The sequence below is a fragment of the Burkholderia sp. BCC1999 genome (genome assembly GCF_905339975.1).
Classification (GTDB): Bacteria; Pseudomonadota; Gammaproteobacteria; order Burkholderiales; family Burkholderiaceae; genus Burkholderia.
Genome location: NZ_CAJPHP010000007.1, coordinates 112,539 through 170,209, shown reverse-complemented (window position 1 = coordinate 170,209; position 57,671 = coordinate 112,539). Strand labels below are relative to the sequence as shown.

General features: G+C 67.2%; 49 protein-coding genes and 1 riboswitch (2 of these 50 cut by a window edge). Of the genes, 28 read left to right on the top strand and 21 right to left on the bottom strand.

Annotated features, from left to right (window positions below; genetic code table 11):
- The 3 genes in view from recB to arfB are tightly spaced (each overlapping or abutting the next) and all read left to right on the top strand, a layout consistent with a single transcriptional unit that may run on beyond the window.
- On the top strand, nt 1–2,830 hold the 3' portion of the coding sequence (gene recB / locus U5809_RS12135) for an exodeoxyribonuclease V subunit beta (RefSeq protein WP_322086685.1). It extends 875 nt beyond the left edge of the window; 2,830 of the gene's 3,705 nt are visible here — the last part of the coding sequence; its start codon lies beyond the left edge, outside the window; its stop codon occupies nt 2,828–2,830.
- The gene (locus tag U5809_RS12130; RefSeq protein ID WP_322086684.1) at nt 2,827–5,136 is read left to right on the top strand and encodes an AAA family ATPase; all 2,310 of its coding nucleotides are present in this window, start codon (nt 2,827–2,829) and stop codon (nt 5,134–5,136) included. Before recB ends, U5809_RS12130 begins: the two co-directional genes overlap by 4 nt.
- Nucleotides 5,133–5,537, top strand: coding sequence for an alternative ribosome rescue aminoacyl-tRNA hydrolase ArfB (arfB, locus tag U5809_RS12125; protein WP_282507116.1), 405 nt, complete (start codon nt 5,133–5,135; stop codon nt 5,535–5,537). The genes U5809_RS12130 and arfB overlap by 4 nt, the downstream gene beginning before the upstream one ends.
- A 50-nt stretch (nt 5,538–5,587) precedes the next feature.
- Here the strand turns inward: arfB and U5809_RS12120 are convergent, their stop codons facing one another.
- From U5809_RS12120 to thiC, 5 genes are all read right to left on the bottom strand, one after another.
- Nucleotides 5,588–6,868 carry an EAL domain-containing protein gene (locus U5809_RS12120; protein ID WP_322086683.1) on the bottom strand — a complete coding sequence of 427 codons (1,281 nt, stop codon included), beginning with the start codon at nt 6,866–6,868 and terminating at the stop codon, nt 5,588–5,590.
- 478 nt (nt 6,869–7,346) lie between these two features.
- Entirely contained in the window at nt 7,347–8,273 is a 927-nt protein-coding gene (locus U5809_RS12115) for a DMT family transporter (protein ID WP_322086682.1), read from the bottom strand.
- A gap of 142 nt (nt 8,274–8,415) precedes the next feature.
- Nucleotides 8,416–8,664: a hypothetical protein gene (locus U5809_RS12110; protein WP_034186583.1), complete on the bottom strand. Its 249-nt coding sequence runs from the start codon at nt 8,662–8,664 to the stop codon at nt 8,416–8,418.
- 194 nt (nt 8,665–8,858) lie between these two features.
- Entirely contained in the window at nt 8,859–9,071 is a 213-nt protein-coding gene (locus U5809_RS12105; protein WP_322086681.1) for a glycine zipper 2TM domain-containing protein, read from the bottom strand.
- Nucleotides 9,072–9,304: 233 nt separating this feature from the next.
- The gene (thiC, locus tag U5809_RS12100) at nt 9,305–11,236 is read right to left on the bottom strand and encodes a phosphomethylpyrimidine synthase ThiC (RefSeq protein WP_176046918.1); all 1,932 of its coding nucleotides are present in this window, start codon (nt 11,234–11,236) and stop codon (nt 9,305–9,307) included.
- Nucleotides 11,237–11,360: 124 nt separating this feature from the next.
- Nucleotides 11,361–11,477: riboswitch (TPP riboswitch) on the bottom strand.
- Between the two features lie 268 nt (nt 11,478–11,745).
- Between thiC and U5809_RS12095 the strand changes: the two genes are divergently transcribed.
- From U5809_RS12095 to U5809_RS12085, 3 genes are all read left to right on the top strand, one after another.
- On the top strand, nt 11,746–12,018 hold the full coding sequence (locus U5809_RS12095) for a pentapeptide MXKDX repeat protein (protein WP_176046919.1): 273 nt from the start codon (nt 11,746–11,748) through the stop codon (nt 12,016–12,018).
- A 74-nt stretch (nt 12,019–12,092) separates the two neighbouring features.
- Nucleotides 12,093–12,725, top strand: a complete 633-nt coding sequence (locus U5809_RS12090) for a cytochrome b/b6 domain-containing protein (protein WP_322086680.1) — start codon at nt 12,093–12,095, stop codon at nt 12,723–12,725.
- Nucleotides 12,726–12,754: 29 nt separating this feature from the next.
- Complete coding sequence (locus tag U5809_RS12085; RefSeq protein ID WP_322086679.1) at nt 12,755–13,543, top strand: molybdopterin-dependent oxidoreductase; 789 nt, start codon at nt 12,755–12,757, stop codon at nt 13,541–13,543.
- 25 nt (nt 13,544–13,568) lie between these two features.
- Here the strand turns inward: U5809_RS12085 and U5809_RS12080 are convergent, their stop codons facing one another.
- On the bottom strand, nt 13,569–13,850 hold the full coding sequence (locus U5809_RS12080; RefSeq protein WP_205781878.1) for a helix-turn-helix domain-containing protein: 282 nt from the start codon (nt 13,848–13,850) through the stop codon (nt 13,569–13,571).
- The gene (locus tag U5809_RS12075) at nt 13,847–14,203 is read right to left on the bottom strand and encodes a type II toxin-antitoxin system RelE/ParE family toxin (protein ID WP_322086781.1); all 357 of its coding nucleotides are present in this window, start codon (nt 14,201–14,203) and stop codon (nt 13,847–13,849) included. The genes U5809_RS12080 and U5809_RS12075 overlap by 4 nt, the downstream gene beginning before the upstream one ends.
- 505 nt (nt 14,204–14,708) lie before the next feature.
- Between U5809_RS12075 and U5809_RS12070 the strand changes: the two genes are divergently transcribed.
- A complete protein-coding gene (locus tag U5809_RS12070) occupies nt 14,709–15,872 on the top strand; it encodes an EamA family transporter (protein ID WP_322086678.1) in 1,164 nt (387 codons plus the stop codon).
- 21 nt (nt 15,873–15,893) lie between these two features.
- Here the strand turns inward: U5809_RS12070 and U5809_RS12065 are convergent, their stop codons facing one another.
- The 10 genes from U5809_RS12065 to U5809_RS12020 all read right to left on the bottom strand — a co-directional run bounded on the left by U5809_RS12065 (nt 15,894) and on the right by U5809_RS12020 (nt 26,577).
- Nucleotides 15,894–17,093 carry an MFS transporter gene (locus U5809_RS12065; protein ID WP_282507123.1) on the bottom strand — a complete coding sequence of 400 codons (1,200 nt, stop codon included), beginning with the start codon at nt 17,091–17,093 and terminating at the stop codon, nt 15,894–15,896.
- Between the two features lie 162 nt (nt 17,094–17,255).
- Nucleotides 17,256–18,080 (bottom strand): phosphodiesterase, encoded by an 825-nt coding sequence (locus tag U5809_RS12060; protein ID WP_282507124.1) that lies wholly within the window; start codon nt 18,078–18,080, stop codon nt 17,256–17,258.
- 87 nt (nt 18,081–18,167) lie between these two features.
- Nucleotides 18,168–19,199 carry an ABC transporter ATP-binding protein gene (locus tag U5809_RS12055; protein WP_322086677.1) on the bottom strand — a complete coding sequence of 344 codons (1,032 nt, stop codon included), beginning with the start codon at nt 19,197–19,199 and terminating at the stop codon, nt 18,168–18,170.
- A gap of 13 nt (nt 19,200–19,212) precedes the next feature.
- The gene (locus U5809_RS12050) at nt 19,213–20,121 is read right to left on the bottom strand and encodes an ABC transporter permease (protein WP_322086676.1); all 909 of its coding nucleotides are present in this window, start codon (nt 20,119–20,121) and stop codon (nt 19,213–19,215) included.
- A gap of 10 nt (nt 20,122–20,131) precedes the next feature.
- Nucleotides 20,132–20,956, bottom strand: a complete 825-nt coding sequence (locus U5809_RS12045) for an ABC transporter permease (protein ID WP_322086675.1) — start codon at nt 20,954–20,956, stop codon at nt 20,132–20,134.
- 17 nt (nt 20,957–20,973) lie between these two features.
- Complete coding sequence (locus U5809_RS12040) at nt 20,974–22,002, bottom strand: ABC transporter substrate-binding protein (RefSeq protein ID WP_282507128.1); 1,029 nt, start codon at nt 22,000–22,002, stop codon at nt 20,974–20,976.
- Nucleotides 22,003–22,076: 74 nt separating this feature from the next.
- Complete coding sequence (locus U5809_RS12035; RefSeq protein WP_322086674.1) at nt 22,077–23,102, bottom strand: substrate-binding domain-containing protein; 1,026 nt, start codon at nt 23,100–23,102, stop codon at nt 22,077–22,079.
- A 749-nt stretch (nt 23,103–23,851) separates the two neighbouring features.
- Entirely contained in the window at nt 23,852–24,856 is a 1,005-nt protein-coding gene (locus tag U5809_RS12030) for a quinone oxidoreductase family protein (protein WP_322086673.1), read from the bottom strand.
- A 94-nt stretch (nt 24,857–24,950) separates the two neighbouring features.
- A complete protein-coding gene (locus tag U5809_RS12025) occupies nt 24,951–25,379 on the bottom strand; it encodes a DoxX family protein (protein ID WP_322086672.1) in 429 nt (142 codons plus the stop codon).
- A gap of 76 nt (nt 25,380–25,455) precedes the next feature.
- A complete protein-coding gene (locus tag U5809_RS12020) occupies nt 25,456–26,577 on the bottom strand; it encodes an alkene reductase (protein ID WP_322086671.1) in 1,122 nt (373 codons plus the stop codon).
- 157 nt (nt 26,578–26,734) lie between these two features.
- Between U5809_RS12020 and U5809_RS12015 the strand changes: the two genes are divergently transcribed.
- From U5809_RS12015 to lpdA, 10 genes are all read left to right on the top strand, one after another.
- Nucleotides 26,735–27,634 carry a LysR family transcriptional regulator gene (locus U5809_RS12015; protein WP_322086670.1) on the top strand — a complete coding sequence of 300 codons (900 nt, stop codon included), beginning with the start codon at nt 26,735–26,737 and terminating at the stop codon, nt 27,632–27,634.
- A gap of 196 nt (nt 27,635–27,830) precedes the next feature.
- Complete coding sequence (locus U5809_RS12010) at nt 27,831–28,457, top strand: flavin reductase family protein (protein ID WP_282507491.1); 627 nt, start codon at nt 27,831–27,833, stop codon at nt 28,455–28,457.
- A gap of 281 nt (nt 28,458–28,738) precedes the next feature.
- Complete coding sequence (locus tag U5809_RS12005) at nt 28,739–30,067, top strand: MFS transporter (protein ID WP_322086669.1); 1,329 nt, start codon at nt 28,739–28,741, stop codon at nt 30,065–30,067.
- Nucleotides 30,068–30,137: 70 nt separating this feature from the next.
- Nucleotides 30,138–31,286, top strand: coding sequence for a glycerate kinase (locus tag U5809_RS12000; protein WP_322086668.1), 1,149 nt, complete (start codon nt 30,138–30,140; stop codon nt 31,284–31,286).
- Nucleotides 31,287–31,288: 2 nt separating this feature from the next.
- Nucleotides 31,289–32,755, top strand: coding sequence for a pyruvate kinase (gene pyk / locus U5809_RS11995; protein WP_322086667.1), 1,467 nt, complete (start codon nt 31,289–31,291; stop codon nt 32,753–32,755).
- A gap of 58 nt (nt 32,756–32,813) precedes the next feature.
- Nucleotides 32,814–33,968 (top strand): sugar diacid recognition domain-containing protein, encoded by a 1,155-nt coding sequence (locus U5809_RS11990; protein ID WP_322086666.1) that lies wholly within the window; start codon nt 32,814–32,816, stop codon nt 33,966–33,968.
- A gap of 250 nt (nt 33,969–34,218) precedes the next feature.
- Complete coding sequence (locus U5809_RS11985; RefSeq protein ID WP_176046946.1) at nt 34,219–35,451, top strand: 3-methyl-2-oxobutanoate dehydrogenase (2-methylpropanoyl-transferring) subunit alpha; 1,233 nt, start codon at nt 34,219–34,221, stop codon at nt 35,449–35,451.
- 2 nt (nt 35,452–35,453) lie between these two features.
- Nucleotides 35,454–36,494 carry an alpha-ketoacid dehydrogenase subunit beta gene (locus U5809_RS11980; protein ID WP_176046947.1) on the top strand — a complete coding sequence of 347 codons (1,041 nt, stop codon included), beginning with the start codon at nt 35,454–35,456 and terminating at the stop codon, nt 36,492–36,494.
- 1 nt (nt 36,495) lies between these two features.
- Nucleotides 36,496–37,806, top strand: coding sequence for a dihydrolipoamide acetyltransferase family protein (locus tag U5809_RS11975; RefSeq protein WP_322086665.1), 1,311 nt, complete (start codon nt 36,496–36,498; stop codon nt 37,804–37,806).
- 5 nt (nt 37,807–37,811) lie between these two features.
- Nucleotides 37,812–39,203 (top strand): dihydrolipoyl dehydrogenase, encoded by a 1,392-nt coding sequence (lpdA, locus tag U5809_RS11970; protein ID WP_322086664.1) that lies wholly within the window; start codon nt 37,812–37,814, stop codon nt 39,201–39,203.
- Nucleotides 39,204–39,299: 96 nt separating this feature from the next.
- On the opposite strand, the gene U5809_RS11965 is transcribed toward lpdA, so the two are convergent.
- Nucleotides 39,300–40,400: an alpha/beta hydrolase gene (locus tag U5809_RS11965; RefSeq protein WP_322086663.1), complete on the bottom strand. Its 1,101-nt coding sequence runs from the start codon at nt 40,398–40,400 to the stop codon at nt 39,300–39,302.
- A gap of 121 nt (nt 40,401–40,521) precedes the next feature.
- On the opposite strand from U5809_RS11965, the gene U5809_RS11960 reads away from it, so the two are divergent.
- Nucleotides 40,522–41,547 (top strand): AraC family transcriptional regulator, encoded by a 1,026-nt coding sequence (locus U5809_RS11960; RefSeq protein ID WP_322086662.1) that lies wholly within the window; start codon nt 40,522–40,524, stop codon nt 41,545–41,547.
- A gap of 116 nt (nt 41,548–41,663) precedes the next feature.
- On the opposite strand, the gene U5809_RS11955 is transcribed toward U5809_RS11960, so the two are convergent.
- Nucleotides 41,664–45,146 carry an ESPR-type extended signal peptide-containing protein gene (locus U5809_RS11955; RefSeq protein ID WP_322086661.1) on the bottom strand — a complete coding sequence of 1,161 codons (3,483 nt, stop codon included), beginning with the start codon at nt 45,144–45,146 and terminating at the stop codon, nt 41,664–41,666.
- Between the two features lie 457 nt (nt 45,147–45,603).
- Here U5809_RS11955 and U5809_RS11950 point away from each other — a divergent pair, with 457 nt between their 5' ends.
- Nucleotides 45,604–46,233 carry an NAD(P)H-binding protein gene (locus tag U5809_RS11950; protein ID WP_322086660.1) on the top strand — a complete coding sequence of 210 codons (630 nt, stop codon included), beginning with the start codon at nt 45,604–45,606 and terminating at the stop codon, nt 46,231–46,233.
- A 27-nt stretch (nt 46,234–46,260) separates the two neighbouring features.
- Here U5809_RS11950 and U5809_RS11945 read toward each other — a convergent pair whose 3' ends face one another.
- Nucleotides 46,261–47,178 carry a LysR family transcriptional regulator gene (locus U5809_RS11945; RefSeq protein ID WP_322086659.1) on the bottom strand — a complete coding sequence of 306 codons (918 nt, stop codon included), beginning with the start codon at nt 47,176–47,178 and terminating at the stop codon, nt 46,261–46,263.
- 129 nt (nt 47,179–47,307) lie between these two features.
- On the opposite strand from U5809_RS11945, the gene speB reads away from it, so the two are divergent.
- The 5 genes from speB to U5809_RS11920 all read left to right on the top strand — a co-directional run bounded on the left by speB (nt 47,308) and on the right by U5809_RS11920 (nt 52,503).
- A complete protein-coding gene (gene speB / locus U5809_RS11940) occupies nt 47,308–48,276 on the top strand; it encodes an agmatinase (protein ID WP_322086658.1) in 969 nt (322 codons plus the stop codon).
- Entirely contained in the window at nt 48,269–48,733 is a 465-nt protein-coding gene (locus tag U5809_RS11935) for a GNAT family N-acetyltransferase (protein ID WP_322086657.1), read from the top strand. The genes speB and U5809_RS11935 overlap by 8 nt, the downstream gene beginning before the upstream one ends.
- A gap of 131 nt (nt 48,734–48,864) precedes the next feature.
- Nucleotides 48,865–49,542 (top strand): SOS response-associated peptidase family protein, encoded by a 678-nt coding sequence (locus U5809_RS11930; RefSeq protein WP_322086656.1) that lies wholly within the window; start codon nt 48,865–48,867, stop codon nt 49,540–49,542.
- Nucleotides 49,543–49,844: 302 nt separating this feature from the next.
- Nucleotides 49,845–51,275 (top strand): cytosine permease, encoded by a 1,431-nt coding sequence (locus U5809_RS11925; protein WP_322086655.1) that lies wholly within the window; start codon nt 49,845–49,847, stop codon nt 51,273–51,275.
- 157 nt (nt 51,276–51,432) lie between these two features.
- A complete protein-coding gene (locus U5809_RS11920) occupies nt 51,433–52,503 on the top strand; it encodes a porin (RefSeq protein WP_322086654.1) in 1,071 nt (356 codons plus the stop codon).
- 58 nt (nt 52,504–52,561) lie between these two features.
- Here U5809_RS11920 and U5809_RS11915 read toward each other — a convergent pair whose 3' ends face one another.
- Nucleotides 52,562–53,518: a LysR family transcriptional regulator gene (locus U5809_RS11915; protein WP_175842843.1), complete on the bottom strand. Its 957-nt coding sequence runs from the start codon at nt 53,516–53,518 to the stop codon at nt 52,562–52,564.
- A 190-nt stretch (nt 53,519–53,708) separates the two neighbouring features.
- Between U5809_RS11915 and U5809_RS11910 the strand changes: the two genes are divergently transcribed.
- From U5809_RS11910 to U5809_RS11895, 4 genes are all read left to right on the top strand, one after another.
- A complete protein-coding gene (locus U5809_RS11910; RefSeq protein WP_322086653.1) occupies nt 53,709–55,019 on the top strand; it encodes an MFS transporter in 1,311 nt (436 codons plus the stop codon).
- A gap of 31 nt (nt 55,020–55,050) precedes the next feature.
- Entirely contained in the window at nt 55,051–56,322 is a 1,272-nt protein-coding gene (locus U5809_RS11905; RefSeq protein WP_322086652.1) for a Zn-dependent hydrolase, read from the top strand.
- 25 nt (nt 56,323–56,347) lie between these two features.
- Nucleotides 56,348–57,370: a histone deacetylase family protein gene (locus U5809_RS11900; protein WP_322086651.1), complete on the top strand. Its 1,023-nt coding sequence runs from the start codon at nt 56,348–56,350 to the stop codon at nt 57,368–57,370.
- 104 nt (nt 57,371–57,474) lie between these two features.
- Nucleotides 57,475–57,671: the 5' portion of a hypothetical protein gene (locus U5809_RS11895; RefSeq protein WP_322086650.1), read on the top strand. It continues 91 nt past the right edge of the window; the window shows 197 of its 288 coding nt (coding positions 1–197); the start codon lies at nt 57,475–57,477; its stop codon lies off the right edge, out of view.

The following is a 57,671-nucleotide window of genomic DNA, read 5'->3' as shown; positions in this document are numbered from 1 at the left end:
AGCCGCGTTGAAGCTCACGCATTCCGCACTGGTGAAGGCGACCAAAAAAGGCGGCGTGACGCCCGAGCACGCGTTCTTCGATGTCGCCGATGCGCTCGAAGCCGCGGTAGCGGCCGCCGAGGCCGCACAGCGTGCGCGCTGGCTCGCGCTGATCTCCGACTGGCTCGACGTGGCGCCGGGCGCGCTGGCCGAGCGCAAGCGCACGCGGCGCGTCGTGTCGTTCGACGATCTGCTGGCGAACTTGTACCACGCGCTGCATGCGCATCCGTGGCTCGCCGAGACGCTGCGCGCGCGCTATCCGGCCGCACTGATCGACGAGTTCCAGGACACCGACCCGCTGCAGTTCGCGATCTTCGACCGGATCTTCGCGCCGAGCGGCCCGCTGTTCCTCGTCGGCGATCCGAAGCAGGCGATCTACAGCTTCCGCGCGGCCGATCTGCATACCTATCTGGCGGCGCGCGCGCGGGCGAGCGCGTGCTACACGCTTGCGGTCAACCAGCGTTCGACGCCCGCGATCGTCGATGCGTGCAACCGCTTCTTCATGTCGAATCCGCGCGCCTTCGTGCTCGACGGGCTCGACTATTACGCGGTGCGCGCCGGCACGCGCGTGCGCGAGCCGTTCGTCGACGAAACCGATCCGGGCCCGGCCGGCGACTTCCGGGTCTGGGCGTTGCCGGGTGGCGAAGGCACGTTGCTCAAGCGCGATGCGCAGGCGCAGGCCGCGCAGGCCTGCGCCGCCGAGATCGCGCGGCTGATGCGTGGCGCGCGCGAAGGGCACGTGCGGCTCGGTGAATCGCCGCTGTCGCCGGGCGACATCGCGGTGCTCGTGCAGACGCACCGGCAGGGCAGTCTCGTGAAGCGCGTGCTCGCCACGTGGGGCATCGGCAGCGTCGAGTTGGCGCAGGCGTCGGTGTTCTCGACCGGCGACGCCGAGCAGCTCGAACGCGTGCTGGCGGCGATCGATGCGCCGGGCGACTTGCGGCGTCTGCGCGCCGCGCTCGCGTCCGACTGGTTCGGCCTCGATGCCGGTGCGCTGTGGCGGATGGAGCAGGGTGACGGCGACGCGCGAAGCGAAGCGTCCGACAGCACCGACGCGATGAGCTGGGTCGAGCGCTTCTCGCGATATCGGCTGCTGTGGCGCGAACGCGGTTTCGCGGTGATGTGGCGCACGTTCACGCGCGAGCTGCGGATCGCCGAGCGGCTGATGGCCGGTGCGGACGGCGAGCGTCGCGTGACCGACATCAACCATCTGGCCGAACTGACGCAGGCGCGCGCATCCGCGCAGCCGGGCATCGCACCGACGCTGCGCTGGCTCGCCGCGCAACGGCTCGACGGCGGCGGCGAGGAAGCGCAGTTGCGGCTCGAATCCGATCGCAACCTCGTGCAGATCGTGACCGTGCACAAGTCGAAGGGGCTGGAATACGCAATCGTGTTCTGTCCGTTCCTGAACGACGGCGGATTGCGCGAGCCGCCTTCGTCCGCGCTGCCCGATGCGCGCGAATATCACGACGAAGCAGGCGACGCCGTGCTGCATTACGGATGCGACGACGAAGCAGCTGCGCACGCGGCGCGACAGGCGTTGCGCGAGCAGGCCGCGGAGCGCGCGCGGCTCGTCTACGTGGCGCTCACGCGCGCGGTCTATCGTTGTTATGTCGTTGCCGGGCCGTACCTGTCGTCGCGCTCGACGCGTGAAGCGCGGCGCAGCGTGCTCAACTGGCTCGTCGCCGGCGCCGGCCAGTCGTTCGATGCGTGGCTCGACGAACCGCCCGACGAAGCTGCGCTCGATACGGCGTGGCAGGCGCTCGCGGGTGGCCCCGTGAGCGTCGCGCCACTGCCGGCGCCGGCGCGACGCGAGCGTCTCGCGGCAGGGCACGACGCGTCGCAGACGCTCGCGGCGCGTCATGCGACGCGTGTGCTGCGCGACGCGTGGCGGATGGCGAGCTTCAGCTCGCTGACTGCGTCGATGGCGCGCGAGGAAGCGGGCGTCGCGGCCGTCCCCGACGAAGAGTTGCGGCCGGATCACGACGCGCTTGCCGAGGTGACGCCGGACGGCGAATGGATCTTCGACGAGCCGGTCGCAGCCGTTCCGTCGGACGACGACATCCTCGTGTTCCCGCGCGGGGCGGCAGCCGGCGAATGCTTGCACCGCCTGTTCGAACTCAGCCGCTTCACGGAGCGCGAGTCGTGGCACAAGGCCGCGCTCGGTGCGCTGCACGACCGGCCGGTCGAGGCGGAGCCCGAGCTCGCTACGCGGTTGCCGGCGATGATGGCCCGGCTGGTCGACGATGTCGTGCACACCGAGCTCGTGCCGGGCATGCGGCTCGCCGATCTCGATCCGGCGAAGCGGCTCGACGAAATGGGTTTCCTGTTCCCGGCGCCGTCGCTCGACCTGATGGCGTTGCGCCGTTTGCTGGTCGCGCATGGCTATCCGGACGTTGCACTGGAGGCGGGCATGCTCGCCGGTTTCATCAAGGGTTTCATCGACATGATCGTCGAACACGACGGCCGCTTCTGGATCGTCGACTGGAAGTCGAACCATCTCGGCACGACGCCGGATGCCTACGGCCCGCGCGCGCTCGACGTCGCGATGGCCGATCACGCATATCACCTGCAGGCGCTGCTCTACACGGTCGCGCTGCATCGCTACCTGCGCGGGCGGCTGCGCGACTACGACTACGACACGCACATCGCGGGCTACCTGTACCTGTTCGTGCGCGGCGTGCGGCCCGACTGGCGCAGCGGCGGCGAGCCGTCCGGCGTGCACGCGCGCCGGCCCGCGCGTGCGCTCGTCGATGCCCTCGACCGGATGATGGAAGGGGGCCGCGCATGAACGCGTCGGACGACACGCTCGAATTTACCGGCGGCCTCGTCGCGCGGCTGCCCGAGCCGGCCGATTTCGGCATCGCGCTCGCGGAAGGCTTCGCGCGTCGGATCGGCGATCTCGCGCGGCGCGCCGGCGCGCCGTCCGCAGCAGCGCGCTGGGCGGCACGCGCCGCGTTCGCGACGAGCCGTGCGACGGCCGGCGGTCACGTATGCGTCGCACTCGGCGCGCTCGCGCAGCGCTACGAAGCACCGCTTGACGAGGTTCGCGCGGCGCTCGCCGCCAGCGGCGTGGTCGCGTTCGGCACGCTTGCGCGTGGCGACGAGCGGCCGCTGATCGTCGACCGGCACGACCACCTGTATCTGTCGCGCTATTTCGATTACGAACGGCGGCTTGCCGATGCGCTCGTCGCGCAGGCCGGTGCCGCAGCACCGGATGAAGGGCTGTCGCCCGACCGGCTGCGCGACAACCTTGCGCGTTACTTTGGGCCGGCCACCGGCGAAGTCGACTGGCAACGCGTGGCGGCGATCGTCGCGCTGACGGGCCGCGTGACGATCGTCAGCGGCGGCCCCGGCACGGGCAAGACGACGACTGTCGTCGGCGTGCTGGCTTGTCTGCTCGACGCGCACCCGGGGCTGCGCATCGCGCTGGCCGCACCGACCGGCAAGGCCGCACAGCGGATGCAGGAAGCGCTGCATGCACGGGCCGGCGACTTGCCGCCCGAGCTGGCGGCGCGTTTGCCCGATACGTCGTATACGCTGCATCGGCTGCTGGGCGGCGGCGGGGCGGCCGGCTTTCGCCATCATCGCGACAATCCGTTGCCGTACGACCTGATCGTCGTCGACGAAGCGTCGATGATCGACGTCGCGCTCGCCGCGCATCTGCTCGATGCGCTTGCGCCGGGCGCGCGGCTCGTGCTGCTCGGTGACAAGGATCAACTGGCCGCGGTCGAAGCCGGTGCCGTGTTCGCGGAGCTCAGCGCGCGGCCAGCCTTTACGGCCGCGGCGCGCACGCGCATCGCGCAGGCGCTCGGCATCGACGAGGCGGCGTTCGTCGCGGCGTTACCGGTGCCGGACGAAACTGCAGCCGCAGGGGTTCCGGCTGCGAGTCGGGCTTCCGCTTCGGCGCAGGCCCCGGCGTCACCTTCGACATCGGCTTCCGTTTCACGCAAACCGGCGTCCCGGCCGAAGGCCGATCCGCGACAGGCATCGCTCTTCGACGACGAATCGCAGGATGACGAAGTTTCGTCGGCCGGGATCGTGTCGCCATTGCCCGCCGTCCCGGCGCCGGTCGATATCGGCGGCACCGTTACAGCGGCTGACACACCCGCGTGGATCGAAGCCGACGAACTTGCATGGCTCGATGCCGTCGAACTGCCGCCGTTCGACGCCGGCGACGTGGCGCTGGCATCGATGACGGCGACCACATCGCCATCGACCGTTGAAGCCGCCGCAGCGTCCGCCATGCCCGGGCCGGCGCCACTCGCGGATTGCGTCGTCTGGCTCGAACGCAATTACCGTTTCGGTCTCGATTCACCGATCGGGCGGCTGTCGCTCGCGATCCGTAGCGGCGACGTGCAGGCCGCGCTCGATGCGCTGCCCGCCGACGACGCGGCCGCCGCGTCGTTCCACGACGATGCGGGCGATGCGCTCGCACCGTCGACGGTCGAGCGGCTCGCAAGGCGGTTCGGCGCGTACCTCGACGCGTTGCGCGACGCACTGACTGCGCCGGTGCCCGATCCGCTGCCGCTGTTCGATGTGCTCAACCGGTTTCGGATCCTGTGCGCGACCCGCAACGGCTCACGCGGGGCGGAGCACGTCAACGCGCTCGTGGCCGCGCATGTGCGGCACGCCGCTCGCGTGCCGCTCGCGGTCGGCGCGCGCTGGTTCACCGGGCGGCCGATCATGGTGACGCGCAACGACTATGCGCTCGGGCTGTTCAACGGCGACATCGGCATCGCGTTGCCCGATGCGCACGGTGTGCTGCGCGTGTGGTTCAGGCGCGCGGACGGCACCGCGCGCGCGGTGTCGCCGGCTGCGCTGCCGCCGCACGAAACGGCGTTCGCGCTGACCGTCCATAAATCGCAGGGCTCGGAATTCGACGAAGCCGCGCTCGTGCTGCCGGCATCGTTCAGCCGGGTGCTCACGCGCGAGCTGGTCTATACGGCCGTCACGCGTGCCCGCACGCGCGTCCAGGTGATCGGGCCGCGGCGTGTGCTGGTGCAGGCGGTCGCGACGCGCACGCAGCGCGATTCGGGGCTCGCTGCGCGCGTCGACGAAGCGCTTGCGCGGCGCCGCACGGAGGCTTCGCGATGATGATCCGCTATACGCTCGATCCGGCCGACGTGGAATGGACGGCCGTGCGCGCGCAGGGCGCGGGCGGGCAAAACGTGAACAAGGTGTCGAGTGCGATTCACCTGCGCTTCGACATCCGCGCGTCGTCGCTGCCGCCGGTCATCAAGGAGCGGCTCCTCGCACTGTCCGACCAGCGCATCACGCGTGACGGCATCGTCGTGATCAAGTCGCAGGAATACCGCACGCAGGAGAAGAATCGCGAGGCGGCGCTGGCGCGGCTCGATACGCTGATCGGCAGCGTCGCGTTCACGCCGCGCGCTCGCGTTGCGACGCGGCCGACGCGCGCGTCGAAGGAGCGGCGGCTCGAGCACAAGTCGCGCCGCAGCGTGGTGAAGTCCGGAAGAGGGAAGGTGACCGACTGACGAATGAATGGCCGGCGGCCCGCGCAGGCCAATGTCCGCTGCCCGCGCGGCTAGCGCATCACCGTTCCCGCGCTGTCGAGCACGAAGTCGACGCAGAACACGACGAGCCGGCTCTGTGCCCGGATCGCGACGGCGGCCGTATAGCAGTCGCGACCTTCCGTCAGCGAGAAGTGCGGGCCCATCAGCGCGACGCGTCCCGGTGCGGCGATTGCACGCTGGAAATACGGGCGTCGCGACCAGTTGCTGTGGGTTTCGGGGAACAGCGGCGCGAGGCGCGTGGCGCCCGCCTGGCCGTCGTCGGTGTGGGCGCCGATCGACGGCAGGAACTGCTCGCCGATCTCATCGGTGACGAACACGCGGCGCGCGGCCGGCACCGCAAATACACGTTGCGCGGCGTCCTGCAGGTTGCCGCTCGCGGAAAACGCGGCCGCGCCGGTGAGCACGAGCCGCTCGATTGCGTCGAAGCCCGGTTGCTCTGCGATGACCGGCGTGTGCCGGTCGGCGATGAAGCGTTGCCACGCGGCGTCGAGCATCGCGGGCGCGGCCGCGCTCGCGTGTGCGATCGAGGCGTCGGGCTGGCCGAACCGGAAACCCTGCACGAAATCGATATCGGCTTCCATCAGCGCCTGCAGCGCGTCGTCGCTTTCCACGCCTTCGGCCAGCACCATTGCGCCGGCCTGGTGCAGCATCGACACGAGGTGATGCATGATGCGTCGATCCTCGGCCGACCCGGTCGAGCGTTCGACGAGCGAGCGGTCGAGTTTGACGATGTCGGGCCGTGCGCGCCAAACGCGGTCGAAGTTCGAGAAGCCGGTGCCGAAATCGTCGATCGCGATCAGGAAATCGCGATGCTGGATCATGTCGATCGTGCGGGCGAGCGCGGCTTCGTCGCGCGCCGGTTGCTCGACGACTTCCAGCACGATGCGATTCGGCGGCAACGAGAAATGCCGGCACAGCGCCTCGACGAACTCGCGCTGCACGAGGCCCGTATCGAGCACGCGCGGCGTCACGTTCAGGAACAGCCAGCCGTCGCCGATTCCTTGTGCGACAAAGTTGGCCGTGTGCAGGCAGCGCGCGAGCCGGTCGAGCATCAGCGCGTCGGCGTCGCCGCGCGTCCGGTCGAACAGCGCGGTGGGCGACACCAGCGCGCCGTTCGCGTCGACGACGCGCAGCAGCGCTTCGTATCCGACGACGCGCTTGTGCGTGATCGACAGCACGGGCTGGAACACGCTGCGCAGCTTCGTGGTGCGATAAGTGGCGAGCCAGCCGCCGGGCGTCGGCGTGAGGCGTTCGAGCAGGGAGTCGAGCGATAGGTCGCGGGCGGGCTTCATGTCAACGGTGCCCGGGGGCGAGCGGTGGGGCGGGAGCGAGCCGCCACGCCGATGCAGTCGCACGCGCAGGCGGACGCGAAAGAACGTGGAGCATCGATGCCGCCTTCTGCGGGTAAGTGTTCCGAGTGTAACGGGATTGCAGCGGCACGCGTATCAGGGTAACTCCAGACGCAAACGGTACACGGCTCGGCCGTGGCTGGCGCGCAGCGGTATCAGGCGCCGGGCGAGTGCGTGCCGCGCATGACTGTCACGCAGCGAAGCGCGCCGCCGCGGGACATGACAACCCGGCCGCATGGCGAATGGTGGGGAGTGGAGTACGGGAAATCCCGGCGGCCGACACGGGCGCAGCCGGGATCGGCCGTCAGAGGAATGGGGGCGTGCGGCGACACCATTCGCGGTGCGTTGGCGGGCGGGCGTTGCGCGTCACCGGCGGTTGACGATGGCCGCGCGACGAACGACGGCGCCCGCGCCCGGCTCGTCAGGTCGCTTCGCCGCCGCGCGGCCCGAAGCCGGGAATCCGCTTGATCACGCCAGTCGCGAGCGCGGTGCCGACGAGCACGATCGCGCAGCCTTCGATCATCATGGCCGACACGTGTTCGCCGAGGAACAGCGCCCCCCACAACAGCCCGAACACGGGGATCACGAACGTGACGGTAATCGCGCGGGCAGGGCCGATATGTGCGATCAGGTAGAAGAAGATGAAGTACGCGACGCCCGTGCATGCGATGCCGAGGGCGAGCACCGAGCCCCACGCGTGTGCGCTGACCGGCGCGGCCGGCCAGGTGGCGATCGCGAACGGCAGCAGCAGGATGGACGAGCCGATCATGCTGCCGGCCGCGTTGACGAGCGGGTCGACGCCGCTGAGCTTGCGCTTCGTGTAATTGGCCGCGATGCCGTAAAGCAGCGTCGCGCCGAGCGCCGCGGCGGCGGCGAGCGCGGTCGCGCTGGCGCCCGTGTCGCCGTGCGCGTTCGCGATCTGGTTCCACACGAGCGTGAGCACGCCGGCAAAGCCGATCACGAGGCCGAGCGCGCGCGGCAGCGACAGCTTGTCCTTCAGCCACAGGTACGCGACGAGCGCGCCCCACAGCGGCGTCGTTGCATTGATCACCGACGTCAGGCCGGCCGACAGCGTCAGCTCGGCGAACGCGAACAGGCAGAACGGGATGCCCGAGTTCAGCGCGCCGACGACGAACAACGGCCACGCATGATGGCGCAGCCGCGCGCCGAGGTCGGCGGGTTTGAAGCGCGTCAGCGCGAAGCCCGTGAGAAACAGCGCGCCGATGCCCACGCGTAACGCCATCAGCGGCGCGACGCCGAGATCGACCACGCCGATCCGGATGAACAGGAACGACGCGCCCCACAGGGCAGCGAGCACGGTCAGCAGAAAAGCGTTCTTGGGCGACATCGATCGTGAGGGCGGGGACGGGATGCGATGAATCTTACACCGCGTTACCGTGCCGTCGTTTCACGATTGGATGAAACGACAAGAAACGGGCAGGTCGCCGGTTGCGGGGGACGGGCGGCCTTCCGTCGGCGGCCGTATCCGGTCAGTGGTGGCGCCAGCCGCCGCGTCCGCCGAAGCCGAAATTGAGCGACAGCGCCGGTCCCCAATAGCCGCCCCATGCGGGTGCATAGGCGGGTGCCGGATAGTAGTAGGCGGGGCCGGGATCGACGTACACGGGCGCCGGCTGCACCGGCGCGGCCGTGTAATAGCCGCCAGGATAGTAGCCGTACGGGTAGTAGCAGCCGGCGAGCGTCGTGCAGGCGAGCGCCGCTGCGACGAGGGTCCTGTTCATGATGTCTCTCCGGCGGAGCCGGCAATCGGCAGATGCTTAAGCTTAGGCCGCGCGCCGATGACACGGTATGCAAAACGGTAACCGATCATTTCCGGGCGGTTGACGCGCATATTGCGACGCCGCATGCGAAAACGGCGCTTCCGCATCGCGGAAACGCCGTCTGGACGAATGTTGCGCCGGGTCCGGCCGGCTGCTTACTTGCCGACCTGGTTGCCGATGATGCCGCCGGCTGCCGCGCCGCCCAGCGTCGACAGCGCGTTGCCGCCGATCGCCGCGCCGGCGACGCCACCGACACCCGCGCCGATTGCCGTGTCGCGCTGCCGCCTCGTCATCGAGTCGCAGGCCGACAGGCTGGTCACCGTTGCGACGAGGAGCGCGCATACCCCAATACGCCGAATCGAAATCATGATCGTTGTCCTTGTGGTAGTGAACGGAGGACGCGCGACCGGCTGGCGGCCACGCATGTCCCCAATCTACGCGCCGCTCCACGGGGCTGCTGTAAGGACTTGTTAAGGCTCGCGCGGTTTCGTAATCAATTGTGTCCCGCGCGTCGGCAGGCACACGACATGCGCAAAAAAGCCCGCTCGAAAGCGGGCTTCGTGCATTGCGATGCGATTCCGGTGTGGATCGCCGCTTGCGTTTACTGACGGTGATAGATCTCGGCGCCGGTCTTGACGAACTCGACCGCCTTCACTTCCATCCCTTTCTTCAGCGCCTCGGTTTCCGATACGCCCTGCTGCGCCGCGAACTCGCGCACGTCCTGCGTGATCTTCATCGAGCAGAAGTGCGGGCCGCACATCGAGCAGAAGTGCGCGACCTTCGCCGAATCCTTCGGCAGCGTCTCGTCGTGGAATTCGCGCGCCTTGTCCGGATCGAGACCGATGTTGAACTGGTCTTCCCAGCGGAACTCGAAGCGTGCCTTCGACAGTGCGTTGTCGCGAACCTGTGCGCCGGGGTGGCCCTTGGCGAGATCGGCGGCGTGCGCGGCGAGCTTGTACGTGATGATGCCTTCCTTCACGTCGTCCTTGTTCGGCAGGCCAAGGTGTTCCTTCGGCGTCACGTAGCAGAGCATCGCGGTGCCGAACCAGCCGATCATCGCGGCGCCGATGCCCGACGTGATGTGGTCGTAGCCCGGCGCGATGTCGGTGGTGAGCGGCCCGAGCGTGTAGAACGGCGCTTCCTTGCACCAGTCGAGCTGAAGATCCATGTTCTCCTTGATCAACTGCATCGGCACGTGGCCGGGGCCTTCGATCATCACCTGCACGTCGTGCTTCCACGCGATCTGCGTGAGCTCGCCGAGCGTCTTCAGTTCGCCGAGCTGCGCTTCGTCGTTCGCGTCGTAGATCGAGCCGGGGCGCAGGCCGTCGCCGAGCGAGAAGCTCACGTCGTACGCCTTCATGATCTCGCAGATCTCTTCGAAGTGTTCGTACAGGAAGCTTTCCTTGTGGTGCGCGAGACACCACTTCGCCATGATCGAGCCGCCGCGCGACACGATGCCCGTCATCCGGTTAGCGGTGAGCGGCACATATTGCAGGCGCACGCCCGCGTGGATCGTGAAGTAGTCGACGCCTTGCTCGGCCTGCTCGATCAGCGTGTCGCGGAAGATTTCCCAGGTCAGGTCCTCGGCCTTGCCGTTGACCTTCTCCAGCGCCTGGTAGATCGGCACCGTGCCGATCGGCACCGGGCTGTTGCGGATGATCCACTCGCGCGTTTCATGGATGTGCTTGCCGGTCGACAGGTCCATCACCGTGTCGCCGCCCCAGCGGATCGCCCACGTCATCTTGTCGACTTCCTCGCCGATCGACGACGTGACGGCCGAGTTGCCGATGTTCGCGTTGATCTTCACGAGGAAGTTGCGGCCGATGATCATCGGCTCGGATTCCGGGTGGTTGATGTTCGCGGGGATGATCGCGCGGCCGCATGCCACTTCCGAGCGCACGAATTCCGGCGTGATCTCGGCCGGCGCGTTCGCGCCGAAGGCCGCGGCGCCGAACGCCTGGCCCGGGTGCTGGCGGCCCATCATCGCGGCGAGCTTCGCGCCGTTCGGGCCACTCGACTTCAGGCTCTCGAGGTACTCGGCGCGACGCTGGTTCTCGCGGATCGCGATGTATTCCATTTCCGGCGTGATGATGCCCTGGCGCGCATAGTGCATCTGCGTGACGTTCTTGCCGGCCTGGGCGCGGCGCGGGTTGCGGTGTAGGCCCGGGAACCGCAGGTCGGCGGTGGCCGGGTCGGCCGCGCGCTCGAGGCCGTACTGGCTCGACAGGCCGCCGAGCATTTCGGTGTCGCCGCGTGCTTCGATCCAGCCCTGACGCAGCGCGGCCAGGCCCGCGCGGATGTCGATCTTCGCTTCCGGATCGGTGTAGGGGCCCGACGTGTCGTACACGTAGATCGGCGGATTCTTTTCGCCGCCGAAGCCGGTCGGCGTGTCGGCCTGTGTGATTTCTCGCATCGGCACGCGGATGTCGGGCTGAGAGCCGGTTACATAAACCTTGCGGGAATTCGGCAGCGGGGCGACGGCCGCGGCATCGACATGAGCGTCGGCGGACAGAAACTTCGGATTGGCGTTCATGCAATCTCCTGTGTGAGCGCCGGACAGGCGCTTCGGCGCTTGCCCGGAGCCCTTGACGTATGTGGGGCTCGAGCTAAGCAGGAGACGAGGCTTGGTGAGGCGGCGGATTTCGTCAGAAGGATGGCGGCGAAATCCGTACGCTTCCCTGCGCTGGCATTATCCAGATCAGGTTCAAAGGGTATTTCTCACCCGCAATGCCGGTTGTTTGACCGAACGCATTGCAGGACCCCCGCGTTAGCAGCGCACACGATACACCGGCTTGGCTGCGGTTTCAACCGGGAGCGGATCGGATGCCGCCGGGCGATTTCCGGATCGCCGCCGGCGAGCCGGGCAGGGTGCAGCGCAGCAATCGCGGCTTCCTTACGGCGTCCCGGCGGACCGGCGCGCGTCGAGCGGTGCAGCATTCGCATCTTCATTTCAGGCGTCTAGAATTTTTTTTGACATCGCTGTCATTTCCGGCGGTGTGCTCCGTCTATTCGGCTCCTAAACCCATGTAGTGGAGAGATGTCATGAAAAACGTATTCCTGGTTGCCTGTGTCGCCGCACTTGCCACGATCGCAACGGGCGCCTACGCGCAGAACGATGCGATGTCGAAGGACGGCATGTCGATGTCGAAGGACGCGATGGGTCACGACGCGATGGCGAAGGATGGCGCGATGAAGAAGGACGGCATGAAGAAGCATGCGATGAAAAAGGACGCGATGTCGAAGGACGCGATGGGCCACGACGCGATGTCCAAGGGCGACGCGATGAAGAAGGACACCATGAGCCCGTCGAACTGATCGACGTGCGCGGGGCGCGGCCGGCCGGCTGCGGACGCATCGCGTCCCGTCGCATCATTCCGGGAGTCTTCATCATGCAAACGGTTCCTGCCACGGATCGCGCGAGCGCGACGCCGCCCGCGCCGACGATCCATCCGCCGTGGGTGCGCGTGAGCCACTGGCTCAACGCGCTCGCGGCGATCCTGATGGCGCTGTCCGGCTGGCGTATCTACGACGCGTCGCCGATCTATCCGTCGTTCACGTTCGCACACGGCATCACGCTCGGCGGCTGGCTCGGCGGCGCGCTGCAATGGCATTTCGCGGCGATGTGGCTGCTGGTCGGCAACGGGCTGTTCTACCTCGCGATGTCGATCGCAACGGGGCGCTTCGCGCGCAAGCTGTTGCCCGTCACGCCGGCGTCCATCTGGCGCGACGTCCGCGCCGCGCTCGGCGGGCGGCTGTCGCACAACGACCTGAGCGTCTACAACGCGGTGCAGCGAGCCGCGTACCTGACCGCGATCGTCGATCTCGTCGTGCTGGTGCTGTCGGGGCTCACGATCTGGAAATCCGTGCAGTTTCCGCTGCTGCGCGAACTGTTCGGCGGCTACGACAACGCGCGCGTCGTGCATTTCTGGGCGATGTCGCTGCTCGTCGCCTTCTTTGTCGTCCACGTCGCGATGGCGCTGCTGGTGCCGCGCTCGTTGCTCGCGATGCTGCGCGGCCGCTGACCTGCTCATCGCGGGCGAAGGAAATCATCATGTCGGAATCCGAAAAAAACCGTGGCGAGCCGCGCTGGACACTCGACCGGAAGTCGCTCGAACTCGATGTCCGCCGCGAGCTCGAGATGCCGTCGCGGCGGCTCTTCAACCGGCGCGTGCTGACGCTCGGCGGCCTCGCGATGCTGACCGGCTGCACGCTGCAGGACGACGCGTCGGTCAACACGTTTCTCGAGAAAGTGTCGCGCATGAACGATCGCGTGCAGGCCTGGCTGTTCAACCCCGACCGGCTCGCGCCGACCTACACCGAGGCCGACATCACGCGCCCGTTCCCGTTCAACGCGTACTACGGGATCGACGAAGTGCGGCATGTCGATGAGTCGACGTACCGCCTCGTGCTGTCCGGCCGCGTGACGGGCAAGCGCGTGTGGACGCTCGACGAGCTTCGCGCGTTGCCGCACGCGGAACAGATCACGCGGCACATCTGCGTGGAAGGGTGGAGTGCGATCGGCCGCTGGGGCGGCACGCCGTTCGGCGCGTTCCTCGCGCGTGCCGGCGCCGACACGCGGGCGAAACACGTCGGTTTCAAATGCGCGGACGATTACTACGAAAGCATCGACATGCCGACCGCGCTGCATCCGCAGACGCTGCTCGCGCTCGAGTACGACGGCCGCCAGTTGCCGCCGGAATACGGCTTCCCGATGAAGCTGCGGATGCCGACCAAACTCGGCTACAAGAACCCGAAGCACATCATGGAAATCTTCGTGACCGATACGTTCCCGGGCGGCTACTGGATCGATCAGGGGTACAACTGGTTCGGCGGATCGTGAGCGGCGCGCGAGGTGCGCGTATCCGTCATGCGGATTCGCGCACCTGAAGATCGACGCGCAGGCCGACCGCCGCGGCCATGTTCACGAGCGCGTCGAGCCCGAACAGGTTGATCTTGCCGCGCATCAGGTCAGACACGCGCGGCTGCGTGACGCCCAGCTGCTTCGCGGCCTGCGCCTGACTGAGTTCGAGCTGCGCGATGCGCTGCTTGAGCGCGATCATCAGTTCGGAGCGCAGCTTCATGTTCTCGGCTTCGGCCGGCTGGCCCTCGATTGCATCCCAGACGCTCGTGTAGCGTTCGTTGGTCATGGTTTCTTCAACTCCATCGGCAGGGCGCGATAGCGCCGGGCGGCCAGGTCGATATCGGCTTTGCTCGTGCGCGCCGATTGCTTCCGGAAGCAATGCAGCACGTAGATCGCTTCGGCGAACGTCGCGACATAGACGATCCGGAACGCGCCGCTCGCATCGCGCACGCGGATTTCCCGTACGCCGGCGCCGATCGTGCGCATCGGTTTCCAGTCGTCGGGCGCGAGGCCGCGCTGTACCTGGTCGATCTGGTGGCCGGCTTCGCGTCGGGCAGGCAGCGGAAAGCCGCGGAGATCGCCCAGTGCGCTGCCGACGAAAACGACGGGTTTCGGCGGAAGTACGGTTGAATTATACAAAATATTGTATGAGAGGTGCGGGTGTCGAAGAGACGCGCTGGACGGCAAGGGAAGGGCGCGTCGTCCGTCACGATAGGCGTGACGGGACGCCCCGGCGCGCGTAACAGGCCGTTCGGCCGACGCTGGATCCAACTGTTGCGGATGGCGATGGCATGCGCACGGGACCGGCGGCGACGACGCGTGCGCCTTGCGCATCCGGCCCCGGATTTCACCGGCCCGCCGGCCGAAAAATGTCGCGCCGAAACGTCAGTCGTTATCCTTTCAGACAGGTCTGGCGATGCTTTCGAATCCTTGATGCCATAATGCGGAGCGTGTGCAGCCGAAGTGGCTGCGCACGTTTTTTTTGTCCCTCTGCCGCCGCTTGCCGGTTCTCTTTCGTCGCCGTTCGCACTGCCATGTCGTTCCGCACGTTCGCTCTGCCTTCCCGGTCCCGTCAGGACCGTTTGCCGGCATTGCCGGCGCCTTTCAGCGGAGCACGCGGCGTGACGTGCGGGCGGGCTGCACGATGACGCCGCTCGACCGCCTCCTCGATTTCTTCGCGCGCTTTTCGTTCCGGATCCGCCTGCCGCAAAGCCGCGGTGGCCGCGTCGCGCTGGCGCTCGTGTTCATCTATTTCGTCTGGGGTTCGACCTACAGCGGGCTGCATTTCGCGCTGCAGTCGTTCCCGCCGCTGCTGCTGTCGGGGCTGCGCAACCTGCTCGGCGGGATCGGGCTGTTCATCTTCGCGCTGCGGCGCAAGCCCGAATGGCCGACGCTGCTGGAGATCCGCAACGCGGGGATCGTCGGCACGATGCTCGTCGCGCTGTCGTCCGGCACGATCGCGCTCGGGATCAGCTCGGTCAGCAGCGGCTCGGCCGCGGTGATGGTGGCCACGGTGCCGCTGTTCGCGACCGTGATCGCGGCGGTGGCAGGCCGGCCGGTGACGAAGGGCGAGTGGGCGGCCGTCGGGCTCGGCATGGTCGGTATCGTCGTGCTGAATTCGGGCGGCGCGGCCGCCCAGAATTCGGCGCTCGGCACGATCTGCGTGCTGGCCGGCGCGCTGTTCTGGGCCGGCGGCGCGCACCTCGCGACGCGGCTCAAGCTGCCGTCCGACCTGTTCCTGTCGACGTCGCTGCAGATCGGCCTCGGCGGCCTGATCTCGACGCTCGTCGCCTGGCTGATCGGCGAACGCATCGAGCACGTGATGGTGGGGCCGGTGTTCGCGTTCCTGTACCTGATGGTGTTCTGCACGATGGCCGCGTACGTCGCGTACGGCTACCTGATCCGTCACACGAGCCCGATCATCGCGAGCAGCTGCATGTACGTGAACCCGATCGTCGCGGTCGCGCTCGGTGCGCTGCTGCTCGGCGAACCGGTGACGATGGCGACGGTGGTCGCGACCGTCGCGATCCTCGGCAGTGTCGGGCTGTCGTTCGTGTTCGATCCGGCCCGCCGGCCTGCGGCGCGTGCGGCAGCCGTTGCGGCCGAGCAGGCGCCGATGGCGGACGCCGCGTCCTCTCCCGAGCAGATCGCGATTCCCGAAGCGGCGCCGATCCTCGCGCCTTCCGCCGTCCCGCTCGCGGTGCCGACGCCGGCGGCCGTGATGGATCCCGCCGCGGTGATCGACCCGGCACCGGCGTTCGCGCCGCCGCCCGTCGACGAACCGGCCACGCAGCGCGCCGACGCGTGACGCCGCCGTGGCCGGCTGCGCTCAGCCGTGCCGGCCGCCGCGATGGTGGGACCAGCCCGCGAGCGCGGCAAACAGCAGCCCCGTCGCGCACATGCCGGTCCAGCCGAATGCATGCCACGCGGCAACCCCGGCCGACGAGCCGAGCGCGCCGCCGATGAAGTAACACACCATGTACACCGTGTTCACACGGCTGCGCGCTTCGGGCTTCAGCGCGTAGATGCGCGACTGGTTCGAGATCTGCGCGGCCTGTACACCGACATCCAGCACGATCACGCCGATCACGAGCCCGACGAGGCTCGAACCCGACAGCGCGAAGATCACGAACGACAGCGCGAGCAGCGCGATCGCGAGCGAGATGATCGCGCGCGGGCCGCGCTTGTCCGCGAAGCGGCCCGCGTACGGCGCGGCGAGCGCACCCGCGGCTCCGACGATCCCGAACAGGCCGGCTGCCTGCGGGCCGAGATGGAACGGCGCGCCGGCGAGCAGCAGCGTCAGCACGGGCCAGAACGCGCTGAACGCCGCGAACAGCGCGGCGCCCGTCAGCGACGCCTCGCGCAACCCACGCAGTTCGACCGCCAGATGCCACATCGAGCCGAGCAGCTTGCCGTACGACAGCGTCGACGTCGGCGAACTGCGCGGCAGCCGCATCACGATCACGGCGGCGAGCGCGACGAGTGCCGCGACCGACGCGGCGAACACCGCGCGCCAGCCGAAATACTCGGCGACGAAGCCGGCCGCCGTGCGCGCGAGCAGGATGCCGAGCAGCAGGCCGCTCATCACGGTGCCGACCGCATGCCCGCGTTCGGCGGGCGGCGCGATTTCGGCGGCGAACGGCACGGCCTGCTGCGCGATGGTCGCGAGAATGCCGATCGCGAGGCTCGCGACGGCGAGTACGGCCAGCGACGGTGCGGTGGCCGCCACGATCAGCGCGACGGACAGGCCGGCGATCTGCATCAGGATCAACCCGCGGCGATCGAACCGGTCGCCGAGCGGTGCGAGCAGGAACATGCCGGCTGCATAGCCGAGCTGCGTCGCGGTCGGCACCGCGCCGATCCATGACGCGCCGTCGGGGAAGGCCGAGCGGAAGCTGTCGAGCAGCGGCTGGTTGTAGTAGATGTTCGCGACCGACACGCCCGCGATCGTCGCGAGCAGCAACAGCAGGCTGCGCGAGTAGTGGGGCGAGGCGGCGTCGGTCGGACGGTCGGTGGAGGCGGTGGACATGGCTGCGCGGACGAAGTTGGACGGCGTGGCAAGCGGCGCACGCGTCGGGTGCGCAGGCGGGCCGGGCGCCGGTCGAGGCTGCCGATCATACCGGAGCGACGTGAATCCTGCCGGGCGCGCGGCGAACCGGCCGCCACCCGTCATCGCGCGTGCCGCACGCCGTCAGTCGACCAGCTCGCCCGTCGGTTCGTAGAACGGATACGGGCCGGCGCCTTCGTCGACATACACGTGATGCGACGTCATCCCCGTGTCGGGCGCATAACGATGGACCGCGAACGCCGGCGGTTCGAGCCGGAACGCGGACGGCGCATCGGTCCGCAGGTCGAACGCGACCTGGTGCGCGGGCGACGGCACCGCCGACGCGAGCGTGCCGCCGAAGCGCGTGAACATCGTGCGGTGCACGTGACCGCACAGCACGCGCTCGACGTTCGGATGACCGCGCAGCAGCGCGTCGAGTTTCGCGGCAGCCGCAGGCGCGAGGCGCAGCTTGTCCATGTGGCCGATGCCCGCCACGAACGGCGGGTGATGCAGCGCGACGATCACCGGCCGGTCGCGGGCGGCGTCGAGCTGCGCGGCGAGCCACGCGAGCCGTGCGTCGCACAGGTCGCCGTGGCTCGCGCCGGGTACCTGCGAATCGAGCGCCAGCACGCGCACCGCGCCGACGTCGAGCGCGTATTGCACGAATTCGCCGTCCTGCAGCTCGGCGCGCTCCGCAAACGCGCGGCGCAGCCCGGCGCGGTCGTCGTGATTGCCGATCATCAGGTAGTACGGAATCTCGAGCGTCGCGAGTAGCTCGCGCAGGTTGCCGTACTCCTCATCGTGGCCGAAGTCGGTCAGGTCGCCGGTGACGAGCACGGCGTCGGGGCGCGGCTCAAGCGCGTTCAGCTTCGCAATGCAACGCGCGAGCGCGGCCGCCGTGTCGACGCGCCGGTACGCGAGCTGGCCCGGCCGCTTGATGTGGAGATCGCTGATTTGAGCAAGCAGCATCGTCGTTTCTCGGAATCGTCTGGTTGTTGTGGGGGCGGCGTCGTGCGCCGCGATGGGGTGCTGCATGAATGATGCCCGAACGACGGATTACGCGCCGAGCGCGATCAGGCCTTCCGGGGCGATCGTGAGGCCGACCGCCGTGCCGCGTGCGAGCGCGATGCGGCCCGGCACGTCGATCACGAGCGCATCGGGCGCCGCGTGCTCGATCGTGAGCCGCGTGCGTTCGCCGAGGAATGCACACGCGCCGACCGCGCCGCGCAGTGGCGCATGCGCGGGATCGGCGAGCTGCGCGTCTTCGGGGCGGAAGAACCATTCGTCGGCGGCGTGCGGCGTCGCGATCGCGCCGCCCGTCGTCACCAGCGCGCCATCGCGCCATTGCCCGGCTAGCCGGTTCAGCGTGCCGATGAACTGCGCGACCGTACGGTTCGCCGGATGGTAGTAAATCTCGCGCGGCGTGCCGATCTGCTCGATGCGGCCCGCGCCCATCACGACGATCCGGTCGCCGAGTTCCATCGCTTCCGCCTGGTCGTGCGTCACGTAGACGGTCGTCACGCCAAGCTCGCGCAGCAGCGCGTTCATCTCGCGGCGCAGCGCGTCGCGCAACTTCGCATCGAGCGCGGTCAGCGGTTCGTCGAGCAGCAGCACGCGCGGGCGCACCGCGAGCGCGCGCGCCAGCGCGACACGCTGGCGCTGGCCGCCCGACAGCTGATCGACCGGCTTGTCCGCATGTGCGTCGAGCCGCATCATCGCGAGCAGCTCGTCGACGCGTTCACGCAGCGCGCGCGGCTCGGTCTTGCGGATCTTCAGTCCGTAGCCGACGTTGCCGCGCACCGTCAGGTTCGGAAACAGCGCGTAGTTCTGGAACACCATGCCGACTTGCCGGCGCTCGATCGGCAGCGCGGTGACATCGTCGTTGCCGAATGCGATCGTGCCGCCGGCGTCCGGCGTGTCGAGCCCCGCGATCAGGCGCAGCGTCGTCGTCTTGCCGCAGCCCGACGGGCCGAGCAGCACGAGTGTTTCGCCCGCGCCGATCGACAGGTCGAGCGGTTCGAGTACGCGCGTGCCGCGGAACGTCTTCGCGCAGCGGGTCAGCGTGATGGGAGTGGAATCGAGTTTCATGTCTGCGAGAAATTCAGCGCGGGCGCTTCTTGAGCGCGCGCGTGCCGGACGGATCGACGCCGAGCCACTGCATCGCGATGAGCAGCGGCAGCGTCATCAGCAGGAACAGGATCGTGTACGCGCTGCCGACTTCGAGGCGCAGCGATGCGTAGGTATCGGCGAGTCCGACCGGCAGCGTCTTGGTGTCGGGCGTATGCAGCATCCACGTGAGGTTGAATTCGCCGATCGACAGCGTGAGTACCGCGAGCGCACCCGCGACGATGCCGGGGCGCAGGTTCGGCAGCACGATCGTGACGAAGCGCGTGACGAACGACGCACCGAGGCTCGCCGCGCCTTCCTCGAGCGTACGCAGGTCGGCGCCGACCGCAACGGCGGCCACTGCACGAACCATGAACGGCAGCGTGAACACGACGTGGCCGACGACGATGAACCACAGGCTCATCCGGAACGAGGTGAAGCCGCCGTATACGATCAGCAGCGCGAGCGCCGACGCGAGGCCGGGCAGCGCGACCGGCAGGACGAGCGCCTCCTCGATCGCGCGTGCGACGCGGCTCTTGCTGCGCGCGAGCGCATAGCCGGCCGGCACGCCGGTGACGAGCACGATCGCGAGCGTCGCGAATGCCACATAGAGCGACAGCGCGACCGAGCCGTGATACTGCTGCCACACCTGTTCGAGCCAGCGCAGCGTGAGGCCGCTCGACAGGCCGCGGAAATAGTTGACGGTCACGCCCGCGAGCACGGACATCACGACGGGCACGATCAGGAACGCGCACAGCAACAGCGTGACGCCCCATTGCAGCGCGGCGATCGCGCGCGCGCCGGTGACGCGCGGTGCGCGGCGCGCGACACCGTTCGCCTGCACGGGAGCGGGTGCCGGCGAAGGCGACGGCGACGGCGCGGAAGAGCCGGAAAGCGATTGCATGCAGGAATCCTCAGGCCGCGGCGGCAGCAGTGTGGCCGGTGAAACGACGCGCGAGCGCGAGCACGGCCCAGGTGACGATGCCGAGCACGATCGACAGGCCGGCCGCCGTCGCGATGTTCGCGTTCAGCGTGAACTCGGTATAGATCGTCATCGGCAGCACGTTCAGGTCGGTGGCGAGCGTGAACGCGGTGCCGAATGCGCCCATCGCGGTCGCGAAGCAGATCGCGCCGGCCGCGATCAGGCCCGGCGCGAGCGCGGGCAGCACGATGTCGACGAAGATGCGCCACGGCGACGCGCCGAGCGAACGGGCGGCTTCCTCGAGCGACGCGTCGAGCTTCGACGCGGCCGCGATCACGGTGACGATCACGCGCGGAATCGAGAAGTACAGGTAGCCGATAAACAGGCCCGCAACCGAGTACGCGAATACCCACTTGTCGCCGGTGAGTTTCGCCGACAGCATTCCGATCAGCCCCTGACGGCCGGCGAGCATGATCACCATGAAGCCGACGACGACGCCCGGGAACGCGAGCGGAAACGTGAGCAGCGCGAGCAGCACGCGCTTGCCGGCGAATTCGCGGCGCGCGAGCAAGAGGCCCGAGATCGTCGACAGGGCGAGCGTCGCGAGCGTCACGCCCGCGGACAGCGCGATGGTCCCGCCGAGGCTCTTCATGTAGCGCGCGTTGCCGAGCAGCGCCGCGTACTGCGAGAAGAACGCGCCGTCGGCGGACACCTGCACGAGCGCCGCCATCGGCAGCAGCCAGAACGCGGCGAACACCGCGAGCGCCGGCGCGACGAGCGCGACGCGCCAGCGCAGCGGGAAAGTCAGGTCGAGCATCGGTCGTATCCTGCCGCTTACTGCATCACCTGCAGGTACTGCTGGCCGAACGCCTGCTGGCCGGCCGCCATCTTGCCGAAGTCGACCGATTTCGCCCGTGCGTACTCGCTCGCCGGCAGGAACTTCGCGGCGATGTCGGCGCCGAGCGCCTGCGCGCGCACCGGGCGCAGGTAGGCGTTGGCCCACAGCTTCTGGCCTTCGTCCGACAGCACGAAGTCGAGCACCTTCTTGCCGTTCGCATCGTGCGGCGCACCCTTCACGAGGCTCATCACGTACGGCACGGCGATCGTGCCTTCCTTCGGAATCACGAACTCGACGTTCGCGCTGTCCTTGTACTTCGCACGATACGCATCGAAGTCGTAGTCGAGCAGGATCGGAATCTCGCCGGACAGCACGCGTGCATAGGCGGTCTGCTTCGGCACGATCGGCGCGTTCGCCTTCAGCTTGCGGAACCAGTCGAGGGCCGGCTTGAAGTTGTCGAGGCTGCCGCCGAGCGCCTGGTTGACGGCGACCGCACCGGCGTAGCCGACGAATGCGCTCGACGGATCGAGATAACCGACCATGCCCTTGTATTCGGGTTTCAGCAGGTCGGCCCACGAACGCGGCACCGGCTTGCCGTCGAGCGCGTCCTTGTTCACGAAGAAGCCGAGCGTGCCCGAGTGAATCGCGAACCAGTAGCCTTGCGGATCCTTCAGGTTCGCGGGAATGTCGTTCCAGTGCGCGGGCTTGTACGGCGCGATCACGCCCTTGTCCTTCGCCTGGAATGCCGACGACACGCCGAGGTAGACGACGTCGGCCACCGGACTCTTCTGCTCGGCGATCAGCTGCGCGATCGACTGGCCCGAGTTCTTGTTGTCGAACGGCACGCGGATGCCCGTCTTCTGCTTGATCGCCGCGATCTGCGCGGCCCAGTCGGCCCATTCGGGCGGGCAGTTGTAGCAGATCGCCGTTTCGTCGGCGTGGGCGGCGGGCGCGCCGGCGATGAGTGCGGCGCAGGCTACGGGAGCTGCGAGTGCGCGCAGCAGCGAGGTCAGGCGAAAGGACACGGTGGGTCTCCGGGCGAGTGGGTGCGGCGCTGGGGTGGTGTGGTTGTCGGTATGCGTAGCCGTGCGGCCTGCGTTCAGGCTTTGCGCAATTGCAACTCGGCGGCCGGCGGTGCAACCGTTGCGCCGTCGCGCACCGTATGCGGCAGGATCATCGATGTACGTTCGATCGCCGCGCCGCCGATGCATTCGACGAGACGCTGCCACGCGTGGCGACCGATGTCGCGGTTCGGCGTCGCGACGCTCGCGAGCGGCGGCGCGAGCAGTTCGCCGATCGCGATTCCGTCGAAGCCGAGCACCGACAGGTCGTCCGGGATCGAGAAGCCGGCGCGGCGCAGGCCGCGCATCACGACCATCGCGAGCAGGTCGTTGCTGCAGAAGAGGGCGGTCGGGCGCGTCGCGTGCGCGGTCAGGTGCGCGAGCACGGCATCGGGCAGCTCGGGTGCGTTGAAGTCGACTTCGACCGGCGGCAGCGTGGCGACGCCGCTTTCCTCGAGTGCCTGCGCATAACCGAGATGGCGCTGACGCGCGCGATCCGACGCGGCGAGCGAGCCGGCCAGCATCAGCACGCGGCGGTGACCGCGCGCGGTCAGCATCCGCACGCCGTCATACGCGGCGCTGCGGTTGTCGACCGACACCGACGGGCGGCGCTGCGTGTCGTTGTGCATCAGCACATAGTGCGGGCCGTCGCGGTCGAGCATGTCGAGCAGCGGGTGCGTGTCCGCATCGGCGACGGTGAGGATCAGCCCTTCGACGCGCTGCTCGCGCAGCGTCTCGATCGCGTGGCGCTCGCGCGCCGCGTCGTACTCGGTCGTCATCAGGATCAGCTTGAAGCCGGCCGCGGTCGCGAGCTCGTCGATGCCTTGCAGGCAGTCGGCGAACACGGGGTTCGACAGTGTCGGCACGACGACGCCGACGAGCCGCGTGCGCTCGCCGCGCAGTTGCCGGCCGAGCGGGCTCGGGCGGAACTGCAGCGTATCGATCGCGGTGCGGATCGTTTGCAGCGTGGCGGGGCTGACGGTATGCGGTGCATTGATCGCGCGCGAAACGGTGGCGATCGAGAAGCCCGCGAGGGCAGCGACATCCTTGATGGTCGAGGTCATGAGGTAACGCGATGTAAACGTTTTCGGCGAGGAAATTATCGAAAACGTTTGTGACTTCGCGATGACGCAAGCGACGCTTGTTTCGCAAAAAGCACGACACAAACGTCAGACGGTTGGGGCCGTCGGACGACGCGGGCTCGATTGTATCGGGGATGTTGCGGCGCGGGAGGAAATGGGTGGATGTATCGTGTCGGTGGTGATGACACGCGCCGGACGCGTGGGGCGCGGCGGAATAAGGGAACGCATGCGCAAGCAATGGTAGAATCGCGTCCGCCCTCTTGCCGGGGTGATGAAATTGGTAAACATAGCGGACTTAAACGATTGAGTGCCCGGTCGGAAACGGTCGGTGCAGAACCCTTCAAATTCGGTGAAACCCCTGATGCGCGCATCGAGGCAACGCCGAGCCAAGCCTCGCGGTTTTCGCGAGGAAGGTGTAGAGACTAGACGGGGGGCGCCTAAGGCGCACGGGCAGCGGTCACGCCCGCGCGCGACGGCGAAGGCATAGTCCAGCGCACGAACGGCATCGCGCACGCGACGCCGGCTTTGAAAGAAGCAGTGTGACGAAAATCCGCCGCCTTAACTGGCTTGCCGGTTCGAGTCCGGTCCCCGGCACCACGATCGCCTTCATGGCGATGCGACGACGGTTCAAAAACCCGCGAGAAATAAAGCGCTCGCGGGTTTTTTGTTTGTACGGCGGCTGGATTCGCGCATGTGCGGAAGGTCATCGATGGCGCTTGGCCGCAGCCCGATCATTCGATGCGCAGTATCAGCTTGCCAGTCGTTCGACCCGATTCGAGCGCTTGATGCGCGTCCGCAATCGCATCGAACGCATAGCTGCCTCCGATCAGCGGCTTCAGTGCGCCGGTCGCCAGCAGGCCGAACAGTTCGCCCAGCGTCCGGCGCACGACCTCGTCGGTGAGGAACGCGTACAGTGCGAAGCCGGACAGCGAGCGACAGCCGAAGATAAGCGCGTTCATCAGGTATTCGTCGACCGTGAGTAGTTGGCCGCTCGCCGCGCCGTAGCTGACGAAATGTCCGAATGTCGCGAGGCCGGCGGCAAGCGTGCGGGCCACCGTCCCGCCGATCGAATCAAAGACGACGTCGGGGCCGGCGCCGCGCGTCACCGTGCTCAACCGACCGGTCCAGTCCTCGTCGCTATAGCTGATAGCGTGATCGGCGCCGAGTGTCGTGACGGCATGCAGTTTGTCCGGCGCACCTGCGAGGCCCACGATGGCGCGAGCGCCGTCGAGTCTTGCCAACTGGATCAGCATCGAGCCGACGCCGCCCGCCGCGGCGGTAATGGCGACCGTTCTTCCGGCCACGCGCGTTTCGCGAAGCAGCATCCTGGCCACCAGCCCTTGCAGCATCACGGCGACTGCATCGTCGTCGGAAACCGCGTCGGGAATCGCGGTGATCAGTGCTGCGCCGAGCGTTACGTATTCGGCGTAGCCGCCGGTCGAACGCATTGCGCCGAAAAGTGGCGCCGCGACACGCTCGCCGATTCGGATGTCGCGGACATTCGCGCCCACGGCGGCGACGGTGCCGACGACTTCGGAGCCGGGCACCGCCGGTAACGCCAGGGCCTGGCCCGGGTAGGTGCCGGCCCGTTGCAGCGTTTCCGGGAAGTTCAGTCCGACGCGCGTGACGCGCACGAGGACCTCGTCGGCGGCAGGTGTCGGACGCTCGATCACGACTTGACGAAGGACGGAAGGATCGCCGACACGCGCGATCTGGATGGCATGCATGGTGCTCATGGAAGCATCTCGTCTGAAACGGGGTGTTCGCCCCCGGAGTGAATGACGCGCGGGCCTGGATCGGCCGCGCGGCGATTGGGTGCTGCCTGATGGATCAGTCCGCCTGCGCGCGATCGAGCGCGACGCGGCCGGCGCCATTCAGGACGAGCGCAAGCAGGCCGCCTGCCATCGACAGATTCATCATGAAGAATGTCTGCTGCGTCTGATCGCCACCGCTGTGGAAGATCACCGCGGCGATGACCGAAAAGATCGCGAGCCCGAGTGCCGCGAGACGCGTCATGAAACCGGCGATCAGCGCGAGACCTCCCGCGACCTCGACGACGATCACGATCGGAAGCAGCGCGCCCGATACGCCCATGTGTGCCATGTATTGCTGGGTTCCCGCGTAGTTGAATATCTTGCTGATGCCCGCGCCGAGATACACGCCGGCGATGAGGAGCCGTACGAGCACCGATAGCACGATGTTGACGACGGGAACGCGGACGGCCGTTCGGTACAGCGCACGGTTGATTGACTTGATCATTTGGATTCCAAAGCAAATGGGTGGGTGGATTGCCAATTCGGTTTCGTGTCTTGCAATCTGTCGGGTGAATGCCTGCTTACGCGTCGAACGTCGGATAGTCGGTGTAACCGGCTTCGCCGCCGCCGTATGCCGTCGACATGTCCGCATGCGCGAGCGGGCGGTCTTGTCGGGTGCGCGTCACGAAGTCGGGGTTCGCGATGAACGGGTAGCCGAATGAAACGAGATCGGCATTTCCGTCGTGCAGTGCCTGTTCCGCGCGTGCTTTCGTGTAGCCGTTGTTCGCGACATAGAACCCGCCGAACGCACGGCGCAATGCACGGTAGTCGAATGGCGCTGCTTGATCGGGCGCCACCTGCGGAATGCCTTCGACGACATGCAGGTAGATCGCGAGACCGGTCAGCCGGTCGGCGAACCGTTCGAACAGTGCTTGCGGATCGCTGTCCGAGATGCCGCCGAAATGAGGGGTGACCGGAGAAATGCGGACACCCAGGCGATCGGGGCCCACGACACGCCCGACTGCCCGGACGACATCCAGCGGCAATCGAATACGGTGGTCGATCGTGCCGCCGTACTCGTCCGTGCGACGGTTCGTCCCGTCGCGCAGGAACTGATCGAGCAGATAGCCATTCCCCGCGTGGATTTCGACACCATCGAAGCCTGCCTCCAGCGCGGCGTGCGCCGCATGCACGTAATGCTCGACGATGCCGGGCATTTCATTTGCGTCGAGCGCACGTGGTACCGGATGCGGTTTTGGTCCGGTCGGCGTGAATGCGTTCCCGTCCGGACGAATCGCCGATGGTGCGACGGGCAGCGCGCCGTCGGTCTGCAGATCCGGATGGCCGATGCGACCGACGTGCGCGAACTGGACGAAAATGCGGCCGCCTTCACGATGCACTGCATCGGTTACCTGCTTCCAGCCCGCAATTTGCGCGTCGCTGTAAATTCCCGGCGTGAACGGATAGCCTTTGCCCTGCGGCGAGATCTGCGTGCCTTCCGTGACGATCAGACCTGCCGACGCGCGTTGCGCGTAATAGCGGGCATTGACCGGACCGGGCGCGTCGCCGGCACCGGCGCGGCTGCGCGTCATCGGGGCCATCACGATGCGGTTGTCGAGCATGATCCGACCGAAATCGAGCGGTTCGAACAGCGCAGAGTCGGTCGTTTCCGGCCGCGGCGGAGGGGAGTGGTGAGTCGTCATGATTCCATCTTCCTGGTTGCGTTCAGTGGGCGTCGAAGCACGTGCCGGAAGGCCGGGAGTGCAGGCTTCGAACGCTGCTGAGCAGGAATTTAGGAGAATGTCGTAATCTAAACAATCGTCTAAAATCGATCGTTAAAATCAACTTTCTTGATTTTCCATGGATCGAAGCCCCAATCTGGATCAACTGCGCGCGTTTATCGCGGTGGTCGAAGCCGGCAGCTTTTCCGGCGCGGCCCGGCGGCTCGAGCGCGCTCAGTCGGTCGTCAGTTACGCGGTTGCCAATCTGGAATCGTTGCTTGGCGTGCCGCTGTTTGAACGTGGCAAGCGGCGGCCGACGTTGACGGCTGCGGGCGAAATCGTCCTGGCGGATGCGCGGCGGCTCGACATGCTGGTGGGCCAGCTTCAGGCAAAGACCGCCGGGTTGCGCGGCGGAGTGGAAGCGGAACTGTCGCTGGCGGTGGACGTGATGTTTCCGTTGACGAAGCTCGTCGAGGGATTGAGCGCGTTCGCCGAAGCATTCCCCACGGTCGCGCTCAACCTGACGATCGAAGCGCTCGGCGGCGTGATGAAGCTGGTGCTCGACGGAGGGTGCTCGCTTGGCATCAGCGGGCCTGCTCAAAACTGGCCGGACGTGATCGATGCGACGTCCATGGGCTCGATCGAGCTGGTCACGGTTGCCGCGCCCACGCATCCGCTCGCGCAGCGCCGGGGAACCGTGCCGCTGTCCGACGCGCGCGAATATACGCAGCTTGTACTGACCGACAGAAGCAAACTGACCGAAGGGCAGTCGTACGGCATCTATGCGACCCGCACATGGAAGACCGCGGACCTCGGCGCGAAGCACCGTCTGTTGCTCGAAGGGCTAGGGTGGGGATCCATGCCGACACATCTGATCGACGATGATTTGCGGCAAGGCAGGCTGGCCGTCGTGCGGTTGTCCGATCGTGACGTGTTTCGCTACGGCGTATCGTTGATTCGACGAGCCGACCGTGCCTGCGGGCCCGCGACGCAATGGCTGATCGACTATCTGACCGGCCTTGGCGGATTGGGTACCTGAAACGCGATGCCGGGTTCGCCGGTGCAACGCGGACGACGGGGCATGAGGCGCCCACCGTGCCCTTGCCACGTCGCTGCGACGAAATCAACGCCATGTGATACTGGCGCGCACGTCGTACCGGACGCCTTGCCGCGATCCGCACGGGCGCTCCCGTCGATAGACTTCAACGCAATTTGCTTCTCGCCAGCCCCCCGTCATGACCGACTCGACCTATCACTATTACGAACCGTCGCAAGGCCACGGCTTGCCGCACGATCCCTTGAATGCGATCGTCGGCCCGCGTCCGATCGGCTGGATCTCATCCCGCGGCAGCGACGGCACGGTCAACCTCGCGCCCTACAGCTTCTTCAACGCATTCAACTACCGGCCGCCGATCATCGGCTTTTCGAGCACCGCCGCAAAGGACAGCCTGCGCAACGTGCAGGAGACCGGCGAGTTCGTCTGGAACCTCGCGACGCGCGAACTTGCCGAGCGGATGAACCAGACGTGCGCCGCAGTGCCGTACGACGTGGACGAGTTCGAACTCGGCGGCCTGACCGCCGTGCCGTCGCGCCTGGTCGACGTGCCGCGCGTCGCGGAAAGCGGCGTCAACTTCGAATGCAAGGTGACCGACGTGATTCGCCTGCGCGATCACCATGGCGTGGAAACGCCGGCGTCGCTCGTACTGGGCGAGGTCGTCGCCATTCATATCCGAAAGGATCTGTTGAAGGACGGCATCTTCGACACGTTCGGCGCGGGCATCATTCTTCGCGCGGGCGGCCCGTCGGCCTATGTGCACGTCACGCCCGACAGCCGTTTCGACCTCTTTCGCCCCGACGCATGATTCAACGTGCGCCGGGACAATCGGCAAGCGGGCGCTGACGCGCCCGATCGGACAGCAACAGGCCCCGCGGAAATTCGGAATTTCGCGGGGCCTGTTGTTTTCGTGGCGTTCGAGGGGATGCGTCGGCCGTCCGCGGTACGCGGCGTCAGTCAGCAGTGTTTTGGATATTTGCCCATAAAACAGTCGCCGATCTCATGAAAAATCGTGCATCTTGACGATGAGTCGGCCAGCCGGACTGCGTACCATGCGCAGATCAAAATACCCAATATCCGGAGACAAGTATGGGCATCGCTCCCGCCACCGCGCCGCTCGCGACCGACGCATTGAGCAGCGGGTATCGGAAGGTCACGTCACGCGTGATTCCGCTGATCTTTATCTGTTATCTGTTCAATTACCTCGACCGGGTCAACGTCGGGTTCGCGAAGCTGCAAATGCTCAGCGATCTCAAGATGAGCGAGACCGTCTACGGACTGGGCGCGGGCGTTTTCTTCATCGGCTACGTGCTGGCCGGTGTACCGAGCAACCTGATGCTCAGGCGCGTCGGCGCTCGTATCTGGATCGCGATCATCATGTGCCTGTGGGGCGTGCTTTCCGCGTCGCTGCTGCTCGTGAGGACCCCCGAATCGTTCTACGCGCTGCGATTTCTGACGGGTATCGCCGAAGCCGGGTTCTTTCCCGGCATGGTGCTCTTTCTGACGCAGTGGTATCCGTCGGCGCGTCGCGGCCGTGCGATTGCGCTCTTCATGTCGGCGATTCCGGTTTCCGGCGTGCTCGGCGGCCCGCTGTCGGGCTGGATGCTGACGCATTTCGCGGCCGGGCAGAGCGGGCTCGCCGCCTGGCAATGGCTCTTTTTGCTGCAGGGTGCCCCGACCGTACTGCTCGGTGTCGCCGTGTTCTTTCTGCTGCAGGACCGGATCGCCGACGCCACGTGGTTGACCGAAGGCGAGAAGGCCGCACTTGCACGGGCGCTGGCAGATGACGCCGCAGCGCACGGGTCTGCCGCCGGCAAGCCGCAAAGCGCCACGCCGGTGCGCGACATCGTGTGCAATGTCGCGGTCTGGAAGTTCGGTCTCGTGTACTTCAGCATTCAGATGGGCGTGTACGCGATCAACTTCTGGCTGCCGACCATCATCAAATCGCTCGGGATCGGCAACGACGGCATGGTCGGGTGGCTGAGCGCTGTGCCGTACCTGTTCGCGGCGATTGCGATGATCGTCGTTGGACGATCGGCGGATGCGCGCCGGGAACGGCGCTGGCATCTGAGCGTGCCGATGGCAATCGGCGTCGCCGGCCTGCTGATCGCCGCCCGGTTCGACGACCAGATCGCTCCCGCGATGATCGGCCTGACGCTCGCGACCTCCGGCGCGCTGACCGCGCTCGCGATGTTCTGGCCGCTGCCGACCGCGGTACTTGCCGGCACGGCCGCGGCGGGCGGTGTCGCACTCATCAATTCGCTCGGGCAGATCGCGGGTTTCGTGAGCCCCTACATCGTCGGCTGGATCAAGGACGCCACGCATCGCACCGATATCGCGCTCTATCTGCTGTCGAGCGCGATGGTGGTCGGCTTCGTGCTCGTCATGCGAACGCCGGCCCGTCAGGTCAACCGTTGACACAGGGCCAGGTCGCGCGCACGGCGCGCGACACTGCCCGGCGTGCCGGTAAATGCATGAGGATACCTAAATGAAAATCGTTATCGCACCCGATTCCTTCAAGGAAAGCCTGAGCGCCGTCGACGTTGCCCGTCAGATCGAGGCCGGCTTCCGCGAGATATTCGCCGACGCGGTGTATCTGTGCCTGCCGATCGCCGATGGCGGCGAGGGCACGGTGGATGCATTGATCGCCGCCGTCGGCGGGGAGCTGCGCAGCGCGATGGTCGAGGACCCGCTCGGCCGACCGGTCGCCGCCGCTTACGGCTTGTTGAGCGACGGCACGGCCGTCATCGAAATGGCGGCCGCGAGCGGCCTGCATCTCGTCGCGCCGACGGAGCGCAACCCGCTCGTCACGTCGAGCCGCGGTACCGGGGAACTGATTCGTGCGGCGCTCGACGACGGCGCGCGGCGATTCATCGTCGGCATTGGCGGGAGTGCGACCAACGACGGCGGTGCCGGCATGCTGCAGGCGCTCGGCGCGAAACTGACCGACGCCGACGGGCGGGAGGTCGGCGGCGGTGGCGGCGCACTGGCGGCGCTCGCGCACATCGACACAGCCACGCTCGATGCGCGGCTCGCAGCATGCCGCTTCGAAATCGCGTGCGATGTGGACAACCCGCTCGTCGGCCCGAACGGCGCATCCGCGGTGTTTGGCCCGCAAAAGGGCGCGACGCCGGCGACGGTTGCGTATCTCGACGACAACCTGCGGCATTTCGCCGACGTGATCGCGCGCGATCTGAACCGTCAGGTCGCGGCGCTGCCGGGTGGCGGAGCTGCGGGCGGCATGGGGGCGGCGATGCTGGCCTGTCTGAACGCGACGCTGCGTCCCGGCGTGCAGATCGTGACGGAAGCCGTGGGCCTGCATGAAGCGATTCGCGACGCGCACCTCGTGGTGACGGGGGAGGGGTGCCTCGACGGCCAGACCGTGCGCGGCAAGGCGCCGATCGGCGTCGCACGGATCGCGGCCGAGCATGGCGTGCCGGTCATCGCGATCGGCGGCGCCGTGTCCGGAACCGCGGGCGCGATCTACCAGCATGGCGTCGACGCGATGTTTGCGTCGGTCAGACGCGCGTGCTCGCTTGGCGAGGCATTCGAGGAGGCCGCATCCAACGTGCGCTTCGCCGCACGCAACATCGCCGCAGCCATTCGGCTCGGTCATCGCATCGCGCAACGGAGTTAATCATGTCCATCGAGAACAGGGCACACGGCGGCCAGCGCCGTTCGACGAAGATCATCGCAACGCTCGGGCCGTCGAGTTCGAGCGAAGCGGCCATCGAGGCGATGGCGCGTGCCGGCGCCGACGTGTTTCGCCTCAATTTCAGCCATGGCACGCACGACGACCATGCGGCGCGGCATACGGCAATCCGTACGGTGGAAGCTCGCCTGGGCCGGCCGATCGGCATTCTGATCGACCTCCAGGGGCCGAAGCTCAGGGTCGGCAAGTTCGCCCAGGGGCGCGAGCGCGTGGTCAAGGGGCAGACGTTCGTCTTCGACGCCGACGAAGCGCCGGGCGATGCGCACCGTGTGCACTTGCCGCATCCGGAGATTTTCGCGGCCGTCCAGCCCGGCCATCAACTGCTCGTCGACGATGGCAAGGTCCGTTTCAAGGTGCGGAGTGCTGCTCCGGGACGCATCGAAACGGAAGCGCTCGTCGACGGTGCAATCTCCGATCGCAAGGGCGTGAGCGTGCCGGACGCGCCGCTCGCGATACGGGCCATGTCGCGCAAGGATCGCGACGATCTCGCGTTCGGGCTGTCGCTCGGCATCGATTGGGTCGCGTTCTCGTTCGTGCAGACCGAAGACGACGTGCGCGACGCGCGCAGCCTGATCGGCTCGCGGGCGAACATCGTCGCCAAGATCGAGAAACCGCAGGCCGTCGCGAACATCGCGGGCATCATCGACGCGACCGATGCGTTGATGGTGGCGCGCGGGGATCTTGGCGTGGAAATGTCGATCGAGGGTGTGCCGGGCGTACAGAAGCGGCTCGTGCGCCTCGCTCGCGCGGCCGGCAAGCCGGTCATCGTCGCCACGCAGATGCTCGAATCGATGACGTCGTCCCCGACGCCGACGCGCGCCGAGGCCTCCGACGTCGCCGCGGCCGTCTACGAAGGCGCCGACGCGGTGATGCTGTCGGCCGAATCGGCATCGGGCGAGTACCCGATCGATGCGGTGACTTTCATGCGGAAGATCGTGTCGACCGTCGAAGCCGATCCGCTGCGGCGCGAGCTCATGAAGGCGAACGCGACCGCGCATGCGCCGAATGCGACCGACGCGATCGGCGCGGCGATCGAGGCGGTGTCGGATACGTTGACGCTGGACGCAGCGGTGACCTATACGACGTCGGGCGCCACGGCGCTCCGGCTGTCGCGCCTTCGGCCGCGGGCCGCGATCCTGAGCCTGACGCCACACGTCGACGTCGCGCGACGGCTCACGCTGGCGTGGGGCGTGCATTCGCGCGTCGGCGCCGAGGCAGTCGGGATTGAAAACGTCGTCGAGATCGCCATCGCGGCGGCGCGCGAGGAAGGATTGTCGACGGGTGAACGGCCCCTCGTCGTCGCGGCCGGCGTGCCGTTCGGCCATCCCGGCTCGACCAACCTGATGCGCATCGTCTGGCCGACGGAAATCGTTCAGGGCGGCTCGCCGGCCTGAACGCGCCCGTGCGCCGGGCTGCCGCCGTGGCTGTCATTTCCTGATAGACTCGCCAGCCGTGATGATCGATTCCCGCCTCGCGACAGCGATCGTGGAACGCACGCTCGACGTGATTCCATTCGATGTCAATGTCATGGACGCGCACGGCTCGATCCTCGCGAGCAGCGACGCGAAGCGCGTCGGCGAATTGCACGCGGGGGCGCAGCTCGCGCTGGCCGGCGCGCGCACGGTCGAGATCGATGCGGACATGGCACAACGCCTGCACGGCGTGCGGCCGGGCGTCAATCTGCCACTCAGCGTGCGTGGGCAGCTGTGCGGGGTGATCGGCGTAACCGGCGATCCGGCCGAGGTTCGCCGGTTTGGCGAGCTGCTGAGAATTACCGCGGAAATGCTCCTCGAGCGCGAACAACTGACGCACGAGCTGCGCCAGAATGCGCGCCACCGCGAGGCGTTCGTGCTGCAGCTGATCGAGCGCCGGGGCGCGGCCGCCGAACTGGATGCGTGGGCGCAGCGCCTCGGCATCGACTGCGGGCTCCCGCGGGTCGCGATCGTCTGCCGTCTCACTGATGTCGATGCGAATCCCGAGGCCGGGGTGGCGCAGATCGAGCGGATGCAGTCGCAGCTCGCCGACGAGCGGCCACACCAGCTGACCGCGAAGACATCGTTCCGCGAACTCGTGATCTTCGATCCGATCGATGTGCGAGCGGTCGAACTCGACGCGGTGGCCGATGCCGCCCGCAAGGCGCTGGACGCGCTCGAGACGATCCTGGGCCAGAAGGCGACGCAGCCGTTCAAGCTGGCACTCGGCATCGCGATGGACGGCGTCGCCGGCTTCGAGCGTTCCTACCAGTGCGCGCTGACGACGCTGCGCGTCGGCGTCGAGCGCATGCCGCAGCGGACGACATTCTCGTATTACGAATTCAGTCTGCCGGTCCTGCTGTCGGGTATGTCGCAGAGCTGGCAGGCTCAGCAATTGCAGTTGCCGCCCAAGCGGCTGCTTGCGTTGGGCCGGCGTTCGGGCCCGTTGCTCGATACCTTGCGGGCATGGTACGCGTCGGACGGACATCTCGGGGCGACCGCCGCGCTGCTCGGCATCCACCGCAATACGCTCGACTATCGGCTGCAACAGGTTTGCGACGCGACCCGTCTCGATCTGTCGGTGATGGACGATCGACTCCTGCTGTATATCGCGCTGCAGATCAGCGAAAAGTGACCGCGGCCGCGAGCCGGCCCGGCGCGCGTGCCCGAACCGCGCTGCTCACGACCCTATCTCCCGTCTCTCCTTGCCCGACATGGCAAATCTGCTCACCGCAATCGAGCGGCTTGGACATCGACGTCCGGCTCCGCAAGGCATAAATTTCCAAGGTTGACGTGCTTATCCGCACGTCAGCCCGCGCGCGTGCCGGCAACCGGCAGCGCGTTCCCAAACAGCGTGAGACACAATCGAGCGTGGAGACGACACGATGAGCCTGTCAGAGCCATTGCGTCTGCATGTGCCGGAGCCCACCGGGCGTCCGGGCTGCAAGACGGATTTTTCCTATCTGCATCTATCGCCGGCCGGCGCAGTCCGCCGCCCGCCGATCGACGTAGCCGCGGCGGACACCGCCGATCTCGCCCGCAGCCTCGTGCGCGTGCTCGACGACAGCGGCAAGGCCGTCGGCCCGTGGGCGCCGGATCTCGACGATGCGCACCTGATCGCCGGGCTGCGCGCGATGCTCAAGACCCGCATTTTCGACGCGCGCATGATGATCGCGCAGCGCCAGAAGAAAATCTCCTTCTACATGTTGAGCCTCGGCGAAGAGGCGATCGGCACCGCGCACGCGATGGCGCTGCGTGACGGCGACATGTGCTTCCCGACCTACCGCCAGCAGAGCATCCTGATCGCGCGCGACGTGTCGCTCGAGCGAATGATCTGCCAGCTGATGTCGAACGAAGGCGACCCGCTGAAGGGGCGCCAGCTTCCGGTGATGTATTCGGATCGCGAAGCCGGCTTCTTCTCCATTTCGGGCAACCTCGCGACGCAGTTCATCCAGGCGGTCGGCTGGGCGATGGCGTCGGCGATCAAGGGCGACACGAAGATCGCGTCTGCGTGGATCGGCGATGGCGCGACGGCCGAGGCCGACTTCCATACCGCGCTCACGTTCGCGCACGTATACCGTGCACCGGTCGTGCTGAACGTCGTCAACAACCAGTGGGCGATCTCGACGTTCCAGGCGATCGCGGGCGGCGAGGGCACGACCTTCGCCGGGCGCGGCGTCGGCTGCGGGATCGCGTCGCTGCGCGTCGACGGCAACGACTTCCTCGCGATCTACGCGGCGTCGAGCTGGGCGGCCGAACGCGCGCGCCGCAATCTCGGCCCGACGCTGATCGAGTGGGTGACATACCGCGCGGGTGCGCATTCGACGTCGGACGATCCGACCAAGTACCGGCCGAGCGACGACTGGTCCCATTTCCCGCTGGGCGACCCGATCGAGCGTTTCAAGCGTCACCTGATCGCGAAGGGCATCTGGTCGGACAGCGCGCATGACGCGCTGACGGCCGAACTCGAAGCCGAGGTGATCGCCGCGCAGAAGGAGGCGGAGAAATACGGGACGCTGGCCGACGACCGGATTCCGTCGCCGGCCTCGATGTTCGACGACGTGTACAAGGAGCTGCCTGCGCACCTGCGCCGTCAGCGCCAGGAACTGGGAGCATGATCATGGCGCAACAAGAGACAGGCACGGCGACGCAGCCGATGACGATGATCCAGGCGCTGCGCTCCGCGATGGACGTGATGCTCGGGCGCGACAGCGACGTGGTCGTGTTCGGGCAGGACGTCGGTTATTTCGGCGGCGTGTTCCGCTGTACCGAAGGACTGCAGAACAAATACGGCAAGTCGCGCGTGTTCGATGCACCGATCTCCGAAGGCGGGATCGTCGGCGCGGCGGTCGGGATGGGTGCGTACGGGCTGCGCCCCGTGTGCGAGATCCAGTTCGCCGACTATTTCTACCCGGCGTCCGACCAGATCGTGTCGGAAGGCGCGCGGCTGCGCTATCGCTCGGCCGGCCAGTTCATCGCGCCGATGACGATCCGGATGCCGTGCGGCGGCGGCATCTACGGCGGCCAGACGCACAGCCAGAGCCCGGAGGCGATGTTCACGCAGGTGTGCGGGTTGCGCACGGTGATGCCGTCGAATCCGTACGACGCGAAAGGGCTGCTGATCGCATCGATCGAGAACGACGACCCGGTGATCTTCCTCGAGCCGAAGCGGCTGTACAACGGGCCGTTCGACGGCCATCACGAACGGCCGGTCACGTCGTGGCTCAAGCATCCGGCCAGCGCGGTGCCCGAGGGGTATTACACGGTGCCGCTCGATACGGCCGCCATCGTGCGGCCCGGCAACGATGTGACGGTGCTGACGTACGGCACGACCGTGCACGTGTCACTCGCCGCGGCCGAGGAGACGGGCATCGATGCGGAGGTGATCGACCTGCGCACGCTGTGGCCGCTCGATCTCGACACGATCGTCGCATCCGTCCGCAAGACCGGGCGCTGCGTCGTGGTGCACGAGGCGACGCGCACCTGCGGCTATGGCGCGGAACTCGTATCGCTGGTTCAGGAACACTGCTTCTACCATCTCGAAGCGCCGGTCGAGCGCACGACGGGGTGGGACACGCCGTATCCGCATGCGCAGGAATGGGCGTACTTTCCGGGCCCGACCCGGGTCGGTGAAGCGTTGCGACGCGTGATGGAGGCCTGAGATGGGGATTCATGTCATCAAGATGCCGGATATCGGCGAAGGGATCGCCGAGGTCGAGCTGGTGGCCTGGCATGTGGAAGTCGGGCAGGTGATCAAGGAAGACCAGCCGCTCGCCGACGTGATGACCGACAAGGCGGCGGTCGAGATTCCGTCGCCGGTGACGGGCAAGGTGATCGAGCTCGGCGGCCGGATCGGCGAGATGATGGCGGTGGGTAGCGAGCTGATCCGACTCGAAGTCGAAGGCAGCGGCAACCTGAAGGCCGGTGCACCGGTGCGGGAAACAAAGGTAAAAACCGCACCGGTCGCGTCGGCGCCGTCGAAGCCGGCGGCCGACCTGCCGGCCGAGCCGCCTGCACGGCCGGCGGCGAGTCACGCTCCGGCGAAGCCGCGTCGTGAGGAATCCGCGACCCAGCCGCGTGCGGCGCTTGCGCCGGGCGAACGGCCGCTCGCGTCGCCGGCCGTGCGTCAGCGCGCCTGGGACATGGGTATCGAGCTGCGCTATGTGCGCGGCACCGGTGAAGCAGGGCGAATCCTGCATGCGGACCTCGATGCGTATGCGGGCGCCGGTAGCGGTGCTGCGCGCCCGTCGCATGCGCACGGCTACGACGAACGTAACGACGAAACCGAAGTGCCGGTGATCGGCTTGCGGCGTGCGATCGCGCGCAAGATGCAGGAAGCGAAGCGCCGCATTCCGCACTTCAGCTACGTCGAGGAAATCGACGTCACCGAACTCGAATCGTTGCGCACGGAACTGAACCGCCGCTACGGCGACACGCGTGGAAAGCTCACGCCGCTGCCGCTGCTGATCCGCGCGATGGTGATCGCGCTGCGCGATTTCCCGCAGATCAACGCGCGCTTCGACGACGAAGCGGGCGTCGTCACGCGCTACGGCGCGGTGCACATGGGCGTCGCGACGCAGACGGACGGCGGCCTCACGGTGCCCGTGCTGCGTCACGCGGAAGCGAAGGACGTCTGGTCGATTTCCGCCGAGATCGCACGGCTCGCCGATGCGGTGCGCGCGAACCGCGCGCAGCGCGACGAGCTGAGCGGTTCGACGATCACGATTTCGAGCCTCGGCGCGCTCGGCGGCATCGTGTCGACACCGGTCATCAATTATCCGGAAGTCGGCATCGTCGGCGTGAACCGGATCGTCGAGCGGCCGATGATCCGCGACGGCGCGGTCGTCGCGCGCAAGATGATGAACCTGTCGTCGTCGTTCGACCATCGTGTCGTCGATGGCGCGGACGCTGCCGAATTCATCCAGGCCGTGCGCGCGGTGCTCGAACGCCCGGCCATGCTGTTCGTGGAGTGAGCACGATGAAGAACGAACACACCACATTGCTCGTCGTCGGCGGCGGCCCGGGCGGCTACGTTGCCGCGATTCGCGCCGGCCAGCTCGGCATCCCGACCGTGCTCGTCGAGCGCGACCGGCTCGGCGGCACCTGCCTGAATATCGGCTGTATTCCGTCGAAGGCGCTGATCCACGTGGCCGATGCGTTCGAACAGGCGTGCGGTCATGCGGGCGAAGGCGCGCTCGGGATCCGCGTGCGCACGCCCGAGATCGACATCGCGAAAAGCGTCGCGTGGAAGGACGGCATCGTCGACCGGCTCACGCGCGGCGTCGGCGCGCTGCTCAAGAAGAACGGCGTACGCGTGCTGCATGGCGACGCACACGTGGTCGACGGCAAGACCGTCGATGTCGTCACCGGCGGCCACGCGGTGCGGATCAGTTGCGAACACCTGTTGCTCGCGACGGGTTCCGAGCCGGTCGAGCTGCCGACGATGCCGTTCGGCGGGCACGTCGTGTCGTCGACCGAAGCCCTGTCGCCCGCGACGTTGCCGAAGCGGCTGGTCGTCGTCGGCGCCGGGTATATCGGGCTCGAACTCGGGATCGTCTATCGCAAGCTCGGTGTCGACGTCAGCGTCGTCGAAGCGGCCGAACGCGTGCTGCCTGCGTACGATGCCGAACTCTCGCGGCCGGTGGCCGATTCGCTCGCGCGGCTCGGTGTGCATCTGCGACTTGGCCATAAGGTGCTCGGGCTCGGGGAGAAAGGCGCGGTGCGCGTGCAGGCCGCCGACGGCGCCGAGCAGACGCTGCCGGCCGATCGCGTGCTGGTGGCCGTCGGCCGCCGGCCGCGGGTCGACGGATTCGGGCTGGAGACACTGCAGCTCGATCGCAACGGCCGTGCGCTGCGGATCGACGACGAATGCCGGACGTCGATGCGCAACGTGTGGGCGATCGGCGACGTCGCCGGCGAGCCGATGCTCGCGCATCGCGCAATGGCGCAAGGCGAGATGGTCGCCGAGCTGATTGCCGGCCGGCGCCGCCAGTTCGTGCCGGCGTCGATTCCGGCCGTGTGCTTCACCGATCCCGAGATCGTGACGGCCGGCTGGTCGCCGGACGATGCGCATGCAGCCGGCGTCGATTGCCTGAGCGCATCGTTCCCGTTCGCGGCGAACGGGCGCGCGATGACGCTGCAGGCGACCGACGGGTTCGTGCGGGTCGTCGCGCGGCGCGACAACCACCTGATCGTCGGCTGGCAGGCCGTCGGGCGCGGGGTGTCGGAACTCGCTGCCGCGTTCTCGCAGTCGCTGGAGATGGGCGCGCGGCTGGAGGACATCGGCGGCACGATCCATGCGCACCCGACGCTCGGCGAGGCGCTGCAGGAAGCGGCGTTGCGTGCGCTCGGGCATGCGTTGCATGTCTGACGGGCGGTCGTGACACGGAGCCGCCGATGCGCAACGCACGCATCGGCGGTTTTCCGTTTGTGGCGCCGGCTTCTGTGCCGGCGCGTGCGCTGCACGTCATGACGGCGCGCGGTGGTCGACGTGTTCCGACGTCACCTCGCGATAAAACGCGTCGATTGCATCGACCATCTGCGACAGCCCCGGCTGTTCGAGCGGATAGTGGCCCGCGTTCTCCAGCATCGTCACCTTGACCGGCACGCGGCGAATGCGCGCGAGGAACGGTTCGCTCAGGTGCCGCGGCGTCCAGCGGTCCGCGGCCGGTTGCGTGAGCAGGACCGGGCAGACGGCGAAGTCCTCCGGCTCGACCGCCGGCCGGTACGACATGTAGGAATCGAGAAACGCGATCGTCATCGCGTTGCCGGCGGAGGTGCGATCGGACAGCCACACCTTCAGCGCATCCGGGTCGTTGACGAGCGCGGACATCTTGCTGGCGAGCGTCATCGGCACGCGCATCGATTTGAGCGGGGTCATCGCGGTGAGATGCATCATCGGCCCGCCGACGCGGCTCATGAACACGTTGCGCGCGGTTTCGTCGCGCACCTGCTGCAGATGCTGGTCGAGAAAGGTCATGCCGACGATGCCCTTGACCTTGCCGTTCAGCGCGGCCACGTGATACGTGAGCATGCCGCCCGCGCTGAGCCCGTACAGCACGATCGGCCGATCGTCCTTCGCGCGTTCCGCGTCGATCAGGTCGCTGCCGGCGCGCACCCAGTCGTCGTAGCGAACCAGTGCGCCGCTGGCGACTTCGGTCATCCCGTATTCGGGCATGTCGACCGCGATCGTTTCGTAGCCGCGGCGCGCCAGCTGCTCGCCGAGGATCATCGACATCTGCCGGCCGTTGGTGCCCACGCCATGGAACAGGATCACCTTCACCCGCGCCTGCGGGTTGCGGTACGTATCGAGATGCATGCGATGGCCGTGCCAGGACCACCATTCTTCCCGCGGCTGCCGGCCGTCCTGCCACTGGAAGTCGGCGGGGAGGAATTTCTGCATGTCGCGCCAGACGGGCTGGTCTGCGTAGGTCCTGGGCATGGTGGCGGGCTCCGGTGGGGTGGGCGAAACGGCATCGTCGGCCAGCGCCGGTGCGAGCGGTGCGCCCGACAAGCCGGCGGCCAGCAGTAGCGTGCGGGCCGGACGAAAGAGCGAAGTGAGCTTCATGGTGATCGACGCCGTGCGGGTTGCGATGTCGTCCATCATCGGCGCGTGGGCTCGTGCGATCCATGCTGCGGCAGGCCAACCGCTTTAGAATCTAGGCCAACCCCACGTCGCGAGGCGTCTGATGAATGTCTGGAACTTTGCCCGCAGCCCGGCTTCCGTCCTGCTGATGATCGAGTTCGGGCGTGACCGGAAGATTGCGCCCTCGGCGTTGCTCAAGGGCTCGCAGCTCACGCTGAAGCAGCTTGCCGACCCCGATTTCACGGTGCTGGCCGCGCAGGAGCTGGCCGTTGCGTCGAATCTGCTGGACCTGACGTCCGGCGAGGCCGGCATCGGTCTGAAAGTCGGCCTGTCGTACCAGCTGTCCGCATACGGGCTGCTCGGATACGGACTGCTGAGCAGCGCGACGGGCATTGACGCGGTCGCGCTCGCCGGCCGCTACCTGGCGCTGACTTATACGTTCGTCGGGATGACGTTCCGACGAGACGGGCCGCACGACGCGATTCAGTTCGACGCGTCGCCGGAGCTTGCCGCGAACGTGCAGCGCTTCTTCGTCGAACGCGCGATGGGCGCGACGTGCCGCGTGCTGCGCGACGTGATCGACAGCGCGTTCGAACTCGCGTCGTTCGATCTGGCGTGCGACGCCGAATCCGGTTCCGAAGCGAAACAGACGGTGCTCGGCGCGAAGATCCGGCATGGCCAGCCTGCCAGTACGCTCACGTTCGAACATGCGCATCTCGAGCGGCCGTTGCCGCAGGCGAATGCCGCGACCGCGGCGATGTGCGAACGCATGTGTGCGGAGCTGATGACACGCCGGCGCACGCGCGTCGATCTCGTGTCGTTCCTGAACGAGTACCTCGCCACGCGCCCGTTCGACCGGCCGCCGCAACTGAAAGACATCGCGACGTTGCTGAACACGAGCGAGCGCACGTTGAAGCGCCGCCTGCAGGAAGAGGGTGCGTGCTTTCGCGACATCTCGAACGCGGTCCGCAAGGCGCGTGCGCAGGCACTGATCGCCGAAGGAAGCTTGTCGATCAAGGAGATCGCGGAGGAGCTGGGCTTCAGCGACATGTCGTCGTTCTCGCAGGCATACAAGCGCTGGACGGGCGTTGCGCCGAGCGTGTCGCGACAGGAAACGGCCGCTTCATAGCATGTGAACCGCCACGACTTCGCCGATAAAAAAGCCCGTGAGCGAACTGACGCTCACGGGCTTTCCCGTTTCCACTGCGGGGCGGGCCGACACGATCCGCGCCGGCCCGCGCGGCATCACCACGAATGCCCGATGCCGCCGTTGACCATCATGCGCGAGCCGTTCACCGTGCCGACACCGAGCTTGATCACGGTGTTCTGCGTGATCCGCGCGCTACCACCGACCGCGATTGCCGTATAGCCGCCATAGTTGCCGAACCCGGCGCCGACCGAGACGACCTTGCCCGGATCGACCTGCGGCATCCCCGCGAGCGCGCCGGCGATCGCGATCCCCGAATAGGCGTTGCGTGCGAGATCGTTCACGCCTTGCTGAATGGCGCCGACGCGCTGGTCGGTGTAGCGGTTCGCCGATTCGGTCGCCATCGTCAGCTGATTCAGGTTGACCGCGTCGGTGCCCTGCGTGCCCGGTGCGACGTTGACGATCTGGCGCTGCTGCTCCGCGGTGCCGACCGAGACCACGTTCGAGCGGCCGCCGTCGTTCGAGTTCGCGCCGATCGCGACCGAGTTGGAGCCGGCCGTGACGGTCGGCGCATCGGTGCCCGAACCGTTCATGTCCGCGGTGATGCCCGTGTTGCGCGACGCCGACGTCGACAGGTTGTTGATCTGCGTGTTGATGTTCGTCACGCTGGTCGACAGCGACGATACGCGGTCGTTGGTCGTCGACAGGCCGGTGGACAGCGACGTCACGCTCGTCGACGTGGAGGTCGACAGCGAGCCCAGCGCTTCGTTGGTCGACGACAGGCCGGTCGACAGCGAACCGATGCTGGTCGACGTCGACGTGGACAGCGATGCGAGATTGCTGTTCGTCGAGCTCAACCCCGTCGACAGCGATGCGACGTTGAGGTTGGTCGCATGCAGCTGGCTGCCGTTGATCGCATCGGTGCTGTCGGCACTGACACGGCCGGCCGCGACGTTCTGGATCTGGCGTTCCTGGCCCGGTGAGCCGACGCTGAACACGCCGAACGGGTTCGCACCCGCATATCCGCCGAAATGCAGGCCGCCGACGCTCGACGACGACACGCCGACCGCGGCGCCGGTGACCGAACGGTTGCCGATCGCCACCGAGTTGTCGAGGTTCGCGACCGCGTTCGGGCCGATCGCGACGCTGTTCGCGCCGGTGGCCTGGCTGTCGGCCTCGGTCGAGTTCGCGTGGAAGTACTTCGCGCCCTTCGCGTTGAGGTTGTCGATCGCGTCGCCTACGTTGGCGTGAGTCGTCGTCGTGCCGTCGTTGTTGTATGTCACATACGAGGGCGCGGTGATCTTCCCGGTTACCGGATCGTATGTGGCGCCGCCGCCGAGCGCGTCGGCCGTGCTGTTGCCGAGGTTCGTCGTGTTGACGGTGACCGAGCTGATGCTCGTCGACAGCGAGCCGAGGCCCGACGACGTCGACGTAGACAGCGACGTCATCGTGCTGTCGGTCGCGCTCAGGCTGGTCGACAGCGAATGGACGCCCGTCGAGGCTGACGTGGACAACGACGCAAGCGTGCTGTTGGTCGTCGACAGTCCGGTCGACGTGGAGGTCGACAACGACGTGACCGTGTCGTTGGTCGTGCTCAGGCCGGTCGACAGCGACACGAAGCCGGTCGACGTCGAGGTCGACAACGAGACCAGATTGTCATTCGTTGTACTGATCGTGGTGGACAAGGAACCGACGGTCGTCGACGTGGCGGTCGACAGCGACGTCAGGTTTTTGCCGAGCGTATCGATGCCGGTCGATGTGGACGTGGACAGCGAAACCAGCGTGTTGTGGGTGGTCGAGAGGCCGGTGGACGTGGCAGTCGACAGCGATGCGACGGTGTTGTCGGTCGTGCTCAGGCCGGTCGACAGCGAGGCCATGTTGCTGTCGACGATGCGCAGGCTGTCGGCGGTCGACGTCGACAATGACGTGAGCGTGTCGTTCGTGGTGGAGAGGCCGGTCGACGTCGACGTCGACAGGCTCGTGAGGTTGGAGCCCACCGTGCCGAGCTCGACGTTGGTCGCGTTCAGCTGCGAGCCGTTGACGGCGTCGGTGCTGTTCGCGTTGAGCTGACCGGCCGCGACGTTGGTGATCGTCCGTTCGCGATTCTGGTTGCCGACGCTGACCGTCCCGACGGGGGCGGTGCCTTTGAAGTCGTATGCGCGGCCGTTGATCGTCGCGCCGCTCGTGCCGGTGGCAGCAGCGGTGACCGCACCGCCGCCGAGCGCGACCGAGTTCGCGTCGGCAGCCGTTGCGCTCGCACCGATCGCGACCGCACCCGCACCCGACGCAACCGCACGCGGCCCGATCGCACTCGCGGCCTGTGCGCTGGCGTTGGCCTGTGTGCCGATCGACACGCTGGTGGCGGCCGAACTCGTCGCGCGGTCGCCCAGCGCGATCGCGCTCGTTGCAGTAGCGGCGGCGGACGAGCCTGCGCCCAGCGCGCCTCGAGCGGTCGCTTCCGCCGCGCGGCCGAGCGCCGTGCCGGTGTGGCTCGACGTCGCGTTCGCGCCGATCGCCGTGCTGTTTTCCGTGGCCGAGCTGTTGTAGCCGATCGCGGCGGCACCTGTGTAGCCGCCCGTGCCGGCCTTCGCGCCCGCGCCGAGCGCGATCGCGCCGAAGCCGCCGCCGGCGGTGATCGCGCTGGCGTCCTGGCCGATCGCGACGTTGCCGGCGCCGGTCGAGCCGCTGCTGCTGGCCGCACCCGCACCGATCGCAACGTCGCCATGACCGGCCGCCGATGCGTTCACGCCGGCTGCCATCGCGTTGAAACCGGTGGCGCCGTCGTTGTTGTAGTTCTTGCCGACCGTGCCGCCGTCGTTGACGCTGTAGTAATGCGTGGTCGCGGCATCGATCGCGGCCGACGTGGAGGTCGACAGCGACGCGAGGCCATTCGATGCGGCGGTGTCGACGGCGGCCAGCTGCCGGACGTTCACGGCATCGGTGTCCTGCATGCCGCCGGCGACGCGGGTGATCTGGCGTTCCGCGCCGGCGCTGCCGACGGATACGACGCCGTTCGATGCGACGGCTGCGTTGGAGAAGCGTTCCGTGCCCGAACCGGTGCGGTCGGCGACCGAACCCTGGCCGAGCGCGACTGCATTGGCGACGCTCGCGTTCGAGCGGTAGCCGACGGCCACGCCGCTTGCGCCGGATGCGGCGGACTTGCCGCCCATCGCGAGCGAGCCTTCGCCGGTCGCGTTGGCTTCGGCTGCAAAGGCCGCCGCATAGGTGCCGCCCGTCGCCTTCGAGCGCGAGCCGACCGACGTCAGGAAGCTGGCCGTCGTCGCACCGGCGCGCTTGCCGGTTTGCGTCGCCGTGGCTTCGTCTCCGATCGCGACGGACCAGTAGTCGGCGCAGGCTGCCCACGTGCCGGAGCACTGGTAGCCGGTGTCGCCGCCGACGGAAACGTAGGCGAGGCTGTCGAGGGGAATCAGGGCCGCGGCGGCGACGGAGAGGGTGGCGGCAAAGCGTGCGGAAGCGGAGACCGTGCTCGACGCTTTCTTGCCGTTGGCGCGGGTGGTTTCGGAGGTGGCGACCCAGGCGCCCAGTGCGTCGTTCCAGATCGTACGGAAAGTGCGGTTCATAGTCTGTCTCGGAAAAAAGAGGACGCCGCACCGCGATACGATGACTTGATGAATTAAGGCAGCTGGATGGGCGTTCCCGGGTGAATTAAGAGATAACGAATGAGGTGAATCTTACAGAATGAAATGTATTTGTAATGTAAAACAACGAAAAATGAATGCACTTTCTTGCACTGCTTGACATTATTTGTCGTACAAACATCGAATTATTCGATGCTTTTAGATATGGGGTTCGATGAAAATGCCAAAAATGCGTGAAAAGGTGCGACGAAATGCTGCATGCGTGCGTGTCCGGGCGGAAGCCGGTTTCTGCAAATTCGAGATGTGCAATGAGCGACGTCTGTAATTTTTCGAGATGCAGGAAGGTTGTCGGCGCGAGGTCGGCCGACGATCATGTCGATAGCCGGAAACCGGGCCGCATCGGGCCCGCCAACGCAGGCTTCACACGGAAGAACCGGACATGAAACTGCTGCTCGTCGGCGCGACGGGACTCGTCGGGCGCCACGTCCTTGAAGTCGCGCTCGCCGATTCGCGGGTCGATCAGGTGATCGTCGTCGCGCGCCGGCCGCTGTCGCCGCATCCGAAGATGCGCGCGCTGGAGGTCGATTTCGATCAACTGCCCGACGCGGCCGACTGGTGGCAGGCCGATGCGGTCATTTGCACGCTCGGCACGACGATGCGGGCCGCCGGCTCGCAGGCGGCCTTCCGGCGCGTCGATCACGACTATCCGCTAGCGGTTGCGCGGCTTGCGCGCCGGCACGGCACGCCGGCCTACGTGCTGAATTCCGCACTCGGCGCGGATGCCGCGTCGCGCATCTTCTACAACCGCGTGAAGGGCGAGGTCGAGCAGGCGCTCGCCGGCGTCGGGTTTGCGTCGCTCACCTATGTGCGGCCGGGCCTGATCGGCGGCAGCCGTGACGAATTCAGGCTCGGCGAGCGGCTGTTCGTGTTCGCGTTGAACGCTGTCGGGCCGGTGCTGCCCGCGAAGTGGCGCGTGAATCCGGCATCGCGGATCGCGCGTGCGCTGGTCGATGCCGCGATCGACGCGCGGCCGGGCGTGCACGTCGTCGCATCGGACCGGCTCGTCTGACGCGCAGCGGGCTGCCCGCGTACCCGGTTATCCGCCCGACAATCGATCGAGCCCGCCGAACTGTTCGGCGAGCGCCGCGGTGAACGCATCCAGCGCTTCGCTGCCGTCGCAGTTCCTCGGCGTCGCGAGCTGGAATTCGACCGTATGGCTCAGCTTGCTCGCGAGCAGCCGGCGCATCTTTCCGGCGGCGACCCACGGTGCCGCGACGTGGTCGGGCAGAAAGCCGACATGCGCGCCGGACAGGATGAAGATCACGTCGGCATCGACGTTTTCCGAAAATGCGGTCGGCTGCGCGTTGCGCAGCGCCGCACCCGACGTGTTCGTCTTGTAGAGCCGCGCGACGTTGCTCGTGCGCGCGATGTCGTTGACCGAGACGGTCTTCTTCACAAACAGCGGATGGCGTGCGCCGCAATGCAGCGACTGGTGCTCGACGAACAGCGGCGCATAGTGCAGGCCGGCCTGATGGCCGGAGAAATATCCGATCGCGAGCTGCAGTTCGCCTTTCAGCAGCCTGCGCTCCAGTTCGTCGGGCGGTACGGCGATCATCTCGATCAGCACGTCCGGCGCCTGTTCGCGAAAACGGCCGACGGCCGCCGCGATCGATTCGACGACATCGGGCGCGAGCCGCTCGGACAACCCGATGCGCAACTCGCCGAGCAACGTGCCCGACACGTGCTGCGTGTCGCGCGTGAACACGTCCATCGCCTGCAGGAGCCGCCGCGTCGACTGCAGCACGCGCTCGCCCTTCGGCGTCAGCCGGAACCCGCTCTTGCCGCGATCGCACAGCCGGAACCCGAGCCGGGTCTCGAGCTTGGCCATTTGCGTGCTGATGGTGGACGGCGCCATCCCGAGCGTGCCCTGCGCGGCGCTGAAGCCGCCGCTTTCGACGATCGTCAGAAAGAGCCGCAGCAATTGCAAATCCATGTCTCGGAGTCGGGTCAGCATGGCGATACATCGCGTTTCGTGAAGTCGGCTTATGTTAGTTCATATTTTTCGTTGGATGCCATGCCGGCAGAATCGGGTACGAGGTCGCCTCCCGCGCGGCCGTGTCCCCCTTCAGACAGGACTCCGACGATGAGCCAGAACGATTTCGCGTTCACGCGCGACAGCCTCTACGGCACGCAGGCCGAACCGACCTTCGCCGGCGCGACGAGCTTCATGCGGCGGCGCTTCAGCCGCGATCTCGACGGCGTCGACCTCGCGATCACCGGCGTGCCGTTCGATTCCGCCGCATCGCACCGGCCCGGCACGCGTTTCGGCCCGCGCGGGTTGCGGATCGCGTCGACGGGCATCGCGTGGGCGCGCCCGTGGCCGTGGTCGTTCGATCCGTTCGACGTGCTGGCTGCCGTCGATTACGGAGATTGCGCGTTCGATCTCGGGCAGCCCGAATCGGTGCCGGGCGCGATCGAGCGGCATGCCGATGCGATTCTCGCGCGCGGCTGCGCGATGCTGACGCTCGGTGGCGATCACTTCATCACGTATCCGCTGCTGAAGGCGCATGCGAAGGTGCACGGGCCGCTGTCGCTCGTGCATTTCGATGCGCACACCGACACGTGGCCCGATCGCGACGTGAAGCGCATCGATCACGGGACGATGTTCTATCACGCGGCACGGGAAGGGTGGGTCGTGCCCGAACGGTCGGCGCAGATCGGCATCCGGACGACCAACGACGAGCCGATGGGATTCGACATCCAGGATGCGCGCCGCGTGCATGCATCGACGCCGGCAGCGATTGCCGCACGAATTCGCGAGCGCGTCGGCGATCATCCGGTGTACCTCACGTTCGACATCGACTGTCTCGATCCGGCGTTTGCGCCGGGCACGGGTACACCGGTGTCGGGCGGACTGTCGAGCCACCAGGCGTTCGAGATCCTGCGTCACCTCGACGGCATCAACCTGGTCGGCATGGACGTGGTGGAGGTGTCGCCGCCGTATGATCATGCGGAAATCACGTCGCTGGCCGGCGCGACGATCGCGCTGGAACTGATCTGCCTGTATGCATCGCGCCGGCGGCAGGCAAGGGAAAAATCGATCGATGGATGAACTCGACTGGCGCAAGGCCGTGCCCGGTGACGCGGCCGCATGCATCGCACTGCGCGGAAAGACCCGCGAGAACGCGTTCACCGAAGCGCAGTTGCGCGATCTCGGCATCACCGTCGGAAGCTGGGACGACGGGATCCGCGACGGCCTGTTCTCGGGCCATGTGTGCTGCGCGAACGGACGGATGGTCGGCTACTGCTTCGGCGATACGGCTTCGGGCGAGATCGTCGTGCTCGCGATGCTGCCCGAGTACGAGGGCGCGGGGATCGGCAAGCGGCTGCTGCGGCGCGTAGTCGACGATTTCGCGGCGAACGGTTTCACGTCGCTGTTTCTCGGCTGCTCGACCGATCCCGCGTCGCGCTCGTATGGGTTCTACCGGCATCTCGGCTGGATACCGACCGGCAAGCTGGATGAAGCGGGCGATGAAATTCTCACGCTTCAGGTCGGGCAGCACGCCTGAGCGCATGCGTTGCCGCGGATCGCGGCGTTTCAGCGATCCGTAAAACTGTTTCGTCATACAAAACAACAACGCAATTGCGGCACGCGCGCTGATCTACGATGGAAGCATTGCCTCCACCGTCGGCACGAACCGTGTGCACTCACTACCGCGCCCCTGGCGAAGACCCGGGCATCAGCGAACTGAAGATCGGCATCGGCGATCTGTATCGCCGCGACCCGTGGGCGCCCGACGTGTATCCCGACTACGCGGCGCCCGTCGCATGCGCCGACGGCGACGGCCTTGCGGTCGTGGCGGCCGTGTTCGGCTTCTGGCCGAAATTCATGCAGCCCGAGCGGCTCGACGAGCACGGCCGGAAAAAGAAGAAGCTCGATACGGTGAACGCGCGCACGGAAACGGTCGGCGCGTCGCGTCTCTACGCGAACGCCTGGCGCAACGGCCAGCGCTGCCTGATTCCGGCGCGCTGGATCTGCGAGCCGTGCTACGAGAGCGGGCGCAACGTATGGCACCGGATCGGCGTCGACGGCTGGCAGCCGTACTGCGTCGCCGGTATCTGGCGCCGCTACGAAGACAGCGACGGACGCGTATGCATCGGCATGGCGATGCTCACGGTGAACGCCGACGATCATCCGCTGTTCGCGCGGATGCATCGGCCGGGCGACGAGAAGCGCGGCGTCGTGATCCTGCGCCGCGACGATTACGATGAATGGCTGCATACGCGCGACATCGAGGCCGCGCGGCGCATGCTGAACCTGTTCCCCGCCGATGGCATGACGGCCGAGCCCGACCAGGCACCGCCGGCCGGCGCGTGACCTTTCATTTTTCCGACGCCTGACTTGCGTCGAAATTGCCCGGCCGTGCACCGATTATTCGGACGATTTCGTGAATCGATCGATACCGGGTAATCACCGATATCTCACAAGTTGTATATACAAGATCATCCGCTGGCAATGTCGGCACACGTCGTGTCGCTTGCGCGCCAGCGTGCAGACCGTGCGTGCGTGGCGCATGCCGGCGATCCACGGCGCCCCGCACCCGTAGAGCCGAAAGGGCGGCTCGCTGCATCCTGTCCCGTTCAAACCATTGTGGTCCTGAGTATTTTGGAGATTGACCCGTGTCAACGAATTCCAGTGGAAAAGCCGGCGGACTGATCGAGGTACGCTCGATCGACTTCATTCCCGACGCCGAGCGCCACGGCGGCCTGCTGAGCCAGTTCACGCTGTGGCTGTCGGCGAACATGCAGATCACGGCCATCGTCACGGGCGCGCTCGCGGTCGTGCTCGGCGGCGACGTGTTCTGGTCGCTGGTCGCGCTGTTGCTCGGCCAGTTCGTCGGCGGCGCCGTGATGGCGCTGCATGGCGCGCAGGGGCCGCAGCTCGGGCTGCCGCAGATGATCTCGAGCCGCGTGCAGTTCGGCGTGTACGGCGCGATGATTCCGATCGTGCTTGTGTGCCTGATGTATATCGGTTTTTCCGCAAGCGGCTCGGTGCTGGCCGGGCAGGCCGTCGCGCAGCTGCTGAACATCGATGACGCGGCCGGCATCCTGCTGTTCGCGGCCGTGATCGTCGTGCTGACCGTGTTCGGCTATCGCGCGATCCATGCCGTAGGCCGGGTCGCGAGCGTGGTCGGCATCGCCGCGTTCGTCTACATGTTCACGCAGCTGTTCGCGAACCACGACGTCGGCGCGCTGCTCGCGAACAAGCATTTCTCGCTCGCGAGCTTCCTGCTGTCGATGTCGCTGTCCGCGTCGTGGCAGATCGCGTTCGGCCCGTACGTTGCCGACTATTCGCGCTACCTGCCGCGCTCGACGTCGTCGGTCGCGACGTTCCTCGCAGTCGGCCTCGGCTCGGTGATCGGCGCACAGGCGGCGATGGTGTTCGGCGTGTTCGCGGCCGCGCTGGCCGGCAGCCAGTTCGCGCACCATGAAGTGTCGTATATCGTCGGCCTCGGCTCGACGGGCGCCGTGGCTGCGCTGCTGTACTTCAGCATCGCGTTCGGCAAGGTGACGGTGACGGCGCTCAACGCGTACGGCAGCTTCATGTCGATGGCGACGATCGTCAGCGGCTTCCGCGGCAAGGGCGCCGTGTCGTCGAAGAGCCGCCTCGTATACATCTTCGGGATGATCTGCGTGTCGACGTTGATCGCGCTCGCGGGCCGTCATTCGTTCCTGAAGGAATTCACCGCGTTCATCCTGTTCCTGCTCGCGTTCTTCACGCCGTGGAGCGCGATCAACCTGGTCGACTACTACTGCTTCACGCGCTCGCGCTACGACGTGCCGGCGCTGTCCGATCCGAATGGCCGCTACGGCCGCTGGAACGCGATGGCGATCACGATCTACGTGGTCGGCATCCTCGTGCAGTTGCCGTTCATGTCGACGCACATCTACACGGGGCCGCTCGTCGATGCGCTTGGCGGCACCGACATCTCGTGGATCCTCGGGCTGATCGTGCCGGCCGTGCTGTATTACATCGGCGCGCGCGTATCGCGTCGCAGTATCCCTGAACGCCTGATCCTGCCGATCGAGCGCGGCGAAGTTCACCACTGACGGTGCCTCTCGCGCATCGGGCCGGCTCGTTGCCGGCCTGAGCGCCGAGCCGGGCGTCGTCTGCGCCAGGCTGACCCAACCGATTCCCATTTCCGCGATACCGGTGCGGCGTGATTGCCGCGTCCGGTATCGTTTCGTTCTCTGTCTATTGAATAGTATGACTAAATATATGAAAGCGTACGGTAGCGATTGCCGAGCGCGGCCGATGCACGCCGGTCTTCGCACGACGGTCGCGGTTGCGTGCCTCGCCGCATCGGGCACCGTGCTCGCGCAGGACGGCGTTACGTTGTACGGCGTGATCGACGAATTCGCGCAGTACGTGAATACGGGTAACGGCTATACGGCGGCGATCAACTCGGGCGGCCAGTGGGGCAGCCGGTTCGGCTTGAAGGGCGGCGAGGATATCGGCGGCGGGCAGAAGATCGAGTTCGCGCTGGAAAACGGCTTCAATCCGAACGACGGTTCGCTCGCGAGTTCGGGCAGCATGTTCAACCGGCAGGCGTGGGTTGGCATCGCAGGGCAGTGGGGCAAGGTGCGTGCAGGCCGCCAGAATTCGCCGCTGTTCAACGACCAGGGCGGGCAGGACGCGTTCGGCGGCGTCACGCAGGCGTCCGGCATGGACAACCTGACCGTGTTCGCGTTCCGCACGAGCAACACGCTGTCGTACCAGAGCCCGGAGATCGCGGGTTTCCAGGGCGGGCTGTACTTCGGGTTCGGCGACGCGGGCGGCGTGCGCTCGGCCGGTTCCAGCCAGCAGTTCGACCTGACCTACGAACATGGGCCGTTCGGCGCGTTCGTCGCGGGGCAGTGGCTGAAGAACGCGACGGCGACCACGACCGATCGCACGATCATGGCCGGCGCATCGTACGAGATCGGCAAGGCAACCGTGTACGGCGGCTTCTCCGCGGTGAAGTGGGCCGACTTCGGGATCGATTCGCGTGTGTACGGGCTGTCGGTGAAATACCAGTTCAATCCGGCGAATTACGTTGCGCTCGGCTACGCGCATCTGCACGACCAGTCGTCGCAGGGCAACAACGCGGACCAGCTCGGGCTGATGTACGAGTACGACCTGTCGAAGCGCACGAGCTTCTATGGCGCGCTGTCGTACCTGCGCAACCGCAACCAGGCCGGCTACACGCTCGCCGGCGCGGCGAACCCCGGCCTGCCGCTCGCGTATCCGGGCGCGAATGCGCGCGGCGTGCAGCTCGGCATCGTGCATCGCTTCTGACGAGCGCAACGCGCCGGGCCGTATGTGCCCGGCGCTTTCCCCCGGCGCATGCGCGCCGTCACTTCCCCAGCCGCTCCGCGAGCGAATAGCGCTGCATGCAGCGCTCCATCGCGTCGAGAAACGCATGCTCGGCCGCGTTCATCTTGCGGTCGCGATGCCACAGCAGGAACACGTCGACATCGACGAGCCCGTCGTCGGGCGGCAGCCGCCACAGCCGCTGCTGCGCGATGTCGTCGCGCACGATGTGCTCGGGCAGGCAGCCGATTCCGTAGCCCGCGAAGATCAGCCGCCGCACTTCCTCGAGGCTCGGCGACGACGCGACGATGCGGCCCGTGAAACCTTTCTGGTCGCGGAACACGGTGAGCGGCGACAGGCTGTCGCCGATCTGGTCGCTCGTGAACGAGACGAAATTCTCCGCGAGCAGATCGTCCATTCGCAGTTGCGTCTGCCCGAACAGCCGGTGGTGGCGGCCGCAGTAGATCGCATAGCGTTGACGCAGGAAGCAGCGCATCTCCAGCTTGTCGTGCGGCGTGCGGCACAGGCCGAGCCCGGCCGTCGCCGTCTTCTGCAGCAGCGACGACAGGATGTCCGACGAGCGCATCACCTCGATCTGCAGGTCGATGCGCGGATACGCGCGATGGAATTCCGCGAGGAACTCGTCGTAGACGGGCGATTCGATGCGGCTCACAGTCAGCAGCCGGATCGAGCCGGTCAGGTCGGCCGTGCTGTCGTCGATTTCGGTTTCGAGGCGCGAGATGCCGCCATAGATGTCGCTCGCGATCCGGTACACGGCTTCGCCGGCCGGCGTCGGCGCGAAGTGCGCGCCGCGCCGCTCGATCAGCCGGCGTTCGAGCGTCTCCTCGAGCCGACGCAGCGCCTGGCTCACGGCCGGCTGCGTCACGTGCAGGCGCGCGGCCGCTCGGCTCACGCTGCGCTCCTGCATGATCACCAGGTAGGTGCGCAACAGGTTCCAGTCGAGGCGGTCGTTCAGGAACGGGGCGAGGTCGGGGCGCATCGGGTCTCCGGGCGAGGCGTCAGGTAGTCATTAGCTGAATTTATATAGCGAATAATAACTTGAAATTTGACTAATGATTTGCGGTCGCCGATAAAGGAGGGGTGCCGCAGCGTGCGGCGCGAGGCCGCGACAGACGGCCGTCGTCACGATATTGCGCGTCGCTCCGCCGCGGCGCGCGTCAGGAGCCCGCATGACCCAGTCCCTTCCTTCCGCCCGCCAGCCGGGACGCGCCGCGACGGCCGCGTTCGTCGGCACGATGATCGAGTGGTACGACTTCTACATCTACGCGACGGCCGCCGCGCTCGTGTTCGGCGAACTCTATTTCCCGTCGCATGACCGCTTCGTCAGCACAATGGCGTCGTTCGCGACGTTCGCGGTCGGCTTCTTCGCGAGGCCGCTCGGCGGCGTGATCTTCGGCCACCTCGGCGATCGCATCGGCCGCAAGAAGGCGCTGATGACGACGCTGATGATGATGGGCGTCGCGACCGTGTGCGTCGGGCTGCTACCCGATTATTCGAAGGTCGGCATGCTCGCGCCGGTGCTGCTCGTCGCGTTGCGCGTGGTGCAGGGCATCGCAGTTGGCGGCGAATGGGGCGGCGCGGTGCTGATGGCGGGCGAGCATGCGCCGCAGGGGCGCCGCACGTTCTTCGCGTCGTTCGCGCAGCTCGGCAGCCCGGCCGGGCTGATCCTGTCGCTGATCGCGTTTCGCGCGGTCACGTCGATGGACAAGGCCGACTTCCTCGCATGGGGCTGGCGCCTGCCGTTTCTCGCGAGTTCGGTGCTGCTCGTGGTCGGCATCCTGATCCGACTCGGTGTGAACGAATCGCCGGAGTTCGCGCGGGTGAAGGAGACGAACCGCACGGTGAAGCTGCCGGTCGCGGAAGTTTTCCGCTCCGCATCGGGGCTCGTGGCGCTCTGCATCGGCGCGAACACGATCGGCATCGCGGGCGTTTATTTCACGAACACGTTCATGATCGCGTACACGACGCAGTACGTCGGCGTGTCGCGTTCGCTGATCCTCGACAGCCTGTTCGCGGTCGCGATCATCCAGTTCATCGCACAGCCGATCGCGGCCTGGACCGCCGAACGGATCGGAGGCGCGCGCTTCCTGAAGCTCGCGGCGCTGCTCGCGATGCTGTCGCCGTATCCGATGTTCATGCTCGTACAGGGCGGCACGTCCACATCGCTGATTGCGGGCATCGCGCTCGCGGTCGTCTGCATGGCCGGCTTCTATTCGGTGATCGCGGGCTTCGTCAGCGACGTGTTTCCCGCGCACGTGCGCTATTCGGCGATCTCGCTTGCGTACCAGATCTGCGGCGCGATCGCAGGTGGCCTGACGCCGCTCGTCGGTACGTGGCTCGCGCATCGCTTCGCCGGTCAGTGGTGGCCGCTCGCGGTGTTCTACACGTGTCTTGCCGGCATTTCGCTGCTCTGCATCGTCGCGCTCGACGCGCGCCGTGCGGCGCAACCGGCCGCCGCCGAAGCGCTCGGCTCGCACTGAACCTCAACGAACGAATTCATCCGGAGTGCACATGAAAGACCTGCTGGAAATCAATGGCGCCCGCTTGTGGCAGAGCCTGGCCGACATGGCGCGCGTCGGCGCGACGCCGCGCGGCGGCGTGCGGCGCCTCGCGCTCACCGATGACGACCGGCGCGGGCGCGACCTGTTCGCGCAGTGGTGCCGCGACGCGGGCATGACGGTAAGTGTCGATGCGGCCGGCAACCTGTTCGCGCGACGCGACGGCACCGATGCGCAGGCCGCGCCGGTGCTGATCGGCAGCCACCTCGACACGCAGCCGGAAGGCGGCCGCTTCGACGGCGTCTACGGCGTGCTCGCCGCGCTCGAACTCGTGCGCACGCTGAACGACGCCGGCATCGCGACCGGCAAGCCGCTGGAGATCGTGTCCTGGACCAACGAGGAAGGCGCGCGTTTCGCGCCGGCGATGCTCGGTTCGGCCGTGTTCACGGGCGCGTTGCCGCTCGACGATGCGCTCGCGAAGCAGGACGCCGACGGTGTCACGCTCGGCGCCGCACTCGACGCGTGCGGCTATCGCGGCACGCGTGCGACGGGCGGCGCGGTCGACGCGTACTTCGAGGCGCATATCGAACAGGGGCCGGTACTCGAGGCGAACGGCACGACGATCGGCATCGTCACGGGCGGGCAGGCGATCCGCTGGCTCGACGTGACGGTGACGGGCGTGGCCGCGCATGCGGGGACGACGCCGATGCCGTATCGCAAGGACGCGTATTTCGCGAGCGCGCAGATCGCGCTCGAACTCGAACGGATCGTCGCCGGCTTTGCGCCGCGCGGGCTCGCGACGATCGGGCAGGTCGGGATCCGCAATGCGTCGCGCAACACCATTGCCGGCGATTTGACGTTCACGGTCGACCTGCGCCATCACGACGATGCCGAAGTCGATGCGATGGAGCGCGACCTGCGCGACGCGTGCGCACGCGTTGCCGCCGCGCGTGGCGTGCAGGTCGCGATCGAAACCTGCTGGCGCAGCCCGGCGACGCCGTTCGATCGCGACTGCGTCGAACTCGTCGCGCAGGCGGCAGCCGCGTTCGGCTACACGAACGAGCGGATCGTCAGCGGTGCCGGCCACGACGCGATCCTGCTCGCGCGCCGTTTCCCGACCGCGATGGTGTTCATCCCGTGCGTCGACGGCCTGTCGCACAACGAGGCCGAGGACGCGCTGCCCGACGACGTGACGCATGGCACGAACGTGCTGCTTCATGCCGTGCTGGCGCGCGCCGGCATGGCGGCGCGCGTCGAAGCGGCGGCTGCCGCGCACGATGCGTGACGCAGTGAATCGACGAGGACGAACGATGAGAACCTATTTCCATCCCGAACAACTGCTGCACCATCCGCGCAGCTACCTGTCGCGCGGCCAGATGCGCGAACCGCAGGAAGTGCCCGAACGCGCGGCGCGGCTCGTCGCGGCCGTGCGCGCGCTCGACTTCGACGTGCGCGAACCGGCCGACCGCGGCACCGCGCCGATCGCGGCCGTGCACGACATGAACTACCTGCGCTTTCTCGAGGAAGCGCATCGCGACTGGAAGCAGATGCCCGACGACTGGGGCGACGAAGTGATGTCGAACGTGTTCGTGCGCGACCCGAACCCGTTGCGCGGCGTGCTCGCGAAAGCCGCGCGCTACCTCGCCGACGGCAGTTGCCCGGTCGGCGCGAACACGTGGCGTGCTGCGTACTGGTCCGCGCAGGGCGCGCTCGCGGCTGCGGCCGACGTCAACGACGGCGCACGCGAGGCCTACGCGCTGTGCCGGCCGCCCGGCCATCACGCGCGCCGCGATGCGGCCGGCGGCTTCTGCTACCTGAACAATGCGGCGATCGCCGCGCAAGCGCTGCTCGGCCGCCATCGCCGCGTCGCGATTCTCGACACCGACATGCATCACGGGCAGGGCGTGCAGGAGATCTTCTACGGACGCGACGATGTGCTGTACGTATCGATCCATGGCGACCCGACCAACTTCTATCCGGTCGTCGCGGGCTACGAGGAAGAGACGGGCGCGGGCGCCGGCGACGGCTTCAACCTCAACCTGCCGATGCCGCACGGTTCGCCGGAATCGGCATTCTTCGAGCGGCTCGACGACGCGTTGCGCGCCGTCGCGCGATTCCAGCCCGATGCGCTCGTGCTCGCACTCGGCTTCGACATCTACAAGGACGATCCGCAGTCGCAGGTTGCCGTGACGACCGACGGGTTCGGGCGGCTCGGCGGTGCGATCGGTGCGCTCGGGTTGCCGACGGTGATCGTGCAGGAGGGCGGCTATCACCTCGACAGTCTCGACGCGAACGCTCGTGCGTTCTTCGGTGGGTTTGCCGCCGCACGCTGACCGATTCGGCGGGGCCGGATCGCGCGAGCGCGGGTTCAAGTTTTCCGTGTGCATGCCGATAATTCGTGCATATGCTGGATGGATGCACGAAGGAGGGCCGCACGATGACAGCCGGCCAAATCAGATGCGGTGCGATCGCGCTCGCCATGCTGGGCGCAGGGTCGCTCGCGGGCGCAGCGGAACCCTCGATTCCGCTGCGCGTCAGTCTCACCATTCCGGAAATCTGCACGATCGGCACGGACGTTCGACAGGCCGACGCCGCCGATATGCCGAGCGTCAGCTGCATGCACGGCACGCCGTT

Excerpts from the sequence above, each read along its gene's own strand:
- U5809_RS12130 (WP_322086684.1), top strand. The coding sequence starts at position 2,827 with ATGAACGCGTCGGACGACACGCTCGAATTTACCGGCGGCCTCGTCGCG.
- arfB (WP_282507116.1), top strand. The coding sequence starts at position 5,133 with ATGATGATCCGCTATACGCTCGATCCGGCCGACGTGGAATGGACGGCC.
- U5809_RS12120 (WP_322086683.1), bottom strand. The coding sequence starts at position 6,868 with ATGAAGCCCGCCCGCGACCTATCGCTCGACTCCCTGCTCGAACGCCTC.
- U5809_RS12115 (WP_322086682.1), bottom strand. The coding sequence starts at position 8,273 with ATGTCGCCCAAGAACGCTTTTCTGCTGACCGTGCTCGCTGCCCTGTGG.
- U5809_RS12110 (WP_034186583.1), bottom strand. The coding sequence starts at position 8,664 with ATGAACAGGACCCTCGTCGCAGCGGCGCTCGCCTGCACGACGCTCGCC.
- U5809_RS12105 (WP_322086681.1), bottom strand. The coding sequence starts at position 9,071 with ATGATTTCGATTCGGCGTATTGGGGTATGCGCGCTCCTCGTCGCAACG.
- thiC (WP_176046918.1), bottom strand. The coding sequence starts at position 11,236 with ATGAACGCCAATCCGAAGTTTCTGTCCGCCGACGCTCATGTCGATGCC.
- U5809_RS12095 (WP_176046919.1), top strand. The coding sequence starts at position 11,746 with ATGAAAAACGTATTCCTGGTTGCCTGTGTCGCCGCACTTGCCACGATC.
- U5809_RS12090 (WP_322086680.1), top strand. The coding sequence starts at position 12,093 with ATGCAAACGGTTCCTGCCACGGATCGCGCGAGCGCGACGCCGCCCGCG.
- U5809_RS12085 (WP_322086679.1), top strand. The coding sequence starts at position 12,755 with ATGTCGGAATCCGAAAAAAACCGTGGCGAGCCGCGCTGGACACTCGAC.
- U5809_RS12080 (WP_205781878.1), bottom strand. The coding sequence starts at position 13,850 with ATGACCAACGAACGCTACACGAGCGTCTGGGATGCAATCGAGGGCCAG.
- U5809_RS12070 (WP_322086678.1), top strand. The coding sequence starts at position 14,709 with ATGACGCCGCTCGACCGCCTCCTCGATTTCTTCGCGCGCTTTTCGTTC.
- U5809_RS12065 (WP_282507123.1), bottom strand. The coding sequence starts at position 17,093 with ATGTCCACCGCCTCCACCGACCGTCCGACCGACGCCGCCTCGCCCCAC.
- U5809_RS12060 (WP_282507124.1), bottom strand. The coding sequence starts at position 18,080 with ATGCTGCTTGCTCAAATCAGCGATCTCCACATCAAGCGGCCGGGCCAG.
- U5809_RS12055 (WP_322086677.1), bottom strand. The coding sequence starts at position 19,199 with ATGAAACTCGATTCCACTCCCATCACGCTGACCCGCTGCGCGAAGACG.
- U5809_RS12050 (WP_322086676.1), bottom strand. The coding sequence starts at position 20,121 with ATGCAATCGCTTTCCGGCTCTTCCGCGCCGTCGCCGTCGCCTTCGCCG.
- U5809_RS12045 (WP_322086675.1), bottom strand. The coding sequence starts at position 20,956 with ATGCTCGACCTGACTTTCCCGCTGCGCTGGCGCGTCGCGCTCGTCGCG.
- U5809_RS12035 (WP_322086674.1), bottom strand. The coding sequence starts at position 23,102 with ATGACCTCGACCATCAAGGATGTCGCTGCCCTCGCGGGCTTCTCGATC.
- U5809_RS12030 (WP_322086673.1), bottom strand. The coding sequence starts at position 24,856 with ATGAGCACCATGCATGCCATCCAGATCGCGCGTGTCGGCGATCCTTCC.
- U5809_RS12025 (WP_322086672.1), bottom strand. The coding sequence starts at position 25,379 with ATGATCAAGTCAATCAACCGTGCGCTGTACCGAACGGCCGTCCGCGTT.
- U5809_RS12020 (WP_322086671.1), bottom strand. The coding sequence starts at position 26,577 with ATGACGACTCACCACTCCCCTCCGCCGCGGCCGGAAACGACCGACTCT.
- U5809_RS12015 (WP_322086670.1), top strand. The coding sequence starts at position 26,735 with ATGGATCGAAGCCCCAATCTGGATCAACTGCGCGCGTTTATCGCGGTG.
- U5809_RS12010 (WP_282507491.1), top strand. The coding sequence starts at position 27,831 with ATGACCGACTCGACCTATCACTATTACGAACCGTCGCAAGGCCACGGC.
- U5809_RS12005 (WP_322086669.1), top strand. The coding sequence starts at position 28,739 with ATGGGCATCGCTCCCGCCACCGCGCCGCTCGCGACCGACGCATTGAGC.
- U5809_RS12000 (WP_322086668.1), top strand. The coding sequence starts at position 30,138 with ATGAAAATCGTTATCGCACCCGATTCCTTCAAGGAAAGCCTGAGCGCC.
- pyk (WP_322086667.1), top strand. The coding sequence starts at position 31,289 with ATGTCCATCGAGAACAGGGCACACGGCGGCCAGCGCCGTTCGACGAAG.
- U5809_RS11985 (WP_176046946.1), top strand. The coding sequence starts at position 34,219 with ATGAGCCTGTCAGAGCCATTGCGTCTGCATGTGCCGGAGCCCACCGGG.
- U5809_RS11980 (WP_176046947.1), top strand. The coding sequence starts at position 35,454 with ATGGCGCAACAAGAGACAGGCACGGCGACGCAGCCGATGACGATGATC.
- U5809_RS11975 (WP_322086665.1), top strand. The coding sequence starts at position 36,496 with ATGGGGATTCATGTCATCAAGATGCCGGATATCGGCGAAGGGATCGCC.
- lpdA (WP_322086664.1), top strand. The coding sequence starts at position 37,812 with ATGAAGAACGAACACACCACATTGCTCGTCGTCGGCGGCGGCCCGGGC.
- U5809_RS11965 (WP_322086663.1), bottom strand. The coding sequence starts at position 40,400 with ATGAAGCTCACTTCGCTCTTTCGTCCGGCCCGCACGCTACTGCTGGCC.
- U5809_RS11960 (WP_322086662.1), top strand. The coding sequence starts at position 40,522 with ATGAATGTCTGGAACTTTGCCCGCAGCCCGGCTTCCGTCCTGCTGATG.
- U5809_RS11955 (WP_322086661.1), bottom strand. The coding sequence starts at position 45,146 with ATGAACCGCACTTTCCGTACGATCTGGAACGACGCACTGGGCGCCTGG.
- U5809_RS11950 (WP_322086660.1), top strand. The coding sequence starts at position 45,604 with ATGAAACTGCTGCTCGTCGGCGCGACGGGACTCGTCGGGCGCCACGTC.
- U5809_RS11945 (WP_322086659.1), bottom strand. The coding sequence starts at position 47,178 with ATGCTGACCCGACTCCGAGACATGGATTTGCAATTGCTGCGGCTCTTT.
- speB (WP_322086658.1), top strand. The coding sequence starts at position 47,308 with ATGAGCCAGAACGATTTCGCGTTCACGCGCGACAGCCTCTACGGCACG.
- U5809_RS11935 (WP_322086657.1), top strand. The coding sequence starts at position 48,269 with ATGGATGAACTCGACTGGCGCAAGGCCGTGCCCGGTGACGCGGCCGCA.
- U5809_RS11920 (WP_322086654.1), top strand. The coding sequence starts at position 51,433 with ATGACTAAATATATGAAAGCGTACGGTAGCGATTGCCGAGCGCGGCCG.
- U5809_RS11915 (WP_175842843.1), bottom strand. The coding sequence starts at position 53,518 with ATGCGCCCCGACCTCGCCCCGTTCCTGAACGACCGCCTCGACTGGAAC.
- U5809_RS11910 (WP_322086653.1), top strand. The coding sequence starts at position 53,709 with ATGACCCAGTCCCTTCCTTCCGCCCGCCAGCCGGGACGCGCCGCGACG.
- U5809_RS11905 (WP_322086652.1), top strand. The coding sequence starts at position 55,051 with ATGAAAGACCTGCTGGAAATCAATGGCGCCCGCTTGTGGCAGAGCCTG.
- U5809_RS11900 (WP_322086651.1), top strand. The coding sequence starts at position 56,348 with ATGAGAACCTATTTCCATCCCGAACAACTGCTGCACCATCCGCGCAGC.